Consider the following 57,671-nt stretch of genomic DNA (forward strand, 5'->3'; position numbering starts at 1 on the left):
TAGTCAGTTCAAGCCACGATATAGTTGCTTAGTTTAAAATAAGCATCTTATAATAAAGCTATGACATATAGTACAGATTTTAAACAAGGAGCATTAGATTACATCAAAGAGGGACACAGACATGTCGAGACATACAAAGTTTTTGATGTTGGCGGCAGAACTCTCTTCACGTGGGAAAAGAAAGACGTGAGCAAGGACACTTAGAGCGGAAAAAGTGAGTCGTCAAAAAGTGGAAAATTCCTTTAGAGGAATTGAAAGCCTTTGTAGAGGCTCATCCAGATGCTTTTTTACGGGAAATTGCGGCACATTTTGATTGTGCTGTTCCTTCAGTATGGGGAGCTTTAAAGCAAATTCATATCACTTTAAAAAAGATGACTAGCTTTAAGGAACAAGATTCTGAGAAAGTCGCTGAATTTCTTGATATTTTGGATAACCTAAAAGATTTACCAGTCGTATATATTGACGAAACGGGAATCGACCGCTACCTCTATCGTCCCTATGCACGGGCTCCTAGAGGGAAGAAAGTCTATGAAAAGATTAGCGGACGGCGTTTTGAGCGGACTTCAATTGTTTCAGGACAAGTAGACGGAGAGTTTATAGCTCCCATGATTTACAAGGAAAGTATGACGAGTGATTTCTTTGTGGAGTGGTTCAAAACGCAGCTCTTGCCTGATTTGAAGACACCTCATGTTATTGTTATGGACAATGCTAGTTTTCGTCCCAAGCATATCTTGGATGAACTGTGTATCCAAGATAGACACTTTTTCTTACATCTAGTATCTTATTCACCAGATTTGAATCCTATTGAGCAAACTTGGGCTATCTTGAAAAAGAAAGTGACGGATTTATTAAGGGAAGTTCCAAATATTTTTGAATGTTTGGAACGCTTTTTTAAAACTAAATGACTATAATTATAAAATGCTTATTGATTTTGATTTAAAATGAGTCAAAAAGCCGTTGCACAACGGTTTTTTGTTATAATTAAATGAAAAATGTAGAATAAAAGGAGAAAACCATGACATTTGAAGAAATTCTGCCTGGATTAAAGGCTAAGAAAAAATATGTACGTACTGGTTGGGGAGGGGCTGAAAACTATGTCCAACTTTTTGACACCATTGAACAAAACGGGGTTGCACTTGAAGTGACACCTTATTTCCTAATCAACGTGTCTGGAGAAGGAGAAGGTTTTTCCATGTGGAGTCCGACACCTTGTGATGTTTTGGCGATAGATTGGGTAGAAGTGCATGACTAAATGTGTACTCATTACAGGCGTGAGTTCAGGGATTGGTCTGGCTCAAGCTCGCCTCTTTTTAGAGAAGGGGTATCAAGTTTATGGAGTTGACCAAGGTGAAAATCCACTCTTAGAGGGTGATTTTCACTTTTTACAGAGAGATTTAACCTTGGACTTGGAACCTATTTTTGACTGGTGTCCTCAGGTGGATGTTTTGTGCAATACTGCTGGAGTTTTGGATGATTATAAACCACTTTTGGAACAGACAGCGCAGGAAATTCAAGAAATTTTTGAAATTAACTACGTGACTCCTGTTGAGTTGACTCGTTATTATTTGACACAAATGCTAGAGAATAAAAAAGGGACCATTATCAATATGTGTTCCATAGCTTCGAGCCTAGCAGGTGGCGGTGGACACGCCTATACTTCTTCGAAGCACGCCTTGGCTGGATTTACCAAGCAGTTGGCTCTAGACTATGCAGAAGCTGGGATTCAGGTCTTTGGTATCGCTCCAGGAGCAGTCAAGACAGCTATGACTGCTGCGGACTTTGAGCCAGGTGGATTGGCTGCCTGGGTCGCTAGTGAAACACCAATCAAGCGCTGGATTGAACCAGAGGAAATAGCAGAGATTAGCCTTTTCTTAGCAAGTGGGAAAGTGAGTGCCATGCAAGGACAAATATTGACAATAGACGGTGGATGGTCTTTGAAGTAGGAGGATCTGATGGAAATCAAAAAATACTTTGGAGTCTACGCTGTTTGCTTTGAAAATGGGAAGTTACTCTGCATTGAAAAAACGAGAGGCCCTTATCAACATCGGTACGATCTACCTGGAGGCAGTCAGCAACTTGGTGAAGGACTGACGGAAACGCTGACTAGAGAAGTTATGGAAGAGACGGGATTTACTGTTAGAAGCTATTCTAATCCTCGAATCTACGATGTTTTCGTCAGGGAAGAATTAAAAAATTTTATGGTTCACCATATCATGGCGTTGTATGATGTTGAAATGAATGAGAGTGCACCTCAAGTTACGATTTCGGAAGCTGTGTCTGATGGTGCGAATGATTCACTTGGATATATTTGGAGGGATATTCAAGAGATCACAGAAGAAAATGCATCGCCATTAGTCTTGAAGATCAAAGCAGAATTATTAGGATTTCCAGAATTGGACAAGACATCTTACATGAATTGGAAGGTGAATGATGAGAAATCAACTTGCCCTTAGTGGCGAAAAACATGATGAAAAAGTTTACCCACAACTATTTCATCATGTTGGCATGATTCGTGGGGAATATTTGTTGAGAGAGCTTAATCAAAACATCATATTAGCAAGTTGTCAGCAATTTGTAAAAGATTATCTAGAGACTATCTGCTCCCTGTACTCAGATGAAGAAGTTTGGTATCGTTTTACTGAATTAACGAATACAGAAGCTAATTGTTTAGAGGGGACTAAAGAGTATTTTGATGAAAATCATCCCTTATTTGGATATAGAGGGACTAGGCGTTTGCTGGCGTGTCTGGATGAATTTCAGGCTGAAGCACATGTCGTTACAGAAGTTTATCAAACCAATCCCAATCTGTCTCTTATTTTTCCTTTTGTCAATGATGCTGAGCAGTTAAAGCAAGCTATTACAGTATTGCGTCAGCAGGGTTTTACTGGGAAAATTGCCACGATGATTGAATTACCGTCAGCATATTTTGACTTAGACAGCATACTGGAAACGGGAATTTCAAAGATTGTAGTTGGAATGAATGATTTGACTTCTTTTATTTTTGCCACTGTGAGAAACAGTCAATGGCATGATATGGAAAGTCCAATTATGTTAGATATGTTAATACAGATGCAGGATAAAACAAGGATGAAAAAGATTGATTTTGCTGTAGCAGGCTATCTGAATACTTCTTTCATACAAAAAATGAATCAGATGGGTATCGAATGCATTATCCACTACAGTTCTATTCCAGAGATTTTTAATTTAGAGATTGACCATCCAGACCACCTCAAACGTGTAAAAGAAGTAAGTAAAAAATTACAAAGGAGCAACCCATGACACCGCAGGAAATGTGGAATGCATACAAGAAAATTAATCCCTCTATAGGAGATGAGATAGATGCCTGGGCTTTTGGAGTAGATGCCGATCTCTTGGCAGATTTGGTCTTAGGAGGCGAAAAGACGGCAACGGCCTCAGCCTACGACCTCTACGCACTAGAAGACGAACCTCTTCCACAAGAAGGGACCTTCGATGTTATTTTAGATAGTCAAAATCAGGCTGTCTGCATTGTCGAAATTAACAAGGTTTCCGTTGAACCCTTTCATCAAGTTTCTGCTCAACATGCCTTTAAGGAAGGGGAAGGTGACAAATCTTTAGCCTATTGGCGTCAGGTTCATGAGGACTTTTTCACAGACTGTTTGGGTGAAGCAGGACTGACTTTTACACCTGACAGTAAGGTTGTTTTAGAAGAATTTCGCAAGGTCTACCCACTGTAGACTGTTAGATGGAAGAAAGTTTTGGAAATCGCTGTCCAATCCTTTTTTCTCAAGCAAAACATGATATAATAAGTTTGTTTGAAGAAGAGCTCTAGCTCTTAAACTTAGATAGGAGAAAACTATGCAAGCAGTTGAACATTTTATTAAGCAATTTGTTCCTGAACATTATGATTTATTTTTAGACTTGAGTCGTGAGACCAAGACTTTTTCAGGAGAGGTGACTATTAGTGGTCAAGCACAGAGTGACCGCATTTCCCTTCATCAAAAAGACTTGGAAATCGCTTCTGTAGAAGTTGCAGGGGTAGCTTGTCCATTTACAGTTGACCATGAAAATGAAGCCCTTCATATTGAACTTGCGGAAGCAGGTCAAGTTGAAGTGGTTATCGCTTTCTCAGGAAAAATTACAGACAACATGACAGGGATTTACCCATCTTACTACACAGTTGATGGAGTGAAGAAGGAAGTCTTGTCTACTCAGTTCGAGAGTCATTTTGCGCGCGAAGCCTTCCCATGTGTGGATGAACCAGAAGCCAAAGCAACTTTTGACCTCTCTCTACGTTTTGACCAAGCAGAAGATGAATTGGCCTTGTCTAACATGCCAGAAATCGATGTTGAAAAACGTAAGGAAACAGGTATCTGGAAGTTTGAGACAACACCTCGCATGTCTTCTTACTTGTTAGCCTTTGTAGCAGGTGATTTGCAAGGTGTGACCGCTAAAACTAAAAATGGTACCCTCGTAGGTGTTTATTCAACCAAAGCCCACCCACTATCTAACCTTGATTTCTCACTGGATATCGCTGTTCGCTCTATCGAGTTTTACGAAGATTACTATGGAGTTAAGTACCCGATCCCTCAATCTCTCCACATCGCCCTTCCTGACTTCTCAGCTGGAGCTATGGAAAACTGGGGTCTTGTGACCTACCGTGAAGTTTACTTGGTTGTGGATGAGAACTCTACCTTTGCCAGCCGTCAACAAGTTGCTCTTGTTGTGGCACATGAATTGGCTCACCAATGGTTTGGTAACCTTGTTACTATGAAATGGTGGGATGACCTTTGGCTCAATGAAAGCTTTGCTAACATGATGGAGTACGTCTGTGTGGATGCTATTGAACAAAGCTGGAATATCTTTGAAGATTTCCAAACAGGTGGAGTACCTCACGCTCTTGAACGTGACGCAACTGATGGCGTGCAGTCTGTTCACGTCGAAGTCAAACACCCAGATGAAATCAATACGCTCTTTGACGGAGCTATCGTCTATGCCAAAGGAAGTCGCCTCATGCACATGCTTCGTCGTTGGCTAGGTGATGCCGATTTTGCCAAAGGTTTGCATGCCTACTTTGAAAAACATCAGTACAGAAATACAATTGGTCGTGACCTTTGGGATGCTCTTGGTCAAGCATCTGGCCGTGATGTTTCAGCCTTCATGGATTCTTGGTTGGAACAACCTGGTTATCCAGTTCTCACTGTCAAAGTTGAAAATGATGTTTTGAAGATTTCACAAAAACAATTCTTTATCGGTGAGCACGAAGACAAGAACCGTCTCTGGGTTGTGCCACTAAACAGCAACTGGAAAGGCTTGCCTGATACACTTGAAACTGAAAGCATCGAAATTCCAGGCTACGCAGCTCTTCTTGCTGAAAACAAAACAGCACTTCGTCTCAACACTGAAAATACAGCCCACTACATTACAGACTATCAAGGAGACTTGTTAGATGCTGTTCTTTCTGACCTAGTTGAGCTTGATAACACAAGCAAATTGCAAATCGTCCAAGAACGTCGTTTGCTTGCTGAAGCAGGGCACATTTCTTATGCTGACTTGCTCCCAGTTCTTGATAAACTTGCTAAGGAAGAATCTTACCTTGTCGTTTCAGCTGTTTCTGAAGTAATTTCTGCTCTTGAGCGCTTTATCGATGAAGGAACAGAAGCTGAAAGAGCCTTCAAAGCCTTGGTTGCTAAATTGGCTCGTCATAATTATGACCGTCTTGGTTTTGAAGCTAAAGACGGAGAATCAGATGCGGATGAATTGGTTCGTCAGTTGGCTGTTTCTATGATGATTCGCTCAAATGATGCAGAAGCTAGTCAAGTCGCTAGCCAAATCTTCGCGGCTCACAAGGAGAATCTTGCAGGACTTCCAGCAGCTATTCGCTCACAAGTCCTGATCAATGAGATGAAACATCATGAGACCAAAGACTTGTTAGCACTTTATCTTGATACTTATACTCACGCAACAGATGCTGTCTTTAAACGTCAGTTGGCAGCCGCTCTTGCCTATAGTAAAGATGCGGACAATATCCAAACCTTGATTGCTTCTTGGAAGGACAAATTTGTGGTTAAACCACAAGACTTGTCTGCATGGTATTACCAATTCCTAGCTCATCAAGCAACTCAGGAAACAGCTTGGTCTTGGGCTCGTGAAAACTGGGCTTGGATTAAGGCAGCTCTTGGAGGAGATATGAGCTTTGATAGCTTTGTTATCCTTCCTGCTCACGTATTTAAGACTCAGCAACGCTTGGCAGAGTACAAGGAATTCTTTGAGCCACAACTTTCTGACCTTGCTCTTAGCCGTAACATCAGTATGGGAATCAAGGAAATTGCAGCGCGTGTTGACTTGATTAACCGTGAAAAATCAGCAGTGGAAGTAGTCGTTCTTCAATACGGAAACGCATAAATAAGCCTAAAATAAAAAGAAAACTCAGCTATCTCATGTAAAATGCAGAGAGTTGAGTTTTTTTTAAGGCAAATTTGGTATAATGGTTTTAATAAGGAGGAGTTTCTCATGATAAAAATCTTATTGGTTGAGGATGATCTAGGCCTGTCAAATTCAGTATTTGACTTTTTAGACGATTTTGCGGATGTCATGCAGGTATTTGATGGGGAAGAAGGTCTCTATGAAGCTGAAAGTGGCGTCTATGATTTGATTTTGCTCGATTTGATGTTACCTGAAAAAAATGGTTTCCAAGTCTTGAAAGAATTGCGTGAAAAGGGAATTACGACTCCAGTTCTGATCATGACTGCCAAGGAAAGTTTGGATGACAAGGGACATGGATTTGAATTGGGTGCAGATGATTATCTGACCAAACCTTTCTACCTAGAAGAACTCAAAATGCGGATTCAAGCCCTTCTCAAACGTTCAGGTAAATTTAATGAAAACACCTTGACTTATGGAAATATTGTGGTTAATTTGTCAACAAATACTGTTAAGGTTGAAGATACTCCAGTCGAATTACTGGGGAAAGAGTTTGATTTACTAGTTTATTTCCTTCAAAATCAAAATGTGATTTTGCCGAAGACTCAGATTTTTGATCGTCTATGGGGATTTGATAGTGATACAACGATTTCAGTTGTCGAAGTTTACGTTTCAAAAGTCCGTAAGAAATTAAAAGGAACCACTTTTGCAGAGAATTTACAAACCTTGCGCAGTGTTGGGTATATTTTAAAAGATGTTCAGTAAACTAAAAAAAACATGGTATGCGGATGACTTTAGTTATTTTATCCGTAACTTTGGTGTCTTCACTCTGATTTTTTCCACCATGACTCTTATTATTTTGCAAGTCATGCATTCGAGTCTTTATACTTCGGTGGATGATAAGCTTCATGGACTGAGTGAAAATCCTCAAGCAGTTATTCAGCTGGCGGTAAATAGGGCAACAGAAGAGATTAAAGATTTAGAGAATGCCGCTACAGATTCTAGCAAGACTGAGATAAAACCCAATGTCAGTTCCAACACAGAAGTCATTCTTTTTGATAAGAATTTTACCCAGCTCCTTTCTGGAAATCGATTTTTGGGATTGGATAAGATTAAGTTAGAAAAGAAAGAACTAGGCCATATCTATCAGATTCAGGTTTTTAATAGCTATGGACAAGAAGAAATCTATCGCATGATTTTGATGGAAACCAATATCAGTTCGGTTTCAACCAATATCAAGTATGCAGCTGTCTTGATTAATACCAGTCAGTTGGAGCAGGCCAGTCAAAAGCACGAGAAATTGATTGTGATTGTGATGGCTAGTTTCTGGATTTTGTCTTTGCTCGCCAGTCTCTATCTAGCTAGGGTCAGTGTTCGTCCTCTGCTTGAGAGCATGCAGAAGCAACAGTCCTTTGTGGAAAATGCCAGTCATGAGTTACGAACTCCACTTGCAGTTTTGCAAAATCGCTTAGAGACCCTTTTCCGTAAGCCAGAGGCAACCATTATGGATGTGAGCGAAAGCATTGCATCGAGTTTGGAAGAAGTCCGAAATATGCGCTTTTTGACAACGAACTTGTTGAACTTAGCTCGTAGAGATGATGGGATTAAGCCGGAACTTGCAGAAGTTCCAACTAGTTTTTTCAATACGACTTTCACAAACTATGAAATGATTGCTTCTGAAAATGACCGTGTCTTCCGTTTTGAAAATCGGATCCATCGAACGATTGTCACGGATCAGCTTCTCTTGAAGCAGTTGATGACTATCCTATTTGATAATGCTGTCAAGTATACTGAAGAGGATGGTGAAATTGATTTTCTTATCTCGGCGACTGATCGCAATCTGTATTTACTGGTTTCCGACAATGGAGTCGGTATTTCAGCAGAAGATAAGAAGAAAATTTTTGATCGTTTTTATCGAGTGGACAAGGCTAGAACCCGACAAAAAGGTGGTTTTGGTTTAGGATTATCTCTGGCCAAGCAAATTGTAGATGCGCTTAAAGGAACCATTACTGTTAAAGATAATAAACCCAAGGGAACAATCTTTGAAGTGAAGATTGCTATCCACACACCATCGAAAAAGAAAAAATAAAAATATCGCTCCAGACGGGGCGATATTTTGGATTACGTGACTTTCAGTCCGTTTCGCTAAGTCAGGTGTGATACAGGCAAACCACCCGTTTTAGGGGTGGTCATGATTAAAATAACATAAAAATCTTGACAGATGAACTTAAAAAATGTAAACTATTTACTGGTTAATTAATTGGTTAAATAGCCAATTTAGAAAACTATTTAATCAAGTAAAGGAAGTTAAGAAAAAGCTTCATCATTTATTGAAATGAGGGATTTATGAAATTCAGTAAAAAGTATATAGCAGCTGGATCAGCTGTTATCGTATCCTTGAGTCTTTGTGCCTATGCACTGAACCAGCATCGCTCGCAGGAAAATAAGGACGATAATCGTGTCTCTTATGTGGATGGCAGCCAGTCAAGTCAGAAAACTGAAAACCTGACACCAGATCAGGTTAGCCAGAAAGAAGGAATTCAGGCTGAGCAAATTGTCATCAAAATTACAGATCAGGGCTATGTGACGTCACACGGTGATCACTATCATTACTATAACGGGAAAGTTCCTTATGATGCCCTCTTTAGTGAAGAACTCTTAATGAAGGATCCAAACTACAAACTTAAGGATGGAGATATTGTCAATGAGGTCAAGGGTGGTTATATCATCAAGCTCGATGGAAAATATTATGTCTACCTGAAAGATGTAGCTCATGCTGATAATGTTCGAACTAAAGATGAAATCAATCGTCAAAAACAAGAACATGTCAAAGATAATGAGAAGGTCAGCGCTGATGTTGCTGTAGCAAGGTCTCAGGGACGCTATACGACAGATGATGGTTATGTCTTTAATCCAGCTGATATTATCGAAGATACGGGTGATGCTTATATCGTTCCTCATGGAGGTCACTATCACTATATTCCAAAAAGTGATTTATCTGCCAGTGAGTTAGCAGCAGCGAAAGCTCATCTAGCGGGCAAAAATACGCAACCGAGTCAGTTAAGCTATTCTTCAACAGCTAGTGACAATACTACGCAAGCAATAGAGCAAGGATCAACTAGCACGTCAGAAAGTAAGACTGAAAATCTCCAAAGTCTTTTGAAAGAACTCTATGATTCACCTAGCGACCAACGTTACAGTGAATCAGATGGTCTGGTCTTTGACCCTGCTAAGATTATCAGTCGTACACCAAATGGAGTTGCGATTCCGCACGGCGACCATTACCATTTTATTCCTTACAGCAAGCTCTCTCCTTTAGAAGAAAAGATTGCTAGAATGGTGCCTATCGGTGGAACTGGTTATACGTTCTCTACAAATGAAAAACCTAATAAAGTAGCGTCTAGTCTAGGAAGTCTTTCAAGCAATCCTTCTTCTTCAACGACAAGTAAGGAACTCTCTTCAGCATCTGATGGTTATATTTTTAATCCAAAAGATATCGTTGAAGAAACGGCTACAGCTTATATCGTCAGACATGGTGATCATTTCCATTACATTCCTAAGGCGAATCAAATTGGGCAACCGACTCTTCCAAATAATGGGTTAACAACACCTTCGCCATCTCTTCCAGTCAATCCTGGTGTTTCACATGAGGAACATGAAGAAGGTGGACACGGCTTTGATGCTAATCGTATTATTGCGGAAGATGAGTCAGGATTCATCATGTCACATGGTGACCATAATCATTACTTCTTCAAGAAGGACTTGACAGCAGACCAAATCAAGGCAGCGCAAGACCACTTGAAAGGGGCAAATACAGCAACACCAAATCCAGCTCATGATGACGATCACGATGAAGATCATCATGGACACCATCATGGGAAAGACCATGATCACGGTTTTGATGCCAATCGTGTCATCAGTGAGGATGAGCAAGGATTTGTCATGAGTCATGGAGACCACAATCATTACTTCTTCAAGAAAGATTTGACAGCTGAACAAATTAAGGCAGCTCAGGATCATTTGAAAACACATCATGATGCAGAGCCTGTAAAACCTCTTGCTAAAACGGTAGAGTCTTTCTCAAGAGATGCTAGCGATGAAGAAAAAATAGCTTACATTTCTAAGACCTATGGTGTTCCACTTGAAGCGATTAGAATTTCAAACGGATTCTTTGTTTTTGGAAATCCAGACCAAGCCTACGATCCAACTCATATCCATCCCTATGCTGTTCGTAAGGAACACGTTCGTTTGCCACTTCAAACTGGCAATCCAGAGCTTGATTTCCTAAATGAACTCTATACCACTGCTTTGCGAGATGGTGTGTCTCCTTATAGCTTACAGGTAGAAAATGGTAGTTTTGTGATTCCTCATGGCGACCACAATCACTACATCAAGGTTCAAACGAAGGGCTATGAAGTAGCTTTGAAAAACAAGATTCCAGCCCTACAATCCAATTATCAACCTGGAGCTTTTGATGAGAAGGCAGTCTTGGAAAAAGTAGATCAACTTCTAGCTGATAGCAGAAGTATCTACAAAGACAAGCCTATCGAACAAAGACAGATTGAGTTAGCCTTAGGTCAGTTTACTGAGAACATGAAGAAACTGGCAACTAACTCTACAGCAGGTTATCTTGCAACCCTTGATCTCTTTGATAAGCAATATATCCATATTGATGAAAGTGTTAAGCCTGTTAAAACAAGCGCTCTAGATAAGAAATATCAAGCCTTGATTGATAAAATCAATACACTAGATACAGATTCTTATGGACTTCCTAAGAAGGACCTTCTCGTTCGACTACAGGAAGCTAAGTTGGCTAAAGATGAGGCTGCTTTAGCAGCGGTTGAATCACAACTTCAAGCTCTTCAAGACTTTAATGACCGAACAGGTGTTACAACTGTAGAATACATCAAGTACTTCTACGAACACGTAAATGACGGTCGTTTGAGTGATGAACTTCGAAACAAAGTAGCTCAGTTGACTTGGACTTTGTATCAATCACAATCCTTCCTTAAGGCAGCAGAATTGAACAAATTATTCCCAAGCATCTATCAAGCAAAACAAGAAGTAGAAGAAGCTTTGAAAGCTCAACCAACTACTGCTAAATCGACTAAGACAGTTCTAGATACTGAAAAAGTTGATAATCAAAGTGCCAAGACAGCTATTTATGGCTTCTTGAAAGAATTGTACGGAGACTTTATGCCTGAAGAACATGTCAATCATGTTAGCAAGGAAGAAGTAGAAAGCCTCTTGAGCAAGGCAACTCAACTCTTGGAACAAATCCAAGAAGAAGGAATCAGACAATCCTTGGCAGAAGAAGTAGAAAATCTTAAAGCTGCTACAAACAAGGCTGATGCAGACTTGGATGAAGTAAACAGTCAGGTGAAAGATGTCTTGACTCGTATCGCTAGCGCCCTTCAACAAGAGAAGGAAAATACTGAGCAAGATCCTCAGACACTTGTACTCTATCAAAAACTCTATGATATCCTCATGTCGCTTCACGCTTACTTAGAAAACAATAAGGGTTCTGATGAGGACTTTGACAAGGTAGATGCTTTACTAGATCAACTTTCTGCCAAGAGTAAAGATAAGGCTGCTTTACTTGAATTGACAAAAGCTATTCTGGTCTTGAATCAAGAAATCAAGTCAAAATCAAGCGTAACTGAAGAAGCAACTCCAGCAGCAAAGTCTGAGAAGACCAGTACTGAAACTGAAACATCAGCAGCTGCGGAATCTAACAGTGAAACTGCAAATGACGAAAACAAACCAAGCAACACAACAGATTCTAAACCTGCTGAATCAACTTCAGAAAAGGGAACAACAGAATCTACAACAAGTACTGGAAATCAAGAAAAACCAGTAGAATAAAAAAGTTGGTAGATAAAAAAGTTTGTGGTCGTAGATCTAGGAGATTTTCCAATTCAAGGCTGTTTCCTATTTCTCATTGTAATTATAAACCATGGCAACATAAGAAAACGAGCATTTCCAACTGAGGAGGTGCTCGTTTTTTGATAGTTAGAAGTAGTTTTTACCCGTCTATTTAGAGTTGATTACAAGAAATTATTGACTTGAATGTGGATATAAGATTTATTCACTGATTATAATGTTTAAATAGTGTTCCAAAGCAAAGAATTATCCTCATGAGTATGAATCTTATAAATTAACTACCTCCAGACCGTGTTCTGTCAGGCGGTAGATGGTCGAACAGACCTCTTTTAAGAAACGACGGTCATGTGAAACAGTGATGAGACCGCCTGGATAGGTTGCAAAGAGTTTTCTGATTTGGGGTTGAGAAGTGGGAGAAAAGTTTCGTGTGGGTTCATCGAGAAGGAGAAAGTTTGGTTTTCGTAGCACTAAATCCAAAAGCAGGAGTTTTCCCTGTTGTCCGCCAGATAAGGAGCGAATTTGATGCTGCATTTCTGGATAACTGAAATTGAGACTGGCTAAGTGGGATTGGATTTTCTGCAGTTCCTCTTTTTCCCCAGTTTTGCTGAGATAGGCTATTGGTGATAAATCCAATTGCAGTTTTTTGTGGTAATCTTGTGGCATAAAACCAAGCGAAATCTCTCTTTTATCATTAAGAAGTTGCTGTAACTTGGCTAACAGAGTTGATTTCCCAATACCATTTGGGCCGATGATACCGATTTTTTCTTGGCCACGGACAGTTAGTTGTAGTCCCTGAGACAAAATTCGCTCGCCGATGGACAAATTTTCTTTTTCCAGTTGGATTAAGACTTTAGAAGCCGGTAATGGCTGTATATCTGAGAAGAAAAGTCTGATTTCTTCCTCTTCAAGTGGTTTTTGGGTCATAGACTGAGCTGCCTTTTCAATACGTTTTTCTTGAGAGAGAACATTTTTCATCTTTTTAGCTAATAAGCGACCGGCAGTACTGTCTTTAGTAGCTCGAAGCGCAGTTTCTACATTTTGCTTGACTCGTCGATGTTTTTCCATGGTTTTATCGTAGGCTCTTTGGTCATTAGCAGCTTGCTGGCTTTGTTTGGCAAAATTAGCCTTTCTCTGCTCACTATAGCGATCATAGTCTAAATGCTCTACTAGCGTTTCCGCTTCTTTACGGTGCTTGACCAGTCGCAAGTGGACAATAGTGTCTGCCGTTTGAGACAGAAAGTCCTCGTCATGGGAAATGAAAATAACGGTTTGCCTCATCTTCTGTATCTGTCTTTTTAGCCAATCAACCGTCTCAAGGTCTAGGTCATTTGAAGGTTCATCTAAAAATAGAATCTCAAAGGGTTTGGCTAACTCATGGATGAGCTGAATTTTCAAAGCTTCGCCCCCTGATAGACTGCCAATCTCTTGGTTGCTAGCGAAACGATTGCTATCAAAATGCAATTCCTCAGCCAAACGATAGAGGACACTGTAATCTAAATCGATAGTATCTAAAAAGAAGTAGTCGTGTAGAGTTTTCTTTTTCAGGTCCTCAGGGACTTTTTGAGGAATGTAGGCTATTGATTGATAATCAGATTGAATGTCTCCCCTGATAGTGAAATCAGGCAAAGCTTCCCCCATTAAAGTTTTAAGTAAGGTTGATTTGCCATTTCCTTCCTCTCCAATAATAGCTACCTTTTCCCCATCCTGGATGGTCATGCTTAGATCAGAGACAAGGTCTCGTAAATCTTTGTTTTGTGTGATGGTCAGGTGATTGATTTTTATCATATGATTGTCCTTTCTAGAATGTTGATATTGCATAACAAAAAGCTCTACTTTACCTAGTAGAGCCAAAGTTTATGTCAAAAAAACTCTATTAATACTCTTCGAAAATCTCTTCAAACCACGTCAGCGTCGCCTTACCGTAGGTATGGTTACTGACTTCGTCAGTTCTATCCACAACCTCAAAACAGTGTTTTGAGCTGACTTTGTCAGTTCTATCTACAACCTCAAAGCAGTGCTTTGAGCAACCTGCGGCTAGCTTCCTAGTTTGCTTTTTGATTTTCATTGAGTATAAAATGCCAGAAAAAGAGCACAAAAGAGCACACAAAAAGAGACAAAAACAAGATCTACTAAATAAAGGTTCTTTATTTGATAGGCTTAGTTGTTCATGTCTCCCTTACCTCCGAGTATTAGTATCTTTATACTATACCTTTAAGGAAATTTTGTCAACAGAAAACTGGAAATTCCAAGTTCTAAAATCCAAAAACAGGTCCATAAAGAGTCAGTACGTGTTTGACATGCTCGTAATGGAATTTGTCGTAGTTTCGCCAAGCAATGCGTGCTTGGTCGTTCAGTTTTAGGCTACCTAATCCAATCAGAAGACTGGTGCGTTGGTAAAATTTCTCAAGGTCGATTAAGATACTGTTGTTCAACTTTTCCGCTTTTTTGAGCTCTTGCAGAGTAGTATTTAGCAGCTCTTGCAGTCGAATATCATCTGCCGTACCTTGTTTACAGTTTTGGTAGCTTTTATTTAACTCGGATAGGAGTTGGGTTGCATTTGTAATGAGTTCTTTGTTTTCCATGTGAGCATCCTCCTTGCTATCATGTATTATTGCCTATAGTATAGCACCAAAAAATATAGTGATAAATATATTAAAAAATCGAATTTTAATTACAAAGTTTGATGTGCTGATTTGTAGCCTTTTCATGGTATAATCAAGAGAGTAAATCTTTATGGAGGAAGTATGAAATTAAATATTCAAGAAATTCGTAAGCAGTCTGAAGGCTTGCATTTTGAACAAACGTTAGACCTAGCCACAGACTTGCGTGCACGCAATCAAGAAATTTTAGATGTAAAAGATATCCTTGCAGTTGGGAAAGTACAGTACGAAGACCGTATGTATTTTTTAGATTATCAACTATCTTATACCATTGTTCTTGCTTCAAGTCGCAGTATGGAGCCAGTTCAGTTAGTTGAATCTTATCCAGTAACGGAAGTTTTCATGGAAGGAGCAACTAACCAACTAGATCAGGAAGTTTTAGACGATGATTTGGTCTTGCCTATCGAAAATGGAGAACTTGATCTTGCTGAGAGCGTATCAGACAATATCCTACTAAACATTCCTATCAAGGTCTTGACGGCTGAAGAAGAGGCTGGTCAAGGATTTGTGTCAGGAAATGACTGGCAAATCATGACAGAGGAAGAATACCAAGCTCAACAAGCAGTTAAGAAAGAAGAAAACAGTCCTTTTGCTGGCTTACAAGGACTATTTGATGGAGACGAATAATGGTCTTGTCAAAAAAACGAGCACGAAAGGTGCTAGAAGAAATCATTGCTCTTTTTCCAGATGCCAAGCCAAGTCTTGATTTTACCAATCATTTTGAACTCTTGGTTTCGGTCATGTTGTCAGCCCAGACAACGGATGCAGCGGTAAATAAGGCCACACCAGGTCTCTTTGCTGCCTTTCCAACGCCACAAGCCATGTCTGTTGCGACAGAGGGTGAGATTGCTTCACACATTTCTCGCCTGGGACTGTATCGGAATAAAGCTAAATTCCTTAAAAAATGTGCCCAACAGTTACTAGACGATTTCGATGGTCAAGTCCCTCAAACACGTGAGGAATTGGAGAGTTTAGCAGGTGTTGGTCGCAAGACAGCTAATGTTGTCATGAGTGTAGGATTTGGGATTCCAGCTTTTGCAGTAGATACTCATGTGGAGCGTATTTGCAAACACCACGATATCGTCAAAAAATCAGCGACACCGCTTGAGGTTGAAAAGCGGGTCATGGATATCTTGCCACCTGAAAAATGGTTAGCAGCCCATCAGGCCATGATTTATTTCGGACGGGCTATCTGCCATCCTAAAAATCCAGAGTGTGACCAGTACCCACAATTATATGATTTTAGCAATTTATAAGATGGAGTTTCAAAAGTTTTTGCTTGATTTTAAGCATGCTTTGTGCTATAGTAATTGATAACTAAATATTCCTTTAAACCTGTCCCGTGAGGCAGGCAAGGAGCGTGATAAAGTAGAAGGGTGAAGTCTATACTGTTTCCAGTAGGGCTTGCTTAGCTATACATTTCAAGTCTCCTTGTTTAAGGAGACTTTTCTTTTTGGAGGTTTGTCATGAAGACAAAAGAAGTTGTAGACGAATTGACCGTCAAACGAGCGATTACGCGTATTACTTATGAGATTATCGAACGCAACAAAGATTTGAATAAAATCGTCTTGGCTGGTATTAAAACTCGTGGTGTCTTTATCGCCCACCGAATCCAAGAACGTTTGGAGCAGCTAGAAAATCTTTCAGTTCCTGTTGTGGAATTGGATACTAAACCTTTCCGTGATGATGTTAAAAGTGGAGAAGATACTTCTTTGGTTTCTGTTGATGTGACAGACCGCGAAGTTATCTTGGTGGATGATGTGCTCTATACAGGCCGCACTATCCGTGCTGCTATTGATAATATTGTAGGTCATGGTCGTCCTGCGCGCGTGAGTTTAGCAGTTCTAGTCGATCGTGGACATAGAGAATTGCCAATCCGTCCAGATTACGTTGGAAAAAATATCCCAACCAGTCGTTCTGAAGAAATCATCGTAGAGATGACAGAACTTGATGGCCAAGACAGAGTTCTGATTACTGAAGAAGCTTAGAAAGCTAAAGGAGTAGCCATGTCAGAAAATCAACAAGCATTGAACCATGTGGTGTCCATGGAAGACCTCACTGTCGATCAAGTCATGAAATTGATCAAGCGAGGAATTGAGTTTAAAAACGGAGCTCAGCTTCCCTATGAAGACCATCCGATTGTTTCCAATCTTTTCTTTGAGGATTCTACACGGACGCATAAGTCCTTTGAAGTGGCAGAGATTAAACTGGGGCTGGAACGACTGGACTTTGATGTGAAGACTAGTTCAGTTAATAAAGGGGAGACACTTTATGATACCATCCTGACTCTGTCTGCTTTAGGAGTGGATGTTTGTGTGATTCGTCACCCAGAGGTTGACTACTACAGAGAGTTAATTGCAAGTCCAACGATTACGACTTCCATTATCAATGGTGGAGATGGTTCGGGCCAACACCCTAGCCAGAGCTTGCTTGATTTGATGACCATTTATGAGGAATTTGGCCACTTTGAGGGGCTAAAGGTTGCGATTGCAGGTGACTTGGACCACTCACGTGTTGCTAAATCCAATATGCAGATTTTGAAACGCTTGGGAGCTGAACTTTATTTTGCTGGACCTGAGGAATGGAGAAGTCAAGAGTTTGCAGACTATGGACAGTTTGTAACCATTGATGAAATCATTGATCAGGTGGATGTCATGATGTTTCTCCGTGTGCAACATGAACGCCATGATAGTGGTGCAGTATTTTCAAAAGAAGACTACCATGCCCAACATGGCTTGACTCAAGAACGTTACGATCGTTTGAAAGAAACAGCAATCCTCATGCACCCAGCTCCAGTCAACCGTGATGTAGAAATTGCAGACCACTTGGTTGAAGCACCAAAATCACGGATTGTCCAACAAATGACCAATGGTGTCTTTGTTCGAATGGCAATCTTAGAATCCGTACTGGCGAGTAGAAACGCCAACTAAAACACAAGACGTTAAAAGACGCCAGTGAGCGTCCACGAGAGGTGAAAATATGACAAAAAGACTTCTAGTATTAGAAGATGGCACAGTTTTTGAAGGCAAGGCCTTCGGAGCAGATATTGATGTAACAGGCGAAATAGTCTTTAATACAGGGATGACCGGCTACCAAGAATCCATTACAGATCAGTCTTATAATGGACAAATCTTGACCTTTACCTATCCTTTGGTAGGAAATTATGGAATTAACCGTGATGATTATGAATCCATTATTCCAACTTGTAAGGGAGTCGTTGTTTTCGAAGAAGCACGTAGAGCAAGCAACTGGCGCAACCAAATGACCTTGGATGAATTTTTGAAAGCCAAGAAAATTCCTGGTATTTCAGGAATTGATACGCGTGCCCTTACCAAGATTATCCGTAAGCATGGTACCATGCGAGCAACCCTGACCCATGTTGGGGACAGCATGGATCATGTGACGGACCAGCTTCAAGCAACAGTCTTGCCGACAGATAATATCAAGCAGGTTTCTACTAAAACATCCTATCCAGCTCCAGGAGTTGGTTTGAGCGTGGTGCTAGTGGACTTTGGTCTCAAGCACTCAATCTTACGTGAGCTTTCTAAGCGTAACTGTAACGTGACCGTCGTTCCTTATTCGACAACGGCTGAAGAAATTCTACATCTCAACCCTGACGGAGTTATGTTATCAAATGGTCCGGGTAACCCAGAAGATGTTCCACAAGCACTCGACATGATTCGTGGTGTACAAGGAAAAATTCCAATCTTTGGTATTTGTATGGGGCATCAACTCTTTGCAATGGCAAATGGTGCTAAGACTTACAAGATGAAGTTTGGTCACCGTGGCTTTAATCATGCAGTACGTGAAATCGCAACAGGACGAGTAGACTTCACAAGCCAAAACCACGGTTATGCAGTTAGCCGTGAGGATTTGCCAGAGCATTTGATCATTACCCATGAAGAAATCAATGACAAGTCAGTTGAAGGTGTACGTCACAGATACCAACCTGCTTTCTCTGTTCAATATCACCCAGATGCAGCCCCTGGTCCACATGACGCTAGCTACCTATTTGACGAGTTTATCGAGATGATGGAAGCTTTTAAACAATCAAACTAAGAACGAGTAAAAGCTCGTCGGAGAATTTATGTAACTGAACACGGACGGAAAGTTCGGAATTTAGAGAAATCAACTTGGATTGTCAATCCTTCCTTGGTTTCCTAAAATTCAATCGCTTTCTATTCGTCCTTTGTATCTTATTTAATGTCGCTCTGTGAGGCGACGAATAGAAAGGCAGGTCGTTTCTTTTAGTCGCTATCAGGCGAACTAAAAACTCCCTGCACTAGGTTTTTTACCGAAAAGTATCGTTTCGCTAAAAAATCGTCGGAGAATTTATTTAATGGCAACCCGAGAGTTGCCGAATAGAAAGGAGAAGGGTGCTCCGTATTTGCTGAACTGAATACGGGCTACGGACGGTGCTAAAAAGATAGTTATTCCTAGAACTGACAGTTCTTCGTCATAACTCCTATTTTAGCTTTGTCCGCTTGACGCCCTTAATATCTTATATATGCCTAAACGTACTGATATTCAAAAAATTATGGTGATTGGTTCTGGTCCGATTATTATTGGTCAGGCTGCTGAGTTTGACTACGCTGGGACCCAGGCTTGCTTGTCGTTGAAAGAGGAAGGTTATGAGGTTGTCTTGGTTAACTCAAACCCTGCCACCATCATGACGGACAAGGAGATTGCGGACAAGGTTTATATTGAACCGATTACACTTGAGTTTGTAACGCGTATTCTTCGTAAGGAACGTCCAGATGCCTTGCTACCAACCCTTGGTGGTCAGACAGGGCTCAACATGGCCATGGAATTGTCTAAAAATGGTATCCTAGATGAACTTGGTGTTGAGCTTTTGGGAACTAAATTATCTGCCATTGATCAAGCGGAGGACCGTGACCTCTTTAAACAATTGATGGAAGAGCTCAACCAACCAATTCCAGAATCTGAAATTGTCAACACAGTCGAAGAAGCTGTTGCCTTTGCAGCAACAATTGGCTACCCAGTCATCGTCCGTCCAGCCTTTACACTTGGTGGTACTGGTGGTGGTATGTGTGCCAACGAGGAAGAATTGCGTGAAATCGCTGAAAATGGTTTGAAATTGTCACCTGTTACCCAATGTTTGATTGAACGTTCAATCGCAGGTTTCAAGGAAATCGAGTATGAAGTCATGCGTGACTCAGCTGACAATGCTTTGGTTGTTTGTAACATGGAAAACTTTGACCCAGTTGGGATTCACACAGGGGATTCCATTGTATTTGCCCCTGCGCAAACCATGTCAGACTATGAAAACCAAATGCTTCGTGACGCGAGCTTGAGCATCATTCGTGCCCTTAAGATTGAAGGGGGATGTAACGTTCAGCTAGCCCTTGATCCCCACAGCTTCAAGTACTATGTCATCGAAGTAAACCCTCGTGTATCACGTTCGTCAGCCCTTGCTTCTAAAGCGACAGGTTACCCAATTGCTAAGTTGGCAGCTAAGATTGCCGTCGGTTTGACCTTGGATGAGGTCATCAACCCAGTTACGGGTTCAACCTATGCCATGTTTGAACCAGCTCTTGACTACGTTGTTGCCAAGATTCCTCGTTTCCCATTTGACAAGTTTGAAAAGGGTGAGCGCCGTCTTGGGACACAGATGAAGGCCACTGGAGAAGTCATGGCAATCGGTCGAAACATCGAAGAATCTCTCCTTAAAGCTTGTCGTTCCCTTGAAATTGGTGTGCACCACAATGAAATGCCTGAACTTGCAGCAGTTTCTGATGATGCCTTGATTGAAAAAGTAGTCAAAGCCCAAGATGACCGTCTCTTCTATGTGTCAGAAGCTATTCGTCGTGGTTATACACCTGAAGAGATTGCTGAATTGACCAAGATTGATATCTTTTATCTTGATAAACTCTTACATATCTTTGAAATTGAGCAAGAGTTGGGTGCCCATCCACAAGATCTAGAAGTCTTGAAAACTGCAAAATTGAATGGATTTTCAGACCGTAAGATTGCTGAACTATGGGAAACGACCGCTGATCACGTTCGCCAACTTCGCTTGGAAAACAAGATTGTTCCAGTTTATAAGATGGTTGATACTTGTGCGGCAGAATTTGACTCTGAAACACCATATTTCTATTCAACCTATGGTTGGGAAAACGAGTCTATCAAGTCTGATAAAGAATCTGTACTTGTCCTAGGTTCTGGTCCAATCCGTATCGGTCAAGGGGTTGAGTTTGACTACGCAACTGTTCACTCGGTTAAGGCTATTCAGGCTGCTGGCTACGAAGCCATCATCATGAACTCAAACCCAGAGACCGTTTCTACAGACTTCTCTGTATCAGATAAGCTTTATTTTGAGCCATTGACATTCGAAGATGTTATGAACGTCATTGACTTGGAGCAACCAAAAGGGGTTATCGTTCAGTTCGGTGGTCAAACAGCCATCAACCTTGCGGAGCCATTGGCAAAAGCAGGTGTGACCATCCTTGGTACGCAAGTAGCTGACTTGGACCGTGCCGAAGACCGTGACCTCTTTGAACAAGCACTCAAAGATTTGGATATTCCACAACCACCAGGACAAACGGCTACAAATGAAGAAGAAGCAGTTCTTGCAGCTCGCAAGATTGGTTTCCCAGTCCTCGTTCGCCCATCTTATGTCTTGGGTGGACGCGCCATGGAAATCGTAGAAAATGAAGAAGACCTTCGTTCTTACATGCGTACCGCTGTTAAGGCCAGTCCTGACCATCCAGTCCTTGTAGACTCTTATATCGTTGGACAAGAGTGTGAAGTTGATGCCATTTCAGACGGGGAAAATGTTCTCATTCCTGGTATCATGGAGCATATCGAACGTGCCGGTGTCCACTCAGGTGACTCAATGGCCGTTTACCCACCACAAACCTTGTCTCAAAAGGTGCAAGAAACAATCGCAGACTATACGAAACGTCTAGCAATCGGTCTTAACTGTCTTGGTATGATGAACATCCAGTTTGTCATTAAAGATGAAAAAGTCTACGTTATTGAGGTCAATCCACGTGCCAGCCGTACGGTTCCATTTCTTTCTAAAGTGACCAATATCCCTATGGCTCAAGTAGCAACCAAGCTCATTCTTGGTCAAAAACTTGAAGAACTTGGCTACCAAGATGGACTTTACCCTGAAAGCACCCGCGTTCATATCAAGGCACCTGTCTTCTCCTTTACCAAACTAGCTAAGGTAGACAGCTTGCTTGGTCCTGAAATGAAGTCAACAGGGGAAGTTATGGGTTCTGATACGACTTTGGAAAAAGCTCTCTATAAAGCCTTTGAAGCTTCTTACTTACACTTGCCAACTTTTGGTAACGTTGTATTTACCATCGCTGATGATGCCAAAGAAGAAGCCTTGGACTTGGCTCGTCGTTTCCAAAATATTGGCTATGGAATCCTCGCGACAGAAGGGACAGCAGCCTTCTTTGCCAGTCATGGATTGCAAGCCCAACCTGTTGGTAAGATTGGTGATGACGATAAGGATATTCCAAGTTTTGTTCGTAAAGGAAGAATTCAAGCTATCATTAATACAGTTGGAACAAAACGAACTGCTGACGAAGATGGTGAGCAGATTCGCCGTTCAGCTATTGAACACGGAGTGCCCCTCTTCACAGCGCTAGATACAGCTAATGCTATGCTTAAGGTACTTGAAAGTCGTAGCTTTGTCACAGAAGCGATCTAGTTGAGAAAAAATTTTCACAGTTTTAAAGCCAGCGTTTTCTGACGCTGGCTTTTGCGATATTAGTGCAGGCTATTCAACTATCAGTTCTTCACTCAAGGATGATTATGAATTGTGATACGATAAGAATAAATTGGGAATGGCTTATGATGTTAATCGTTCACCTTTTTTGTAATTCTAGTATATCAGAGTCAATATATATTTGCATGGTACTCCCTTTTGAAAAAATGGCTATTTCAGGTGAAAAAAACGACATTTTAGATTTTCTGTTCCAGAAATAGCTATCGCTATGATATAATTATTTTATGATTATTACTATTCCTATAAAAAACCAAAAAGATATTGGCACACCATCTGATTCAGTCGTTGTTCTCGGCTATTTTGATGGTATACACAAGGGGCATCAAGAATTATTTCGCGTTGCCAATAAGGCTGCGAGAAAGGACTTATTGCCTATCGTCGTTATGACCTTTAATGAATCTCCAAAGATCGCTTTAGAGTCTTATCATCCTGATCTGTTTTTACATATTTTGAACCCTGCTGAACGTGAGAGGAAACTAAAGCGTGAAGGCGTAGAAGAATTATATCTCCTTGATTTTAGTAGTCAATTTGCTAGTCTCACGGCAGAAGAATTTTTTGCAACTTATATCAAGGCTATGAATGCCAAAATTATTGTTGCAGGTTTTGATTATACATTTGGTTCTGACCAAAAAACGGCAGAAGACTTAAAGGATTACTTTGATGGAGAAGTCATTATCGTTCCACCTGTAGAAGATGAGAAAGGAAAGATTAGTTCAACTCGTATCCGTCAAGCTATTTTAGACGGAAATGTAAAAGAAGCAGGAGAACTTTTGGGGGCACCGCTTCCATCAAGAGGTATGGTGGTTCATGGCAATGCTCGTGGTCGTACGATTGGTTATCCAACAGCTAATTTGGTGCTTTTAGACCGTACTTATATGCCAGCAGATGGTGTTTATGTCGTTGATGTTGAGATTCAAAGACAGAAGTATCGTGCTATGGCTAGTGTCGGGAAAAATGTGACCTTTGATGGAGAAGAAGCACGTTTTGAAGTCAATATTTTTGATTTTAATCAAGATATTTATGGGGAAACCGTCATGGTTTATTGGCTTGATCGCATTCGAGATATGACCAAATTTGACTCAGTTGACCAATTAGTGGATCAGTTAAGGGCTGATGAAGAAGTAGCTCGGAATTGGTCTTAAGAGTTTGGGTAATTAAAAAAGAGGCTGTTTGTAACCCAAAAGATAGATGAATAAGTCTAACTTTTGAGGTCACTACACTACCTCTTTTTATTCTTTTTCAAAGGTGAATCCTTCTCCAAGGATTTCATGGGCTTCTGTAATGGTTATAAAGGCTTGAGGATCGATTCGATGAATCATTTCCTTCATTTTCACAATCTCATTTCTACCGACAATACAGTAAATGATTTTCAAATTTTCTTTACTATAGTAGCCTTGACCAGAAATAAAAGTAACGCCTCTTCCTAGGTCATCATTAATCGCTTTAGCAAGTTGGTCAGGACGTTTTGTAATAATCATAAATCCTTTACCAGCATAGCCACCTTCTCCAATCAAATCAATGACACGCGAAACGATAAAATCAAATAAGAGCGTGTAGGAAACCAATCTCAAGTCCTTGAAGATTAGGAGAATGAGCATGAGAATACAAAAATCTAAGATAAAGAGCAGTTTTCCCATGGATATATGAGTGTATTTGTTGAGAATACGAGCTAGAATATCAGTACCACCAGTTGTACCTCCAGCATTAAAGATAATTCCAAGACCAATTCCCAATAGAATTCCCGCTATAAGTGCAGTAATCAGTAAATCACCTTGAAGGTCAATATGAAGGGGAATACGCTCAAAAAAAGCCAACCAAGCTGACAAAGCTAAGGTTCCAAGCAAACTAGAATAGAGAGATTTTGCTCCAAATATTTTCCAAGCTAGGATGAAAAGGGGAATATTAATCAGCAGGTTCATGAGGGAAACAGGGATTTTAAAAAGATAAAAGGTGATGAGGGTAATACCTGTCGCCCCTCCTTCAAAGAGATGATGGGGAACTACAAAATAAGTCAGTCCAAAAGCATAAATAGCAGCACCTAGTAAAATGGTAAAAATGGGGTAAATTTTTTTAATCATAGGACACCTCTTTTCTTATAAGTTGATTATATCAAATTTTTACGGAAAATTTGATTGACTCCATTAGGATTTTTAATCTTTTTTTGATATAATTAGAAGTAAGAAAACCAATCTGAATCCTAAAATAGAAAGATTGATACTATGACAAAAATTAAGATTGTAACCGATTCATCTGTTACTATTGAACCAGAACTAGTAAAACAATTAGATATTACAATTGTTCCATTATCTGTAATGATTGATAATGTTGTTTATTCTGATGCGGATTTGAAAGAAGAAGGTAAATTTCTTCAGTTGATGCAAGCAAGTAAGAATCTTCCTAAGACAAGCCAACCGCCTGTAGGTGTCTTCGCTGAAGTTTTTGAAGACCTATGCAAAGATGGTAGCCAGATTCTTGCTATTCATATGTCCCATGCTCTTTCGGGGACTGTAGAAGCAGCACGCCAAGGTGCCAGCCTATCTACTGCCGACGTGACAGTTATCGATAGTTCCTTTACTGACCAAGCCTTGAAATTCCAAGTTGTTGAGGCTGCGAAATTAGCACAAGAAGGCAAAGATATGGCGGAAATTTTATCTCACGTTGAAGAGGTAAAAAAACATACGGAGCTCTATATTGGCGTTTCAACTTTGGAAAATCTTGTCAAAGGTGGACGAATTGGCCGTGTAACTGGATTGTTGAGCTCACTTCTCAATATCCGTGTTGTCATGCAAATGAAAGACCATGAATTGCAGCCAATTGTTAAAGGTCGTGGAGCTAAAACCTTTAAAAAATGGTTGGATGAGTTGACAACATCTCTCTCTGAACGTTCTGTAGCAGAGATTGGAATTTCATATTCAGGTAATGCTGACTGGGCAAAAGAGATGAAAGAAAGTTTACAAGCTTATGTTGAAAAACCAATTTCTGTTTTAGAAACGGGTTCTATTATTCAGACTCATACAGGCGAGAATGCGTGGGCTATTTTGGTACGTTACCATTCCTAAAAAAATAAAGAAAATGCGAATAAATAGCGTTTTTAACTTGACCTATAAGGGATTTTAGGATATGATTATATTTGTTAATTAGAAATTAATTTGGAGGAATCATTAACATGGCAAACAAACAAGATTTGATCGCTAAAGTAGCAGAAGCTACAGAATTGACTAAGAAAGACTCAGCAGCAGCAGTTGAAGCTGTATTTTCAGCAGTAGCTGACTACCTTGCAGCTGGTGAAAAAGTTCAATTGATCGGTTTTGGTAACTTTGAAGTTCGTGAGCGTGCTGCACGTAAAGGTCGCAACCCACAAACTGGTAAAGAAATCACAATTGCAGCTTCTAAAGTTCCAGCATTCAAAGCTGGTAAAGCTCTTAAAGACGCTGTTAAATAATTAGTCTTTAAAAAGCCTATTGTATCAAGCTTTCTAGCTTGGTCAGTAGGCTTTTTTTGTGTATAGGGGGCAAAAAAGGGGCAAAATACTATTTTTTCACTTGTTTTAGGATGATGTCAACCAGCATTTTCGTTATTTTCTAAGAGAGATGAGTTTTTATTGTTTATCCGTAGGATGATCGACTATTTTAAATAATACTGTATTTCTAGCTTATACTCTTCTAAAATCTCTTCAAACCACGCCAGCTTCACCTTGGATTATATATGTGACTGACTTCGTCAGTCTTATCTACAACCTCAAAGCAGTGCTTTGAGCAACCTGCGGCTAGCTTCCTAGTTTTCTCTTTGATTTTTATTGAGTATTATTTGTCTCAAAATTAACCCTTGAAAGTGGATAATCGCATTCTATGATATTTTATTAATTTTCAGTTGAAGACATATCAAATATTTAAGTAGAAAGAAAAGTTATATACTATCTATTGAAAATATTATAAATCAGATAAAAAGACAGGTGAAATCTTCTGTGTTATACTAGAGATATGTTAGATTTGAAAGAATACGGTATCGTCATGTGGCCGGAGGAGAAGATCATTTCTTTTCGTGAGAAACTTCTCAACTGGTACGATGAAAATAAAAGAGATTTACCCTGGCGAAGAAGTAAAAATCCTTATCATATCTGGGTATCTGAAATCATGCTCCAGCAGACCAGAGTGGATACGGTTATTCCTTACTACGAACGATTCTTGGACTGGTTTCCAACAGTAGAAAGTTTGGCGAATGCGCCTGAAGAGCGTTTGTTGAAGGCTTGGGAGGGACTGGGATATTATTCTCGAGTTCGTAATATGCAGGCTGCAGCCCAGCAGATTATGATTGACTTTGGTGGTCAATTTCCAAATACCTATGAAGGAATTTCCAGTTTGAAAGGAATTGGTCCCTACACAGCAGGAGCGATTACCAGCATTGCTTTTAACTTGCCTGAGCCAGCTGTAGATGGTAATGTTATGCGTGTTTTGGCCCGTCTGTTCGAAGTCAACCATGATATTGGGATTCCAAGTAATCGCAAAATTTTTCAGGCAATGATGGAAATCTTGATTGACCCAGAAAGGCCTGGTGACTTTAATCAAGCTTTGATGGACTTAGGATCTGATATTGAGGCGCCAGTTAATCCTAGGCCAGAAGAGAGTCCAATTAAGGACTTCAGTGCGGCATATCAGAATGGCACAATGGACCGTTATCCAATTAAGGCTCCCAAGAAAAAGCCAATTCCCATTTATCTTAAATCCTTAGTGGTCAAAAATACTCAAGGACAATTTTTACTTGAAAAAAATGAAAGTGAAAAGCTATTGGCAGGTTTTTGGCATTTCCCACTGGTAGAAGTAGATGACTTTTCGCAAGAGGAGCAGTTTGACCTCTTCCATCAGGTTGCAGAAGAAAGTGTAAACTTTGGCCCCAGTCCAGAAGAGAGTTTCGAGCAGGACTATGACCTAGAAGTTGATTGGCTTGATGTTTGTTTTGAGACTGTCAAGCATGTCTTTAGCCATCGAAAGTGGCATGTACAGATTGTAGCAGGTCAGGTGAGTGACTTTCATGATTTTTCAGATAGGGAAGTTCGCTGGCTTTCACCAGAAGAGTTCAAGGATGTTCCACTTGCCAAACCCCAACAAAAAATCTGGCAGACTTATGCACAAGCCAACTTAGACAGTAGCAAAGACTAGCTATTGTGTCTTCTTGCTATTTTTTTGGTATAATAGTAGAGAAAAAGGTGAACAAATGAAAAAAATATTAATTGTAGATGATGAAAAACCAATCTCAGATATTATCAAGTTTAATATGACCAAGGAAGGTTACGAGGTTGTAACTGCTTTTAACGGTCGTGAAGCTCTAGAGCAATTTGAAGCAGAGCAGCCAGATATTATTATTTTGGATTTGATGCTTCCAGAAATTGATGGTTTAGAAGTTGCGAAGACTATTCGCAAGACTAGTAGTGTGCCTATTATCATGCTGTCAGCTAAGGATAGCGAATTTGATAAGGTTATCGGTTTGGAGCTTGGAGCGGATGACTATGTAACCAAACCCTTCTCAAATCGTGAGTTGCAGGCGCGTGTTAAAGCTCTCCTTCGTCGCACGGACTTGGCTTCTGTAGATAATCAAGAATCAGATGAAAATAAAACTCAACCCTTGCAAATTGGGGACTTGGAGATTGTTCCAGATGCCTATGTTGCTAAGAAATACGGTGAAGAACTAGACTTAACTCACCGTGAATTTGAGCTTTTGTATCACTTGGCTTCTCATATCGGTCAAGTAATTACGCGTGAACACTTGCTTGAAACGGTCTGGGGGTATGATTATTTCGGAGATGTTCGAACAGTTGACGTAACCATCAGACGTTTGCGTGAGAAGATTGAAGATACACCAAGTCGTCCTGAATATATCCTAACACGTCGTGGTGTTGGTTATTATATGAGAAATAATGATTAAACTAATAAAAGACACAGTTTTAACTAGTGATTTTATCTTTATCCTCATTCTACTTGGCTTTATTTTAGTCGTGACCTTACTTTTGCTAGAAAATCGTCGGGATAATATTCGGTTGAAGCAAATCAATCAAAAGGTAAAAGACCTGATTGCAGGAGATTATTCTCAGGTATTGGATATGCAGGGAAGCTCTGAAATTACTAATATTACTAATAATCTCAATGATTTATCAGAAGTAATTCGTTTAACCCAAGAAAATCTGGAACAAGAGAGTAAACGATTACATAGTATCCTCTCTTATATGACAGACGGCGTCCTTGCGACCAATCGTCGTGGCAAGATTACCATGATTAATGACATGGCTAAGAAACAGTTAGGTGTTCAGAAAGAAGACGTTCTCAACAAGAGTATCCTAGAGTTGCTTAAGATTGAAGATGAGTATGAACTTCGTGATTTAATTACCCAAATTCCTGAACTCATCATTGATTCTCAGGATGCTAATGGTGAGTATCTGAGCCTTCGTGTTCGCTTTGCCTTGATTCGTCGAGAGTCTGGCTTTATTTCGGGTCTGGTTGCTGTTTTGCATGATACGACGGAGCAGGAGAAGGAAGAACGCGAACGAAGACTCTTTGTTTCCAATGTTAGCCATGAGTTACGGACGCCCTTAACCAGTGTTAAATCTTATCTTGAAGCCTTGGATGAGGGGGCTTTGTGTGAAACTGTAGCACCAGACTTTATCAAGGTATCTCTAGATGAAACCAACCGTATGATGCGGATGGTGACTGATCTCCTCCATCTCTCACGGATTGATAATGAGACCAGTCATCTGGATGTGGAACTGATTAACTTTACTGCCTTTATTACTTTTATCCTCAACCGTTTTGATCAGATAAGAGGGCAGGATGAAGAGAAGAAATACGAACTGGTGCGAGATTACCCAATTACTTCAGTTTGGATTGAGATTGATACAGATAAGATGACACAGGTGATTGATAATATTCTCAACAATGCTATTAAGTATTCGCCAGATGGTGGAAAAATCACAGTGACCATGAAGACGACTGATGATCAGATGATTTTATCCATCTCAGACCAAGGTTTGGGTATTCCTAAGCAGGATTTACCACGTATCTTTGACCGTTTTTATCGTGTGGATCGCGCTAGAAGTCGTGCCCAAGGTGGAACAGGTCTGGGACTGTCTATTGCCAAGGAAATTATCAAACAACATAAGGGCTTTATTTGGGCCAAGAGTGAATACGGTAAGGGATCAACTTTCACAATTGTGCTCCCTTATGATAAGGATGCAGTGAAAGAAGAAGTATGGGAGGACGAAGTAGAAGACTAGAATGAGTGAAACAGGCTTTAAATACAGTATTTTAGCGTCGGGTTCCAGTGGAAATTCCTTTTATCTGGAAACTCCAAAAAAGAAGCTTTTAGTGGATGCAGGCTTATCTGGTAAGAAAATTACCAGCCTACTTGCTGAAATTAATCGCAAGCCAGAAGACTTGGATGCCATCTTGATTACCCATGAGCATTCAGATCATATCCATGGAGTAGGCGTTTTGGCTCGCAAGTATGGTATGGATTTGTATGCCAATGAAAAGACCTGGCAGGCTATGGAAAATAGCAAGTATCTCGGCAAGGTGGATTCTTCGCAAAAGCATATCTTTGAAATGGGCAAAACCAAAACATTTGGAGATATTGACATCGAGAGTTTTGGTGTAAGCCATGATGCAGTCGCACCGCAGTTCTATCGCTTTATGAAAGATGATAAAAGTTTTGTCCTTTTGACAGATACAGGTTATGTCAGTGACCGTATGGCAGGGATTGTCGAAAATGCGGACGGCTATCTTATCGAGTCCAACCATGATGTAGAGATTTTGCGAGCAGGTTCTTACGCTTGGCGGCTCAAACAACGAATCTTATCGGATCTGGGTCACCTTTCTAATGAAGATGGTGCTGAAGCTATGATTCGGACGCTAGGAAATCGCACTAAGAAAATCTACCTTGGTCACTTGTCCAAGGAGAACAATATCAAGGAACTAGCTCACATGACCATGGTCAATCAGCTAGCGCAAGCTGATCTAGGAGTTGGAGTAGACTTTAAGGTTTATGATACCTCACCAGACACCGCAACACCATTGACAGATATATAAAAGAGGCTGGAAAAAGTCTTTAAAATTAAAGGCTCTTTGTCAACTGTAGTGGGTTGAAGAAAAGCTAAGATCTAGAAAGGGCAAATTTTGTCCTTTCTTTTTTGATATTGCGAATCGTGGAAATCTGTTTTTTGAAGTTTTCAAAGTTCCGAAAATCAAAGGTATTGTATTGGATAAGATTATTAGTCTCTCCTAATTTTATGTTGGAATAAGGTAATTGCAGGGCGGTGATGCTTTCTTTAGAAAGATTCTAAAAAAGCCTGAAAGCAAGAATGAGCTAGCTCTAAATTCTTCTCAATGAGTACGCAAAACCTTACTCTAGAAGTAAAAATGTAAGAGATTATAGTGGTGCTTTCATTCTTCTTAGCAACTCAAGAGTGCCTCCACAATCTCTTTAGTAGTTAAGCACACACGAAAAGTATCTTTACTACTATGCTGTTAGTAGGGTTTGATGACCATGTACTCATGAAATCTTTGATTAAATTGCTTCATGGTTTGCCATGACTTACAACTTGCCTTAAGTATTGAAATAGAACAGTCTGGTGGACTATTTTAGCCGGAATTTAGGAATATAATAACAAATGGTAAAAAAGATTAAGAATGATTTTAGCGTTTAGGACTTAGTATGAGAAAAAAGTTTTCAATATCAAGCAGTTGTAATAAAATGTAATTGTTCCATAGGATTCTTTCTAATGATTGTTTGATCGCTTTTCATTATAGATTTTATGGGACTTTTTCTACATCAAAATAGGCTCCATAATATCTATATGGGATTTACCCACTATAAATATTACAGAGCCTTTTTTTAGAATGGCAATTTCCCGGCGAAAGCACCTAATTTTTTCTTGGTCGTTTCATCGATTTGTTCAAGAGCAGAGTTGATGGCTTGAACAGTCATATCAGAAAGGGTTTCGAGGTCTTCTGGGTCAACGACAGCTGGATTGAAGTCAATGCTGACAACTTTCTTATCGCCAGTTAAGGTCGCTTGGACAAGATCTTGAGCAGATTTGCCAACAAATTGCATAGCTGCAAGTTCAGCTTGACTTTGTTCCATTTGTTTTTGAAGTTTTTGTGCTTGGCGCATCATGTTTTGCATGTTCATCATGGTAATTTATAGTTTCCTTTTATCTTATTTTTCTTCTTATTTTATCAATTTTGAGGTTAAAAGTCTAATCTTTTTTGAGTGAATTCATCTAGTAGCGAAAGGAATGTAGAGGAAATAAAAATATAGGATAGATATTCTAAGAGAATAAGAATATTTATCCTATATAGATACTAGATATTCTATGGCAACTTTAAGGGGTTACCGTCATTATTTTACCTTGTAGAAAAATCCCTCAGTACTACCATTGATAAGTTGGTGTCCAAACCATAAGCGGTCTTGTGTGATATCAGATGAGTCGGTATAGCTATCATCTGTAGAAGAGGTGACAGACATGGTTATAGGGATTCCTGCTGGTAAAAAGGCAATAGCTGCACCAGCACCTCCATCTTTAGAAACAGAATTTGCCTTAAGATAGTGGTCAATTTCTTTAGCATGTTCAATTGAAATTTTGGACTTATCACTTACTAAACCATTTTTGTCGAAAGTAAATTCAATACCTGAACGATTCCTCCAAGTGCCTGCGACACTAGAAAAATCTCCATTTTGAATTGCAGAAATATCCATTCCTTTACTTTCTGACGGAAGGGTTATTTCTCCATTTATGAGACTTGTCACAGATTTCCAAGAGAAATATCTTATGTCAAGGGAAGGTGGTTTTGTCCCCAGTCCCTCTTCTGTATCTGATTCGATAACTAAGTCTAATCGTGTTCCATTCTGATTTAACTTGTATAGTTTAAGTTGGATTTGATTAATAGATACTCGGGTAGATAATTGAAAATAACCATTTTCTAAAGGATTAAAATGTACTCGCTCTCCAATAAAATCCAGATTGTTTTCTGCATTGGTCAGTCGAATAACTTCACCATTTTTAAGAGTTCGAATATCTAATAAATCGTAATAGTTAGAATACGTTTTTAGGGCAATCAAAAGTTCGTCCGTACCGTCTTGGTCTAAATCATACAAGCTATACTGTAATCCAGAATATTCGTTAGGATAACCATTTTTTAAGTTTGCTTTTGAATTGACCTCTGTATGTGAAGTTGATGAACCATCTAGTACTTTGGCATATTCTTTAAGGACAGGATTATATAGGGTGTAATCAGGTTTCTTCTCTTCCGATGTAGAAGAAGTTGAACTAGTACTTGAAGCAATTGCTTCAGAACTTGTTGCAGAAGTGTTTTCACTCTGATGTTGGCAAGCCGTTAAAATAGAGATAGCTAAAATACTAATACTGAATAGAAATAATTTTTTCATATATTTAATCTTGTAATTCTAAGCCTTGGGCATCTTGGTGCCATTTACTACCAGTTTTAGACGTTAAAACTTGAATAGTAATCATAATATTCCAAATAGCATTTGCCAGTAAAACAAATGGCATTAAAATAGGAATGATAACTAGCAGAGTTAGAACGATACGCTTGTATCCTTGTTTAGTATTTCCAATGTAAAAATCGTAGGCACCAAACGCCCCTAAAAATAGGGCAAATAAGGCTGCGGCCAGTTTAGATTTATCACTTACTCCATTTGAATGTTGACTAGAGGCGGCTGGAGATGTGTTATCTATTTTTGAAACAATATAGTCGTCACCATTTTGATAAAATTCTACATAATCACCTACTTGTGGTTCAAAACCAAAACTTTTTCTTGAAATTGCAGTAAATTGACCATTATTACCTTTTCCAACATAAACTGTTTCATCTTCAATTTTTATAACTTTGTTCATATAATTGTCTCCTTAATTTATTCCTATTGTATGTTAAACCCACTCACCGTTGTAATTGACACGATAGCCATCAGGTGTAGTCGTGTTGATTGCGAGTGCACCAGAGTTATAAGCATAGTACCATTTACCAGCTACTTTCATCCAACCAGTTTTCATTGCACCTGAGTCTTGAAGATAGTACCAGTTACCGTTATCTTTTAGCCAACCAGTCTTCATAGCACCTGAACCGTCAAGATAGTACCAGCTACCGTCTTTTACCCAGCCTGTTTGCATCCAACCAGAGTTATCAAAACGATACCAAACACCATTGATTTTTTCCCAGTCATTAGTTGTATAGGAACCGTCGGCGTGTTTGTACCACCAGCGAGAACCAGATTTGACCCAACTGCCTGAGAAATTAGAATTTGAATCAGATTGAGTAGTCGTGTTAGTATTTGAATTTGTCGAAGGATTTCCGAAAGTCACCTCTTTTCTAGCTTTAAAGACACGTTTTCTGTTGTCAACTGAGTGATCGTGTGGAGAACCTGCCTCTCCTGACATCTCCAAGATGTATGTTCCGGCAGGAAACTGTCTGATATCGAAAACATCCCCTTTAAATTTATTGCTATAGATTAAAGGTAAAAGAAATTGGTCGCTGACGTTATTAGTTAGACCACTAAAGATGACATCATTATTATGTTGGTACACAATCTTTCCGCTAGCCTTATCAATTAGAGTAACATTTCCTCTAGCTGCATTATCTCCTCCGTGTTGTAGTGGCTCTGAGAGTACACCTTCAAAATTAACTCCAAAATGATGAATTTCAACCTTTGTAATTGTTGCTTCTATTTGTTTTTCAGTACTCGTATTCGAGATAGTATTTGCTTGATTAGTCGATAATACTTCTAGTTTGGTTACATAAGTGTAAAAAGGTGCCCCTTTTCCCACGTTTTCTCTAACATCGGCTGTTAATTTATAGCGAGTACCATTTAGTTCAAACTTCATGGTATAGATACCATAATCTGTTGCTTTAAAGACAATTGTTTTACCGTTGAATCTAGCAATGCCATTTGATTCAAAACTTGCAAATTGCTTAGAAAATTCTTGTCTATAAGCCCCGTCTACAAAATCAACCTCTGTAAAGTTAGCATCACCATCAGAAAATGCTCCAAGTTGTGCTTTTCTTTTTTCTACAAGCGTCACATCTGTTGCGACTAAATCTGTATCACGATAACCAGGAGCAGGTTCTTCAACATAAGCATTAGCTGCAGGAGACCAGAACTTGACCATCGGGACGGCACTTGCTGCATTGACACTTGAAATTGTAGCTCCTGTTGCTACAAGTGATAAAACTGCTGTAGTAGTCAAAACGATTTTTTTCATAATTTTTGTTTTCCTTTTCTTTTTATCTATTTTTATAATCTTATCCTATACCCATTCCCCATTGTAATTGACACGATAACCGTCAGGGGTCGTTGTATTGATTGCGAGTGAACCAGAGCTATAGGCGTAATACCATTTGCCAGATACTTTCATCCAGCCTGTTTTCATAGCTCCTGAGCTATCAAGATAATACCAGCTACCGTTATCTTTGAGCCAGCCAGTCTTCATAGCCCCTGAACCGTCGAGATAGTACCAAGTCTCACCGTCTTTCAACCAACCTGTCTGCATCCAGCCTGAACTATCGAAGTGATACCAGATATTATCTAATTGTGCCCACTGATTGTAAGGGTAAGACCCATCAAGTTGCATAAACCACCAACGAGAGCCAGATTGTCGCCAAAAACCCATACCCCTACCAATATCTTGCATTTGAAAAAAGAAACCTGGTTTATTAGTCCCGTTAGACTTACCTTGTTTTATTTTCTTACTGGTATGAGTTCCGATGGCCTTCAAGTCTTTATCAAAAAGATTCGCCTTAGTCGCAAATGTTTGAATCTGAGAAGAGTTTGCTTCTGTGTATTGAATGGCTTTTCCATAACTACCAGCTAGTTCTTCAGAGCTACCAGATGATGTACCGAAACTTTGTGCAACGGTAACCCACCCATTTTGAGTGACAGGATTTTCAAAAGCTGCCAACCCCATATAGGTTAATTCTGGATTAATTAAGGATTCGTAGTGTCCGGTTTGACCAGAGACACTTGCCCCACTACGAGATTTGACGTAATCTGCTTTTTCCTCATACCATTGATCAATAGCGGCCATAAACCCATCATAGTTCCAAGCTAAGTTTTCGGCTAGTGAAAAATTTCCTGAAGGCCAGGCACTCCAAATATCTTTATTAGATAAACGTTTATGATTCATAGTTACAGAAGCTTCTGCTGCACGAGAAAAGGCTGTTTTCTCTAGTGCAGTTGACCATTTGATGGGAACGTAGCTACTGACTATTCCTTCCGTAACAGCTTCTTTTCTGATAGCATTTATACGGTCTAAAATAGCTTGTTTATCTGGCGTCAAGAAATTTCCTTCAATTCCAACTAAGCTATTACCAGCAGAATTGATATTTACTTCAGAGTTCATGATATGATAAGATTGACCATTGATTGCTTGAGTGGAAGCCAGCCTATCATTAGCGGCTACTGATTGGGGTGCAAGACTTCCAACTCCTAATAATGAAAGTGCTAGAACTGTTGCAAGTGTGAATTTTTTAGTTTGCTTGTTCATTTTGTCTCCTTTTGTTTTTATTATAAATGTTTTTATGATAAGTTAATTCCACCATCTCCTTTATAATAATTTACCTCTAGTATACTAAGAAACTTTATTAAATTTAAAAAAACTACGAAAAAATACGTTTTTCTATATCAACACCCTAAAATCAAGGTGAAATAGAACGTTTTCGTAGTTTTTCTCCTATTTACTTATGATTAGTGTATAATATAAAAGTGAAGTTAAAATAAAATAAGGGAGAAAGTTATGTCTACAAATTTCGGCCCCGCGCTTAAAAAGATGAGAGAAGAAAGAGGATTTACTTTAAAACAAGTAGCTGGTACAGCGATTAGCCCTAATAATCTAAGTAAGTTTGAAAAAGGCGAAGCTATGATTAAAACAGATACTTTCTTTAAAATCTTTGAGAATCTGAATATTGTTTCCAATGAAGACATCATCCTTGTGGTTTCCATGCAAAATGAAGAGACAACCAAATTAGTCGAACATAGAAATGATCGAACCTTAGAGTCTGATGATGCGAAAGAGACAGTCAAAGATGATGAAAATCCTTATGTTAGAAATTTCCTTCATTTACTAACTCTCATATCTACTGAAAAAATTCCAACGGAAGAGGATTGGGAAATCCTTGAACAACTAAAAGAACAGCTGTTTTCAATGGATTACTGGTTACCTTTTGACTTTCATGTATTTCAACGCTTAGGTACTTTATTTGATTTTCCCCTTCAAATGTATCAACAAAAAGAAAAAGAGGTTTTTGAAATTCTTACAAGTAGCCTTCCCTTAGCTACAAATCAAACCCATATGTTGGTGGATGTACTGCGAACAATTGTTAAATATTATTCTGAAAATGCTTATTATGATTTGGCACAACAATTGATTGATAAAATTGAATTGTATCGCATAAAGTATTGCAGGATTTTTCTTCATACTGGTTACTATTTACCTCTATATCCTTTTATGACTATCAAGATGTATGAGGTGTATAATTTTCTTAGACAAAATAAAACAGAGGGGATAAAACTGGGACATCAGATTATCGAACATCTTGATACTATGAAAGTTTTATTTCCAGAAAATGAAATTTTATCCCTAAAAAATTCTTTCATCAAGGAAGTCAAAGAACTCAATAAAACAGGGATTCCATTTCCCTAGAAAGGTTAAATAAATGAAATCATATAAGAAATTTACGATTCTTGCTCTGGCTCTTCTTGGATTCAGTAGCCAAACAGTTCTAGCTAATGATGCTAGTCATTCTGCGAATAACTCTATCGATAGTTCAACTACTAGCTCTGCAAGTGCTTCTCAAGCAACTACAGAAAATCAGCCAACGACTCCTAGTTCAAGTGAGCAGGAGACAAAGCCAACTCTTCCTACTGAGTCTAAGCTACAAACTGGTTGGGTAAAAGAAGATGGGAAGTGGGCTTATTATAGTCAAACGGGTGTCAAATTTACAGATACTCTTTATGAGGGCTACCTATTTGATAAGAATGGTTACTTACTTGAAAATAGCTGGTATCAGATGGCTAACAAGTGGTACTACGCCAATGGTTCAGGAAAATATCTGTCTAATCAATGGAGTCAAATCAATGGTAAGTGGTATTCATTTGATCAAAATGGTACCATGATGGCTAATACCTGGAAGGGAAATTATTACCTGAAGTCCAGTGGGGCTATGGCAGATAAAGAATGGGTGTACGATCCTAACTACTCTAGCTGGTTTTATCTCAAGTCAGGCGGACACTATGCTGAACAGCAATGGGTCGGCTCTTACTATCTAAAATCTGGTGGCTACATGGCTCACAAAGAGTGGATTTATGATCAAGATTATAAAGCTTGGTATTATCTTAAAGAAGATGGCGTTTATGTTACTGGAACTTATACTATTAATGGAAGCAGCCATTTTTTCAAAGATAATGGTAAATGGGTGCAAGAACTTCCAAAAGGATTTGAAAAGGGGCACTATAGTAAAACTATTTTCCTAGATCCAGGGCATGGTGGACGTGATTCGGGTGCCTACTATTATGGAATAGCTGAAAAAGATTTGAATCTACAGGTCTCTCGTAAATTACGGAAACGTTTAGAAGAACTTGGCTATACAGTTCTAACATCTCGTGATAGTGATGTGGATGTTGACTTTGTGACGGAGCGTTCTCGTATGGTAAATAAAACGAATGCAGACTTCTTTATTAGCATTCATTTTAACGCTACTGGAAATAACACAACATTGAATCTGGGAATACAGACTTATTCTTATAAGGAAGAAGCGGGTTACCCGAGCAAAATTAATCAATACTGGCACAATAATCCAGACCGAATGAGTGAAAGTAATCGTTTGGCCGCTGACCTTCACTCCTCTCTCTTGACTGAGACAGGAGCTAGAGATGCTGGGCTTCTGCAAGCCACCTTCGCTGTTCTTCGTGAGACTGCGAAACCTGCTGTGTTATTAGAATTGGGTTATATGGATAATCCAGAAGAAAACCAACGAATCCGTAGTGATCAATACCAAGATAAGTTAGTTGAAGGCATTATTAAAGGAATTCAAAAATATTACGCTGGAAATTAAGAAACTAGATCAAACTAAGCTTTGGAGATTTTCCTAGGCTTAGTTTTTTGCATTTGTAATGCTATTCATAACATTAAATTTTCTGAAAATTTATTAAAAAATGAGTAAAAACATATTATAATGAAACGTAAAATTAATTCAGGCTTCCTGAACCAATAGGAGTAAACAATGAAAAAACTAGGTTTTGTCCTTTTATCTTCAGCCTTGCTATTGACAGCTTGTGCTGTTAGGTTTGAAAAATCAGCAGATACAACCGATTCGTCTAAGGTGACAGCCTTGTCTGAAGATAAGAAAAATTGCTTGATAAGGCCACTGCTGACTACAAGACTTTTTTGCAAGAGCAAATTGATAAACTGTTGACAGATACAGAAGGCTTTGTCAAACTTTTGAAAGAAGGTAAGTTAGAAGAAGCCAAGAAGGTCTATTCATTGATTCGTATGTCTTATGAGCGTTCAGAACCAATCGCTGAGAGTTTTGGTGAGTCAGATGTCAAGATTGACTTCCGTTGGGCAGACTATATGGACGAAAACAAGATCGAGAAAGGTTGGTCAGGTTTCCATCGTATCGAGCGTATCCTTTGGGAAGACAATACAACAAAAGGAACTGAAAATCTAGATAAGGAAGAGTAAATCTGCACTAATAAAAAAACTTTGTACTCTAGAAACCATTGTGTGGCAATCGAGAGTGCAAAGTTTTTTTGAGTTTGGAACATGAAAACAGCAGTTCATTTCAAGAAACAAAAAAAAGAACAGCCGAAGCTGTCTTTTTACTATTATTTGAGACCGTATTTTTTGTTGAAACGATCCACGCGTCCATCTGCTTGAGTGAACTTTTGACGTCCAGTGTAGAATGGGTGTGAGTCTGATGAAATTTCCACACGGATCAATGGGTAAGTTTCGCCTTCGAACTCAACTGTTTCGTTAGAGCGTTTTGTTGAACCGCTAAGGAATTGGTAACCAGTAGTTGTGTCCATGAAGACAACTGGGCGATATTCTGGATGGATATCTTTTTTCATTTTGCAATATTTCCTTTCTGCCATGGTCTCTTTGCGAGCCATAGATTGTTACCATACTAGTCTATCAGATTCTGAAAAGTTTGGCAAGTATTTTATCAGTTTTTAAGCAAGTTTTTTAACTTTTGGTAGATGATTTCGTTTTCCTCTAGGCTATAGGAATTGGCACCACTTGCTAGAGGGTGGCCTCCACCATCATGTTCCTTGGCGATTTCATTGATAGGATGGATTTTACTGCGTAAGCGAACACGATAGTGGCCATCAGCCTGCTCCACAAAAATTCCCCAGAGACTTACACTGTCAATACGTCCAGGTGCACCGACAATGGCTGCAGTTTCAGCATCGGTAACATTGAATTGTTTCAAGACTTCTTGACTCAGGATAACGCGCGCCGCACCATTTTCATCCACTTCCAGATGGTCGTAGATGTAGCCTTGAAGTTTTGCAATTTTGTAGCTCATAGTGTCCATTTTGCGGGTGAGAGCCGCAAAGTCAAAGTTATGTTCTCTCAAATAAGCCGCCAGTCGGAGGGTTCGTGCAGTGGTAGAAGGGTAGAGGAAGCGACCTGTATCACCAACAATTCCTGCAAAGAGCAACTCAGCAGCGCGATCTGACAAGGCAAGTTGGGTTGTTTCTGCAAATAGGGTAATCATCTCACTAGCGCTACTTGAACTAGTATCTACCCAAGATAGGTCACCGTATACATCATCATTTGGATGGTGGTCAATCTTAATGAGAAAATCACCTTGACGATAGCGTTTATCATCAATACGAGCAGTATTCGCCGTATCACAAACGATGATAAGGGCACCTTGGTAGGCACTATCTTCAACAAGATCCATTTCAGCCATCCAAGTAAGAGTTGGTTCATCATAACCTACGGCTTTGATGGCTTTTTCTGGGAAATGATGTTTGAGAAGAGCTTTCAAGCCCACTTGACTTCCCAAGGCATCAGGGTCTGGTTTCATATGACGATGAATGATAATCGTGTCGTATTCTTTAATTTTTTCTAAAATTTGATGGCAAATGTCCATAAATAACCTCAATTCTTTCTCATTTCATTGTAGCACAAGAATTTTTATTTTTAAAATGAAAAAGATGTGATATAATGGAGAAAGATAAATTGAGGAGGACGATATGGCATTAGCAAAAATTGTATTTGCCAGTATGACCGGTAATACCGAAGAAATTGCAGATATTGTAGCAGACAAATTACGTGACTTGGGCTTGGATGTCGATGTTGACGAATGTACAACGGTCGACGCTTCAGACTTCTTGGAAGCAGACATCGCTATCGTTGCGACCTATACTTATGGTGATGGAGAATTGCCAGATGAGATGATGGACTTCTACGAAGACCTAGCAGATCTCAACTTGAATGGCAAAATCTACGGAGTGGTCGGCTCAGGAGATACCTTCTACGATGAATTCTGTAAGGCTGTTGATGACTTTGACCGTGTCTTTGTGTCAACAGGAGCAGAAAAAGGTTCAGAGTGTGTCAAAGTTGATCTTTCTGCCGAGGAAGAAGATATTGAACGCTTAGAACAATTCGCAGAAGAATTGGCTGCTAAAGTAGGATAAGCATAAAAGTGCGCTGATGTAATTAATCAGTGCATTTTTCTTATCCAGAGTTGGGATTTTACTAGCCTATTTGATGGCTTTTTGATACAATAATTCAAATAAAGGAGGAGACTGTATGGATTTAGATATTATTCGCCAAGAAATTGATCAAATAGATGACCAAATTGTCAAACTGTTAGAAGAACGAATGCATTTGGTTGAGGGGGTAGTTGCTTATAAGAAAGCATCAGGTAAACCGATTTTAGATACCAAGAGAGAATCAATTATCTTTGAAAAGGTTAGAAGTCGTGTAGGAGATAAGCGCTATAAGGAGACTATTGTAGCGACTTTTTCTGACATACTCAAACGTTCGCGTGATTATCAGGATCAAAACATCAAATGAAAAAAGAACAATTTTATCCGCTAGGAATTTTTCTAGCTGCCATGGTGGGCGGACTTGTGCGCTATCGAGTTTCCACTTGGTTACCAGCCAGCCCAGATTTCCCCTTGGGCACCCTTCTTGTTAACTATCTAGGCATTTTCTGCTTGGTGTATCTTGTTAAGGGCTATTTAGTCTATAAGGGAACCAGTAAAGGCGTTATTTTAGCACTGGGGACGGGCTTTTGTGGCGGTTTAACAACTTTTTCCAGTCTAATGCTTGATGCTGTGAAACTGCTTGATACAGGGCGTTATCTTAGTTTAGTCCTGTATTTGCTTTTGAGTATTGGTGGAGGCCCACTTTTGGCTTATTTTCTAGGGAGGAAGAAATGGTAATCGTCTATCTTGCAATTGCTTGTGGTTTCGGAGCTTTAGTGCGCTATTTCTTTTCCCGCTATAATCAATCTTCTAAATTGCCACTTGGAACGCTTATAGCAAATCTTTTGGGGTGTTTTTTGATTGGATTATTCTACAATCATGTAGAGTCTAAGGAAGTCTATGCTATTTTAGTGACGGGTTTTTGTGGAGGTTTAACAACTTTTTCTACCTTGAATGATGAACTTCAAAGACTGTTAAGCGATAAGAAGGTTTTTTACGTTTACCTGACTTTGACCTACCTAGGTGGTTTGGTTGCGATTTTTTTAGGAATTCTGCTATAAATTTCTTTACTTTTTTGTGGAAATTTGGTAAACTGTATCTTGTGTGTAATGGACGCACAAAAATACAGTTTATCCGCTGAGGAAGATTCCTCAAGATTGACAAAGATAGGAGAATAAAATGAATCCATTAATCCAAAGCTTGACTGAAGGTCAACTTCGTACAGATATCCCATCATTCCGTCCTGGTGACACTGTTCGTGTACATGCGAAAGTTGTCGAAGGTAACCGTGAACGTATCCAGATTTTTGAAGGTGTTGTTATCGCACGTAAAGGTGCTGGTATCTCAGAAAACTACACAGTTCGTAAAATCTCTAACGGTGTAGGTGTTGAGCGTATCTTCCCAATCCACACTCCACGTGTTGAAAAAATCGAAGTTGTTCGTTATGGTAAAGTACGTCGTGCGAAATTGTACTACTTGCGTGCTCTTCAAGGTAAAGCAGCTCGTATCAAAGAAATCCGTCGTTAATTCGACTAAAAAACTCTGCTTTTTCAGCAGAGTTTTTATCTAGCTCCCTTAGTTCAATGGATATAACAACTCCCTCCTAAGGAGTAGTTGCAGGTTCGATTCCTGCAGGGGGCATTTTTAGTAAATTAAGAAAAATAAAGAATATTCAAAGTGTTTATTTATAGGCAATCATTACAATTTAGTTTTTTAAAATAGGTTAGTATTTTTTCCTTGACTAATTCATAATCAAAATTTTACAAAAAATTATATTTTGATCAATGATTACAGAATAAAGTGGATCTGCATAGTAACTTTGACATCTATTAGTTAAAAAATAAGGACTTCCTTTGTTAGAATGTCCTTATTTTTATTATGGAATTGGACAAATGAGGTAAAGGTTCAGATCTATGAACTCAGAAAGTAAGTACAAAGCTTTAAACAGCTTTCAAAAAGATTTAGTGTGGATTTTTCGGGCTAAGGTATGTGACAAAAAGAATTGATTGTTATGAAATAGAGAGCCTAAAAAATGGGGAAAATCGTTATTGTTCCCCTGAATTTGATATGTTGTAAAAGATTATTTCTGGTCTGTTAAATATATCAATAACAAAATTTAAACATGATAGTCTAATATCTAATCCATTTAAAGTGAATACGTTTATCAATCGTTTGAGTAAGAAAATCTCAAAAGAAGGAGGGATAGGTTTTCAAAAATAACATATCTAGTCATTGCTTATATATAATTTGTATCTTTTGTTTTGTTAATTTGTATTTAAAATTTAATCGTGTTACAATTGAAATTGAAATCAAATAGAAAAGGAAAATGCAAACGTGGGCACACTTTTAGCAACAAGATTAAAAAATAGACGAAAAGAATTAAAAATGTCTCAGCGAAAATTGGCTGAGGGGATATGCAAACAGGGACAGATTAGTCGATTGGAGAATGGAGAATTTCTCCAGGAGCAGACTTTTTATATGCTCTGTCTAAGAAGTTAAAAGTTAGTATAGATTATTTTTTTAATGAGGAGATTGGAGAGGAGATTGATGAGCTATCAGAGTTTAAGAAGTTAGCCCAGACATTTATCACAAATCGAAATTATGAGTCTCTGAAATATATATATGAACTAGAGAGTGTAAAGGTACATCGCTTGTCTCTAGTAGATAAGTTTTATATGGAGTGGATAAAATCTCTTATAGATTTTTATTTCTACGGGCAAAAAGAGGAGGCTGTGGCAAGATTGGAGAAGGTACTGTCTCAGTTAAGTGTATCTGACTTGACCTACCTTCAGGTTTCAAATACTCTATTCAATTTTTATTATGATATTGAAGATTTAGAAAGTTTTAATGAAATTTGAGAAAAGTTAGAGTATCAAGTAAATCAACTCAAGTTAAACACAATCGAAGAATTAAACCTTTCTATTAAATTTAATTATAATGTTTGTCGCTACCTATGGTTGCAGAATAATACTGAAGAAGCTATTACTAAAATCACAGATACGATAAAGCAATGTAAGACGTATAGAACAACATATCTTTTGGCTGATTTGTATTTATTGATGGGAAATGTCAGTAAGAATTTTTCTTCTAAAGTTGCAGTAAAAGAGTACTTTGAAACGGCTTATTTTCTATATAAGCTTGAGGGCAATATGTCAATAGCTCTAAAAATTGAGCATTACATTGCAGATATAACAGAATAGTAAAGACGATGTTCAATTAAGCATCGTTTTTTAAATCCAAAATAATACAAATATGTATTTAATAAAAATAAATAAAAAAATATTATCGAAAATCTTGACAGTATTATATTGAAGTGCTAAAATGTGTGCAAGAAAATATTAGGCTTTGTGTCCATAAAACATCACCAGAAACTTACTATAGACTGAGTGAATTTAAAGAGACTTCAGCCTTTGAAGAATTGAGAGGTAAAATTAATGAATGAATTAGAAGTTAGATTTGAACTTAACGATGAGAGGGATTATAATAATGCTATTGCATATTTAGAAAAATCTTATAAATTTAAGTGTGAAAATAAGCAAGTTGATGAATATTTTAAAACAAAAGGAAGAGAATTTGAAAATGATGAGGTAGGTAGCTTTATTTACAGAATTCGTCAAGAAGCTGATGATAAGGCATGTGTTTTCACAAGAAAAGATACGATAAAACAAGGAATGTGGAGTGAAAGTGAAATAGAGTTAGAATCTGAAAAATTAGAATTTGTAAGGAATATCTTGCAAGATGGTTTTTCAAATATTTTCACAATAAGTAAACATAGAAAGACTTATCATGATGTATTAGAAAATAAAACGATTAATCTAGATCAGATTGATGGTCTTGGATTTTATCTTGAAATAGAGATTTTAGGAGATTTTTCAAAAGAAGATTATAATAATTTTTATGAGAAAATGTGCGGAGAGTTCTCGTTTTTAAATTCAAAAATAGAAACAAAGGGCTATGTCCAATTAATGAGAGAAAAAAATGGACGTAATTGAAATTATCAAATAGTCTTGTTGGGATTGTTTACTCAATTGCTGGATTTGGTAGTTTGATAGCAGTAACCCTTCTTTCTACTTTTTTGAATAAGAAGGATGCCTTTATATTGATGAATATATCAATGGCAACCATCCCACTTGTCATTATGGCGAGTGGAATAGTAGAAAATTGGATATTTTTTGGAATTTGTTATTCAATTTTGAGCGGATTAATTACAATAGCTTCTGTTTCGATTACAACAATACAGCAACAAGAAAGTACTGTGTATAATATTGGAAAGATACTTTCTAGTTCTTTTGTAATAGCTACCATTTTTGCTCCTTTTGGAGGGATACTGGCTGCTTATTTTAATTGGCTTTTAAACCCGAGATTAAGTCTAGTTATTTTGGGATTACTAAGTAGTTTATTGGTTATTCTTATAAAGAGTTATGAAAAAAAGCTAACTAAGAAAAGAACTGCAATATTTATAAAGGAAGATTAGTGGATTAATTATCATTAGAAAAAATAATATTAATTCGTAGTAAAATAAAAAATTGAAAAAGGTTTTACATAATGTACTACCTTTTTCAGATTTAATAATTATTAAGGAGATAGAACTAGAAACCAAAAATACTGAATTTTAAACTGCACCCCATAAGTAAGATTTTTTCTGTCTAACTTTTGGGGTCAGTACATTATCTCTAACTTATGGAGTGCTTTTTCTATATTCAAATTATTTTACAGCACCCACGTACGGATGGCATGGGCAACGCCAGATTCATCATTAGATTTAGTGATGTATTTGGCGATTTTTTTGATTTCTGGATTTCCGTTTTCCATGACTACGGGGTTTCCAACGACTTCCAGCATGGCGCGGTCATTTTCTTCGTCACCGATAGCCATGGTTTCATCTTTAGTCAATCCTAGTTTTTCAGCTAGGTGAGTGATAGCTGAACCTTTGTCAACATTCTTTTTAAGGAGTTCGAGGTAGAAAGGAGCGGATTTGTTGATGGAGTAGCGTTCGTAAAATTCTGCTGGAATTTTTTCAATCGCAACATCGAGAATCTCAGGCTCATCGATGAACATACACTTGACGATTTCCTTATCAGCCATTTCTTCAGGTGTACGGTAGAAGATAGGCATGCTGACGAGGGTTGATTCGTGCACAGTGTATTTTCCGATATTGCGATTGGCAGTATAGATACCGTCCTTGGTAATAGCGTGCATGTGAACGCCAAGCTTACGACTGAGGAATTCCATATCTAGATAATCCTCATAGGTCAAGGATTCGCTGATAATCTCATGGCCTGTAGCAGTTTCTTGGACAAGGGCACCATTGAAGGTCACGACATAGTCGCCTTCATCTCTCAACTGCAAGTCGTCCAGAAGTTTGGCAACACCTGCGATGGGGCGACCAGTTGCAATGACGACTTTGACACCAGCTTCTTTGGCATCTTGGATGGCAGAAAAGACTTCAGGAGTGATCTCCTTTTGGCTGTTGACTAGGGTTCCGTCGATATCGACGGCGATTAGTTTAATACTCATAAATTTCCTCTTTTAGTTTTTATTTGGGGTAAAATGATCGTTCTCAATCAAGTGTAAAAATTGCTGGGTAATACTTGCAAAGATGCTGTTTTGGTCCAACATTTCTTTCGGAAAATAGAAACGATTATCTCCGTGACGACTACCAGCAAGGGATTGGACGATAGGAGACAGGCTAGAGAGTTCGGCCAGTTCTCCATTCTTTTGTAAAATTTCAATCTGTGTCCGCGGATTTTCAGATTCGGGACGATAGATATCATAAGGGAGGTCGAAGTTCTTATGAATAGCAGTGTAGTAGTCGGGATCAAAGCCGATGTCCTCAACCAATTTTCTCATGCTAGCAAGTTTGTCTTGGTCCTCTTGTGAAAAGGTAATGGATTTAAAGACCTTGCGGTTGACAAAGCGTTGCGACAGGTCTGCAAGAATCTTGTCAGGACTGGTCATCCAGAGTTGGAAATAGGTATTCATCACACCATCATCCAGAGCCAGATAGTCAGACAAGGTCACATTTTTTTCGAAGAAAGGCAGGAGATGTGGAGAAGTTCGTGCAAAGAAGTCCTTGTCCTCAGGATAGAGTTCCTTAGCCCGTTTGAGGAGATTTTGCAGGAGAACTTCCATGGCGCGTGTTGCTGGGTGGAAATAGACCTGCATATACATCTGGTAGCGACTGAGAACATAGTCTTCGATGGCGTGCATGCCATTGCGCTGAAAGGCGATACCATTTTCGACAGGACGAATCACTCGGAGGATTCGAGTCAGGTCAAATTCCCCATAGGATGCTCCTGTAAAATAGGAGTCGCGCAAGAGATAGTCCATGCGGTCCGCATCAATCTGACTGGAAATGAGCTGCACGACCTGCTTATTAGGATAGGTGTGGTCAATGACACTGGCAACCTTTTCTGGAAAGTCTGGCGCAACTTGTAGCAGGACTTGGTGAATCTCCGTTTCAGGACTTTGGATAATCTCCGTTTCAGGACTTTGGATAATCTCCTGAGTAATGGCTTCATGGTCTGTATCAAAGAGATGTTCAAAAGTATGGGAGTAGGCACCATGCCCAAGGTCGTGTAAAAGAGCAGCGGTCATGGTCAAGAGAGACTCGGCAGGGTTCCATTCTTCTGGATATTTTTCTTCAAAGATCTCCGTGATACGTCGTGCAATTTCATAGACTCCTAGACAGTGGGAGAAGCGGCTGTGCTCCCCACCGTGGAAGGTATAACTGGAAGTTCCCAGTTGTTTGATACGACGCAAACGCTGAAATTCTTTTGTATTAATCAAGTCATAGATGATTTGATTATTGACATGGATGTAGTTGTGAACTGGGTCACGGAATACTTTTTCGTTCATATGACCATTATAGCAAAATCCTGATATTTTTGGTAAAATAGTAGGACAAGAGACAAGAAAGAGGACTAGATGTGAAGATTCGGATGCGAAATACGATTCAGTTTGATGAGCAGTTGGAAGTGATTGACCAGCTATATGATGTTGAAGTGCATGAGAAGGGAGATTATAGCTATCTGCTTTTCTACAATGAGGAAAAGGAAAAAGTAGTGATTAAATTTCATGCTCAAGAACTGGTGATGACACGTTTTTCGAGTCCCAAGACCATTATGCGCTTTTTAAAGGATAGTGATAGTTTAGCCTATATTCCCACACCTATGGGCATGCAGGAGTTTATCATCCAAACGAACCGTTATGAAGTTGATGGACAAAAGATTCATTTAGATTATCAACTACAAAATCAAGAGGGGCAACCCTTTGCCCGCTATCAATTGGAAATTACTTGGGGTTAGTCTCTTGTTTTTTTCAAATTTTTGCTAGCTATCTTCTCGGATTAGCCTGCTAATGTGGTAGATTAGGCTATTTTTTGGTATAATAAAAGTTATGGAAATCGAAAAAACCAATCGTATGAATGCGCTCTTTGAATTTTATGCGGCGCTTTTGACAGATAAGCAAATGAATTATATAGAGCTCTACTACGCTGATGATTACAGCCTTGCTGAGATTGCCGAGGAGTTTGGTGTCAGTCGTCAGGCTGTCTATGATAATATCAAGCGGACAGAAAAGATTCTGGAAGATTATGAGATGAAATTGCACATGTACTCGGACTACATTGTCCGTAGTCAGATTTTTGACCAGATTTTGGAGCGCTATCCCAAGGATGACTTTCTGCAGGAGCAGATAGAAATTTTAACAAGCATTGATAATAGAGAATAAGAGGAAGAAACATGGCATTTGAAAGTTTAACAGAACGTTTACAGAACGTCTTTAAAAATCTACGTAAAAAAGGAAAAATCTCTGAATCTGATGTCCAAGAGGCAACCAAAGAAATTCGCTTGGCCTTGCTTGAGGCCGACGTTGCCTTGCCTGTTGTAAAGGACTTTATCAAGAAAGTTCGTGAGCGTGCAATCGGACACGAAGTCATTGATACCCTCAATCCTGCCCAACAGATTATCAAAATCGTTGATGAGGAACTGACAGCTGTTTTAGGTTCTGACACGGCAGAAATTATCAAGTCACCTAAAATTCCTACAATCATCATGATGGTTGGTTTGCAGGGGGCTGGTAAAACAACTTTTGCTGGTAAATTGGCCAACAAACTCAAGAAGGAAGAAAATGCCCGTCCTTTGATGATTGCGGCAGATATCTATCGTCCAGCTGCCATTGACCAGCTCAAAACTCTTGGACAACAAATTGATGTGCCTGTCTTCGCACTTGGGACAGAGGTTCCAGCTGTTGAGATTGTACGTCAAGGTTTGGAACAAGCCCAAGCCAATCACAACGATTATGTCTTGATTGATACGGCAGGTCGTTTGCAGATTGATGAGCTCCTCATGAATGAGCTTCGTGACGTGAAAGCCTTGGCTCAACCAAACGAAATCTTGCTTGTCGTTGATGCTATGATTGGTCAGGAAGCAGCCAATGTTGCGCGTGAGTTTAATGCTCAGTTGGAAGTGACTGGGGTTATCCTTACCAAGATTGATGGTGATACTCGTGGTGGTGCGGCTCTATCTGTTCGTCACATTACCGGAAAACCAATCAAGTTCACTGGTACAGGTGAAAAGATTACGGACATTGAGACCTTCCACCCAGACCGTATGTCTAGCCGTATCCTTGGCATGGGGGATATGCTCACTTTGATTGAGAAAGCTTCTCAGGAATACGATGAGCAAAAAGCCCTTGAAATGGCTGAGAAGATGCGTGAAAACACCTTTGATTTCAATGATTTCATTGATCAGTTGGATCAGGTGCAAAACATGGGGTCGATGGAAGACTTGCTCAAGATGATTCCAGGTATGGCCAACAATCCAGCCCTTCAAAACATGAAGGTGGATGAGCGCCAGATTGCGCGCAAACGTGCCATTGTTTCTTCTATGACGCCTGAAGAGCGTGAAAATCCAGATTTGTTAAATCCAAGCCGTCGTCGTCGTATTGCCGCAGGTTCTGGAAATACATTTGTCGAAGTCAATAAATTCATTAAAGACTTTAACCAGGCTAAACAACTCATGCAAGGTGTTATGTCTGGCGACATGAACAAGATGATGAAGCAGATGGGAATCAATCCAAACAACCTTCCTAAAAATATGCCAAATATGGGAGGAATGGATATGTCTGCCCTTGAAGGAATGATGGGACAAGGTGGTATGCCTGACCTGTCAGCTCTCGGAGGAGCAGGAATGCCAGATATGAGTCAGATGTTTGGTGGCGGACTCAAGGGTAAAATCGGTGAATTTGCTATGAAACAGTCCATGAAACGCATGGCTAATAAAATGAAGAAAGCAAAGAAGAAACGTAAGTAAGACAAGAGATTGAGCCAAATAAAGCAAATATTATAATAAAACGCATAGTATCAAGGTTTATGAACACCTGATATTATGCATTTTTTGATTTTAATAATTTTGTTAATACACTTTTATTATGATATACGAAAAATCCACTCAGTTGTCTGAGTAGATTAGGTGTATTTAGATTCTTAGTCTTTATTTTCGTATGGCAAGATCAAGTTCAAGATGATTCCTGTCATGGCTGATAGGGCAGTACCTGAAAGGGTAACTGGACCAAGTTTAAGGATAGCTCCTCCAAGTCCAAGGACCAACATAGCACTTGCGATGATGAGGTTACGCATTTGACTGAAGTCTACACGTTCTTTGATTAAGACTTTCAAACCGTTGCTGGCGATAACCCCATAGAGAAGGATTGACATACCACCAAGTACAGTTGACAAAGAGCCAAAAAAGGAACCAAAATGGTTCCTAAAACTATTAATTAGTTACTTGCTCCAGATGTAGCGTCTGCGCCACCACCGTGACCTCCAGCATCACCTGAATCAGAAGCTCCAGATGTAGCATCTGCTCCGCCATGTCCTCCAGCAGGAGCTGCAGCATTTCCACCAACTAGGCGTTGACCAGTTGTATTGAGGTACCAGTCAAGCCATGGTTGGAAATTAAAGATGATTTCATTGATTCCAGCATATGAACCATCTGGATAGTACATTGCTTGGTAATTATGGGTGTTAATAACACCTTCAGGTGTTCCCGGCACAATTGTACGGACATATTCTTGATCCCCGTTACGCAATACGCCGACAACCCATTCAACGTTTTTCATTCTAGAATCTGGCAATGTACCGTGTACTGTTCCTAATCTATTTCCTGATTGAGCACGTACACGTTTACCAAACATTGTATCTGGGTCTTGGTGTGCGTTATTAAAGTACAAGAATTGATTGTTATCATCTGCAAATGTCAATTCAAATGGCATTGCCTTCAAGAACATATCAATTTGGTTAACTGTCAAGATACCGTGGTCTAATTTAACGTAAGTATCTCCAGAAACAGCTCCAACAAGTTCGGCAGCTTTTTCTACCCATTCAGGATCATCTGGATCAACACCTTGGATGGTAGTTGCAATTGAATTTGTACAATATAAATCTTCTGGCTCAATTGGTTTTGGTTTTTTCAATTTTGAAACGACTCCCACATATTTTACAAAGTTGTCCAAGCATGTTTCAAGGAAATTAACAGTTCCTTCATTTGTGATATTTCCATTAACATCAAAAGCTTCTTTAGCTTTACCAAGAAGGAATTCGTTACCTGGAAGCGTATAGGCATTAACACCTGGAGCGTCAAGAATCTTACGAAGGTGAACTTGGGCACGAGAAGTACCTTGGTCGTAGTAAGAAGCTCCCACAATCATGACTGGTTTGTTTTCAAATGGATGAACTTCGTATGAAAGCCATTCAAGAACAGATTTTAGAGAAGCTGAGATTGTGTGGTTGTGCTCAGGAGTAGCAATAATGACACCATCAGCACGAGTAATTCTGTTATACAAGAGACGCAATTGGAAGTTTTCATCCCATTTTTCGTCTTGGTTAAACATTGGAACTTCGTCAATTTCGAGAACTTCTAATTCAAATTTGAGTTTGAAGTGACGACGGATGAATTCCAAGAGTTTACGGTTATATGATTGATCGTAGTTTGATCCTACAAGTCCAACAAATTTCATTCTTTTTGGTCTCCTATCTTACAAATTTTCCCAGTCAAAGTCTTCAGCATCTTTGCGAAGTAGGGCTTGTGCGTTGCGCAATTTTTCTGTGATTTTTACAAAGATACGGAAGTCGTCAAAAGTGGCATCCAGTTTTTTAATAACATCAAGATCTACTAAATCTCCACTTGGGTTGAAGGCTTGAAGAGAATGTGAAAGCAAGAATTCATCTGGAAGGACACTTGCTTTAATTTCTGGAGCATTCAAGATTTGGCGAAGTTGCATTTGAGCACGTGATGAACCAAGCGTACCGTAAGAAGCACCAGTAATCATGATTGGTTTGTTCAAAAGTGGGTAAATACCGTATGACAACCAAGCAAGAGCGCTCATCAAAACAGCTGGGATAGAGTGGTCATACTCAGGAGTACCGATAATAACGCCATCTGCCTCTTCGATTTTAGCAGCAATTTCCAGAATTTCAGCAGGTACTTGCTTGTCAGCTGGCTTGTTAAAGACAGGGATATCCTTGATTTCAACAAGTTCAATTTCAGCTTTGTCAGCAAAGTGTTTTTGCATGTATTGAAGCAATTGACGGTTTGTAGAACGTTTTGAATTTGTTCCAACAATAGCAATAAGTTTTAACATGAGATTTCCTTTCTCTTTTTACATAATACGATTTTAAAACTCCATTGAAACAGTTGTCTCTATAGAGTAGGGATTCCTGAAGAACAGCTTAGGTGACCTTCCTTATCAATCAGAATCGCTTCGATTCCCTCCAAACTTTCGACTTGCCAGAGGATAGAAGCAGGTCTTTCTCCAAAGAGTCGAGTTGTCCAGATTTCACCATCAACTGACTTATCAGAGATGATTGTGAGACTAGCGAGTTCTGTTTCAACAGGATATCCTGTCTGACTGTCAAAAATGTGATGGTAATCTTTTCCATCGACTGTTAGGTGACGTTCATAAATGCCTGAAGTAACGACAGATTGATTGACAACAGGGATAGTCATTAAGTGATTTCCCCTTGGATTGGCTGGGTCTTGAATCCCGATTTGCCAAGGTTGATTCCCTCTTGCCTGATTTTTTCCAATGGTCAGGATATTCCCTCCCAGATTAATCAAAGCAGAAGTCACTCCCTCTGCTCTCAGAAATTGGGCGACCTTATCTGCACTGTATCCTTTGGCTAAACAACCTAGATCGATCTTCATTCCTTTCTGTTTTAAAAGCACAGTAGAAGTAGAAGAATCTAACTCGATATAATGAGGATTGATTAAAGGGAGCACCGATTCAATTTCTTGAGGTTGGGCAACTTTGGCATCTGAAAAACCGATACGCCAGGTTTGAATTAAGGGACCAATACTGATGTTGAGATGGCTAGAGGGCGCTAGGCTATGCTCTAACCCAAGTGAAATCAGTTCAAACAGGTCTGGATGAACCTTGACGGGGGCTATTCCAGCTTGATGATTTATTTCCATCAACTCAGATTCTTGGCTATTGGCATTGAAGCGGTATTCTAAATCTCTGAGTAAATCAAAGGATTTCTGGAGCAAGATATCGGCTCGCTCATCCACTAATGAAATAGTGATAGTGGTTCCCATTAGGCGTTCAGAATGTGAACTAAGAGGCAAGCTACCAACTCCTTTCTCTTATGAAAAGAAGGTTGAAATATAGTAAATTTATGAAAAATGAACCCCTTACATTTTCTTTCCATGATACTAGCATACCATAAAGTCAGCGTTTTCACAAATAAAATTTGTAAAGATGTCAAGAAATATGCTCAAGAAATGAAGAAAAATTGCAAGAATCCGTGTTAAGGTACAGATTATTTACATTTTTTTACAAAAAAATCGGGAAAATCAGCTAAAGTCTTGTAAACGCTAACAGTAAATGTTATACTAGAAGAGTAAATTTAAAATTGAAGGTAGGAATTTTTCTATGAGTAAAATCGTTGTAGTTGGTGCTAACCACGCTGGTACAGCATGTATTAATACTATGTTGGATAACTTTGGAAATGAGAATGAAATCGTTGTATTTGACCAAAACTCTAACATCTCTTTCCTAGGATGTGGAATGGCCCTTTGGATCGGTGAACAAATTGACGGTGCTGAAGGCTTGTTCTATTCTGATAAAGAAAAATTGGAAGCTAAAGGTGCTAAGGTGTACATGAACTCACCAGTTCTTTCAATCGACTATGATAACAAAGTAGTTACAGCAGAAGTTGAAGGAAAAGAGCACAAAGAATCATACGAGAAATTGATTTTTGCTACAGGTTCTACACCAATCTTGCCACCAATCGAAGGTGTTGAAATTGTTAAAGGCAACCGCGAATTTAAAGCAACTCTTGAAAACGTACAATTCGTGAAATTGTACCAAAATGCTGAAGAAGTTATCAATAAACTTGCTGACAAGAGCCAGCACCTCGACCGTATCGCCGTTGTTGGTGGTGGTTACATCGGTGTTGAACTTGCTGAAGCCTTTGAACGTCTTGGAAAAGAAGTTGTCCTTGTCGATATTGTTGATACTGTCTTGAACGGTTACTATGACAAAGACTTCACACAAATGATGGCGAAGAACTTGGAAGACCACAACATCCGCTTGGCGCTTGGTCAAACTGTTAAAGCAATCGAAGGTGACGGTAAAGTTGAACGCTTGATTACTGATAAAGAAACTTTCGATGTGGACATGGTTATCCTTGCAGTTGGTTTCCGTCCAAATACAGCTCTTGCTGATGGTAAGATTGAACTCTTCCGTAACGGTGCTTTCCTTGTAGACAAGAAACAAGAAACTTCACTTCCTGGTGTATTTGCCGTTGGTGACTGTGCGACTGTTTATGACAACGCTCGTAAAGACACAAGCTACATCGCCCTTGCTTCAAATGCTGTTCGTACTGGTATCGTTGGTGCATATAACGCATGTGGACATGAATTGGAAGGAATCGGTGTTCAAGGTTCAAATGGTATCTCAATCTACGGTCTTCACATGGTTTCAACTGGTTTGACTCTTGAAAAAGCTAAAGCTGCTGGTTACAACGCAACTGAAACAGGCTTTAACGATCTTCAAAAACCAGAATTTATGAAGCATGACAACCATGAAGTTGCCATCAAGATTGTCTTTGACAAAGATAGCCGTGAAATTCTTGGTGCGCAAATGGTCTCACGCGATTCTGCAATCAGCATGGGAATCCATATGTTCTCTCTTGCTATCCAAGAGCATGTGACAATTGATAAATTGGCATTGACAGACCTCTTCTTCTTGCCACACTTCAACAAACCTTACAACTACATCACAATGGCTGCACTTACAGCTGAAAAATAAAAATGAATGAGCTATCTGGCCTTAAGTTAAGGTCAGATAGTTTTTTAGCCAATCTGTACCCATACAATTACGTTTTTTTTATCTTGTACTTCATTCTAATCTAACTTAAAATGAAATGGTAGCTACCAATATAAATGATGAGGAAAAAGAAATGACTGAAAATCGTTATGAATTAAATAAAAACTTGGCACAGATGCTCAAGGGCGGTGTAATCATGGATGTTCAGAATCCTGAACAGGCCCGTATCGCAGAAGCTGCTGGTGCGGCAGCTGTGATGGCCTTGGAGCGGATTCCAGCTGATATTCGTGCAGCTGGAGGAGTTTCCCGCATGAGCGATCCAAAGATGATTAAGGAAATTCAAGAAGCGGTTAGTATTCCAGTAATGGCCAAGGTCAGAATCGGGCATTTTGTTGAGGCTCAGATTTTAGAGGCTATTGAAATTGACTATATCGATGAGAGTGAAGTTTTATCTCCAGCAGACGACCGTTTCCATGTGGACAAGAAAGAATTTCAAGTACCTTTTGTCTGTGGAGCTAAGGACTTGGGTGAAGCCTTGCGTCGTATCGCTGAAGGTGCTTCCATGATTCGTACTAAAGGAGAACCAGGGACAGGAGATATCGTCCAAGCTGTTCGTCATATGCGTATGATGAATCAGGAAATTCGTCGAATTCAAAACCTACGAGAGGACGAGCTTTATGTTGCTGCCAAGGACTTGCAAGTCCCTGTTGAATTGGTTCAATATGTTCATGAACATGGAAAATTGCCAGTTGTAAACTTCGCAGCTGGAGGCGTTGCAACGCCAGCAGATGCTGCGCTGATGATGCAATTAGGGGCAGAGGGGGTCTTTGTCGGTTCAGGTATTTTCAAGTCAGGGGATCCTGTTAAACGGGCTAGTGCCATTGTTAAGGCTGTGACTAACTTCCGAAATCCTCAAATCCTAGCCCAAATCTCTGAAGATTTAGGAGAAGCCATGGTTGGTATCAATGAAAATGAAATCCAAATTCTCATGGCTGAGCGAGGAAAATAGATGAAAATCGGAATATTGGCCTTGCAAGGTGCCTTTGCAGAGCATGCAAAAGTACTAGAGCAATTAGGTGTTGAGAGTGTTGAAATCAGAAATCTAGATGATTTTCAGAAACATGAGAGTGACTTGTCGGGATTGATATTACCTGGTGGGGAATCTACAACCATGGGCAAGCTCTTACGAGACCAGAACATGCTGATTCCCATTCAAGAAGCCATTCTATCTGGTTTACCAGTCTTTGGAACCTGTGCGGGATTAATTTTGCTGGCTAAGGAAATTACTTCTCAGGAAGAAAGTCATCTTGGAACTATGGATATGGTGGTCGAGCGCAATGCCTATGGGCGCCAACTAGGAAGTTTCTACACGGAAGCAGAATGTAAGGGAGTCGGTCAGATTCCAATGACCTTTATCCGTGGTCCAATTATCAGTAGTGTTGGAGAGGGTGTAGAAATTCTAGCAACAGTTGACGATCAAATCGTTGCTGCTCAAGAAAAAAATATGCTGGTGACCTCTTTTCATCCAGAATTGACTGATGATGTGCGCTTGCACCAGTACTTTATCAATATGTGTAAAGAAAAGATAGTGGAATAAAAAGTGATAAATCAAGTTTCGATTCGCTTTTTCCAAAGAATCATTTTTTAAGTCATCTGACAGTATTCTGTGATTTTAGATTTATTTACGATAAATTAGAAAAGAATGATTGTTTTGACTTAGGGCATAAAGCTTATATGCTGAATATAGTGTTCAAGTATCTTTTATTGGGAGCACTTTAGGGGATGGAGTTAAAATACTATTCTATACTGCTTAATACTCTTAGAAAATCTCTTCAAACCACGTCAGCTTCACCTTGCCGTAGGTATGGTTACTGACTTCGTCAGTTCTATCCACAACCTCAAAACTGTGTTTTGAT

Annotated in this window: 57 protein-coding genes, 1 tRNA gene and 3 pseudogenes; 43 read left to right on the forward strand and 18 right to left on the reverse strand. The window is 39.2% G+C overall.

Annotated elements, in window-relative coordinates:
• Nucleotides 1-60: 60 nt before the first annotated feature.
• The 11 genes from SK608_RS12045 to SK608_RS04725 all read left to right on the forward strand — a co-directional run bounded on the left by SK608_RS12045 (nt 61) and on the right by SK608_RS04725 (nt 12,267).
• Nucleotides 61-204 carry an IS630 transposase-related protein gene (locus tag SK608_RS12045; protein ID WP_152548850.1) on the forward strand — a complete coding sequence of 48 codons (144 nt, stop codon included), beginning with the start codon at nt 61-63 and terminating at the stop codon, nt 202-204.
• A gap of 47 nt (nt 205-251) precedes the next feature.
• On the forward strand, nt 252-905 hold the full coding sequence (locus SK608_RS11905; protein WP_419992011.1) for a transposase: 654 nt from the start codon (nt 252-254) through the stop codon (nt 903-905).
• Nucleotides 906-1,015: 110 nt separating this feature from the next.
• A complete protein-coding gene (locus SK608_RS04685) occupies nt 1,016-1,252 on the forward strand; it encodes a DUF2829 domain-containing protein (RefSeq protein WP_033676940.1) in 237 nt (78 codons plus the stop codon).
• The gene (locus tag SK608_RS04690; protein WP_033676942.1) at nt 1,245-1,943 is read left to right on the forward strand and encodes a 3-oxoacyl-ACP reductase; all 699 of its coding nucleotides are present in this window, start codon (nt 1,245-1,247) and stop codon (nt 1,941-1,943) included. Before SK608_RS04685 ends, SK608_RS04690 begins: the two co-directional genes overlap by 8 nt.
• A gap of 9 nt (nt 1,944-1,952) precedes the next feature.
• Nucleotides 1,953-2,453, forward strand: a complete 501-nt coding sequence (locus tag SK608_RS04695; protein WP_033676945.1) for an NUDIX hydrolase — start codon at nt 1,953-1,955, stop codon at nt 2,451-2,453.
• Nucleotides 2,431-3,279: a putative PEP-binding protein gene (locus SK608_RS04700; RefSeq protein ID WP_033677775.1), complete on the forward strand. Its 849-nt coding sequence runs from the start codon at nt 2,431-2,433 to the stop codon at nt 3,277-3,279. Before SK608_RS04695 ends, SK608_RS04700 begins: the two co-directional genes overlap by 23 nt.
• On the forward strand, nt 3,276-3,716 hold the full coding sequence (locus SK608_RS04705; RefSeq protein WP_033676947.1) for an ASCH domain-containing protein: 441 nt from the start codon (nt 3,276-3,278) through the stop codon (nt 3,714-3,716). The genes SK608_RS04700 and SK608_RS04705 overlap by 4 nt, the downstream gene beginning before the upstream one ends.
• Before the next feature lie 121 nt (nt 3,717-3,837).
• The gene (locus SK608_RS04710; protein ID WP_033676949.1) at nt 3,838-6,384 is read left to right on the forward strand and encodes a M1 family metallopeptidase; all 2,547 of its coding nucleotides are present in this window, start codon (nt 3,838-3,840) and stop codon (nt 6,382-6,384) included.
• A 108-nt stretch (nt 6,385-6,492) separates the two neighbouring features.
• A complete protein-coding gene (gene ciaR / locus SK608_RS04715; protein WP_000590639.1) occupies nt 6,493-7,167 on the forward strand; it encodes a two-component system response regulator CiaR in 675 nt (224 codons plus the stop codon).
• Complete coding sequence (ciaH, locus tag SK608_RS04720) at nt 7,157-8,491, forward strand: two-component system sensor histidine kinase CiaH (protein ID WP_033676951.1); 1,335 nt, start codon at nt 7,157-7,159, stop codon at nt 8,489-8,491. Before ciaR ends, ciaH begins: the two co-directional genes overlap by 11 nt.
• Nucleotides 8,492-8,748: 257 nt before the next feature.
• Nucleotides 8,749-12,267 carry a pneumococcal-type histidine triad protein gene (locus SK608_RS04725; RefSeq protein WP_033676953.1) on the forward strand — a complete coding sequence of 1,173 codons (3,519 nt, stop codon included), beginning with the start codon at nt 8,749-8,751 and terminating at the stop codon, nt 12,265-12,267.
• Between the two features lie 285 nt (nt 12,268-12,552).
• Here SK608_RS04725 and SK608_RS04730 read toward each other — a convergent pair whose 3' ends face one another.
• The 3 genes from SK608_RS04730 to SK608_RS04740 all read right to left on the reverse strand — a co-directional run bounded on the left by SK608_RS04730 (nt 12,553) and on the right by SK608_RS04740 (nt 14,867).
• Nucleotides 12,553-14,103: an ATP-binding cassette domain-containing protein gene (locus tag SK608_RS04730; protein WP_033677776.1), complete on the reverse strand. Its 1,551-nt coding sequence runs from the start codon at nt 14,101-14,103 to the stop codon at nt 12,553-12,555.
• Nucleotides 14,104-14,158: 55 nt separating this feature from the next.
• Nucleotides 14,159-14,350, reverse strand: coding sequence for a hypothetical protein (locus SK608_RS11690; protein ID WP_033676955.1), 192 nt, complete (start codon nt 14,348-14,350; stop codon nt 14,159-14,161).
• 187 nt (nt 14,351-14,537) lie between these two features.
• Entirely contained in the window at nt 14,538-14,867 is a 330-nt protein-coding gene (locus SK608_RS04740) for a hypothetical protein (RefSeq protein WP_033676957.1), read from the reverse strand.
• A 162-nt stretch (nt 14,868-15,029) separates the two neighbouring features.
• Between SK608_RS04740 and SK608_RS04745 the strand changes: the two genes are divergently transcribed.
• From SK608_RS04745 to SK608_RS04775, 7 genes are all read left to right on the forward strand, one after another.
• Nucleotides 15,030-15,572: a YceD family protein gene (locus tag SK608_RS04745; protein ID WP_023942688.1), complete on the forward strand. Its 543-nt coding sequence runs from the start codon at nt 15,030-15,032 to the stop codon at nt 15,570-15,572.
• A complete protein-coding gene (gene nth / locus SK608_RS04750; protein ID WP_023942686.1) occupies nt 15,572-16,201 on the forward strand; it encodes an endonuclease III in 630 nt (209 codons plus the stop codon). The genes SK608_RS04745 and nth overlap by 1 nt, the downstream gene beginning before the upstream one ends.
• A gap of 210 nt (nt 16,202-16,411) precedes the next feature.
• Nucleotides 16,412-16,933, forward strand: a complete 522-nt coding sequence (gene pyrR / locus SK608_RS04755; protein WP_033676960.1) for a bifunctional pyr operon transcriptional regulator/uracil phosphoribosyltransferase PyrR — start codon at nt 16,412-16,414, stop codon at nt 16,931-16,933.
• 18 nt (nt 16,934-16,951) lie between these two features.
• On the forward strand, nt 16,952-17,875 hold the full coding sequence (locus tag SK608_RS04760) for an aspartate carbamoyltransferase catalytic subunit (protein WP_004260121.1): 924 nt from the start codon (nt 16,952-16,954) through the stop codon (nt 17,873-17,875).
• 49 nt (nt 17,876-17,924) lie between these two features.
• Entirely contained in the window at nt 17,925-19,004 is a 1,080-nt protein-coding gene (locus SK608_RS04765; RefSeq protein ID WP_000166853.1) for a carbamoyl phosphate synthase small subunit, read from the forward strand.
• 448 nt (nt 19,005-19,452) lie between these two features.
• On the forward strand, nt 19,453-22,629 hold the full coding sequence (carB, locus tag SK608_RS04770) for a carbamoyl-phosphate synthase large subunit (protein WP_033676963.1): 3,177 nt from the start codon (nt 19,453-19,455) through the stop codon (nt 22,627-22,629).
• A 302-nt stretch (nt 22,630-22,931) separates the two neighbouring features.
• Nucleotides 22,932-23,849, forward strand: coding sequence for a bifunctional riboflavin kinase/FAD synthetase (locus SK608_RS04775; protein ID WP_033676966.1), 918 nt, complete (start codon nt 22,932-22,934; stop codon nt 23,847-23,849).
• An 87-nt stretch (nt 23,850-23,936) separates the two neighbouring features.
• Here the strand turns inward: SK608_RS04775 and SK608_RS04780 are convergent, their stop codons facing one another.
• Nucleotides 23,937-24,785, reverse strand: coding sequence for a YitT family protein (locus tag SK608_RS04780; protein ID WP_000592057.1), 849 nt, complete (start codon nt 24,783-24,785; stop codon nt 23,937-23,939).
• A 141-nt stretch (nt 24,786-24,926) separates the two neighbouring features.
• Between SK608_RS04780 and SK608_RS04785 the strand changes: the two genes are divergently transcribed.
• From SK608_RS04785 to SK608_RS04810, 6 genes are all read left to right on the forward strand, one after another.
• A complete protein-coding gene (locus SK608_RS04785) occupies nt 24,927-25,766 on the forward strand; it encodes a DegV family protein (protein WP_023942676.1) in 840 nt (279 codons plus the stop codon).
• A 107-nt stretch (nt 25,767-25,873) separates the two neighbouring features.
• Nucleotides 25,874-26,149 carry an HU family DNA-binding protein gene (locus SK608_RS04790; RefSeq protein WP_001284642.1) on the forward strand — a complete coding sequence of 92 codons (276 nt, stop codon included), beginning with the start codon at nt 25,874-25,876 and terminating at the stop codon, nt 26,147-26,149.
• Between the two features lie 538 nt (nt 26,150-26,687).
• A complete protein-coding gene (mutY, locus tag SK608_RS04795) occupies nt 26,688-27,863 on the forward strand; it encodes an A/G-specific adenine glycosylase (protein WP_033676969.1) in 1,176 nt (391 codons plus the stop codon).
• Between the two features lie 55 nt (nt 27,864-27,918).
• Nucleotides 27,919-28,626: a response regulator YycF gene (yycF, locus tag SK608_RS04800; RefSeq protein WP_000722071.1), complete on the forward strand. Its 708-nt coding sequence runs from the start codon at nt 27,919-27,921 to the stop codon at nt 28,624-28,626.
• Nucleotides 28,619-29,968 (forward strand): cell wall metabolism sensor histidine kinase VicK, encoded by a 1,350-nt coding sequence (gene vicK, locus SK608_RS04805; RefSeq protein ID WP_033676971.1) that lies wholly within the window; start codon nt 28,619-28,621, stop codon nt 29,966-29,968. Before yycF ends, vicK begins: the two co-directional genes overlap by 8 nt.
• Nucleotide 29,969: 1 nt before the next feature.
• A complete protein-coding gene (locus tag SK608_RS04810; protein ID WP_000004961.1) occupies nt 29,970-30,779 on the forward strand; it encodes an MBL fold metallo-hydrolase in 810 nt (269 codons plus the stop codon).
• Nucleotides 30,780-30,843: 64 nt separating this feature from the next.
• Here SK608_RS04810 and SK608_RS12050 read toward each other — a convergent pair.
• From SK608_RS12050 to SK608_RS04835, 6 genes and pseudogenes are all read right to left on the reverse strand, one after another.
• Nucleotides 30,844-31,093: pseudogene (locus tag SK608_RS12050) on the reverse strand (ISL3 family transposase); the annotation flags it as partial.
• 491 nt (nt 31,094-31,584) lie between these two features.
• Nucleotides 31,585-31,884, reverse strand: coding sequence for a YbaB/EbfC family nucleoid-associated protein (locus SK608_RS04815; protein WP_000981526.1), 300 nt, complete (start codon nt 31,882-31,884; stop codon nt 31,585-31,587).
• Between the two features lie 207 nt (nt 31,885-32,091).
• Nucleotides 32,092-33,138 carry a DUF6287 domain-containing protein gene (locus tag SK608_RS04820; RefSeq protein ID WP_033676974.1) on the reverse strand — a complete coding sequence of 349 codons (1,047 nt, stop codon included), beginning with the start codon at nt 33,136-33,138 and terminating at the stop codon, nt 32,092-32,094.
• A gap of 4 nt (nt 33,139-33,142) precedes the next feature.
• A complete protein-coding gene (locus tag SK608_RS04825) occupies nt 33,143-33,607 on the reverse strand; it encodes an NINE protein (RefSeq protein WP_001045103.1) in 465 nt (154 codons plus the stop codon).
• 33 nt (nt 33,608-33,640) lie between these two features.
• Complete coding sequence (locus tag SK608_RS04830) at nt 33,641-34,969, reverse strand: N-acetylmuramoyl-L-alanine amidase family protein (RefSeq protein ID WP_033676978.1); 1,329 nt, start codon at nt 34,967-34,969, stop codon at nt 33,641-33,643.
• A 45-nt stretch (nt 34,970-35,014) separates the two neighbouring features.
• On the reverse strand, nt 35,015-36,250 hold the full coding sequence (locus SK608_RS04835) for a CAP domain-containing protein (RefSeq protein ID WP_033676980.1): 1,236 nt from the start codon (nt 36,248-36,250) through the stop codon (nt 35,015-35,017).
• Between the two features lie 249 nt (nt 36,251-36,499).
• On the opposite strand from SK608_RS04835, the gene SK608_RS04840 reads away from it, so the two are divergent.
• The 3 genes and pseudogenes from SK608_RS04840 to SK608_RS04850 form a co-directional block, all read left to right on the forward strand.
• Entirely contained in the window at nt 36,500-37,405 is a 906-nt protein-coding gene (locus SK608_RS04840) for a helix-turn-helix domain-containing protein (RefSeq protein ID WP_033676982.1), read from the forward strand.
• 13 nt (nt 37,406-37,418) lie between these two features.
• Complete coding sequence (locus SK608_RS04845) at nt 37,419-38,816, forward strand: N-acetylmuramoyl-L-alanine amidase (protein ID WP_033676984.1); 1,398 nt, start codon at nt 37,419-37,421, stop codon at nt 38,814-38,816.
• 168 nt (nt 38,817-38,984) lie between these two features.
• Nucleotides 38,985-39,427, forward strand: a pseudogene (locus SK608_RS04850) (imelysin family protein); the annotation flags it as partial.
• 161 nt (nt 39,428-39,588) lie between these two features.
• Here SK608_RS04850 and SK608_RS04855 read toward each other — a convergent pair.
• Both SK608_RS04855 and SK608_RS04860 read right to left on the reverse strand, forming a co-directional pair.
• Nucleotides 39,589-39,831, reverse strand: coding sequence for a type B 50S ribosomal protein L31 (locus SK608_RS04855; protein WP_000710764.1), 243 nt, complete (start codon nt 39,829-39,831; stop codon nt 39,589-39,591).
• Nucleotides 39,832-39,926: 95 nt separating this feature from the next.
• The gene (locus SK608_RS04860) at nt 39,927-40,862 is read right to left on the reverse strand and encodes a DHH family phosphoesterase (RefSeq protein WP_033676988.1); all 936 of its coding nucleotides are present in this window, start codon (nt 40,860-40,862) and stop codon (nt 39,927-39,929) included.
• 103 nt (nt 40,863-40,965) lie between these two features.
• Here SK608_RS04860 and SK608_RS04865 point away from each other — a divergent pair, with 103 nt between their 5' ends.
• The 9 genes and pseudogenes from SK608_RS04865 to SK608_RS04910 all read left to right on the forward strand — a co-directional run bounded on the left by SK608_RS04865 (nt 40,966) and on the right by SK608_RS04910 (nt 45,898).
• Nucleotides 40,966-41,409, forward strand: coding sequence for a flavodoxin (locus tag SK608_RS04865; protein WP_001162128.1), 444 nt, complete (start codon nt 40,966-40,968; stop codon nt 41,407-41,409).
• A 115-nt stretch (nt 41,410-41,524) separates the two neighbouring features.
• Nucleotides 41,525-41,791 (forward strand): chorismate mutase, encoded by a 267-nt coding sequence (locus SK608_RS04870; protein WP_033676990.1) that lies wholly within the window; start codon nt 41,525-41,527, stop codon nt 41,789-41,791.
• Nucleotides 41,788-42,162 carry a fluoride efflux transporter CrcB gene (gene crcB / locus SK608_RS04875; RefSeq protein ID WP_033676992.1) on the forward strand — a complete coding sequence of 125 codons (375 nt, stop codon included), beginning with the start codon at nt 41,788-41,790 and terminating at the stop codon, nt 42,160-42,162. Before SK608_RS04870 ends, crcB (SK608_RS04875) begins: the two co-directional genes overlap by 4 nt.
• Complete coding sequence (crcB, locus tag SK608_RS04880) at nt 42,156-42,485, forward strand: fluoride efflux transporter CrcB (RefSeq protein WP_033676994.1); 330 nt, start codon at nt 42,156-42,158, stop codon at nt 42,483-42,485. The genes crcB (SK608_RS04875) and crcB (SK608_RS04880) overlap by 7 nt, the downstream gene beginning before the upstream one ends.
• A 118-nt stretch (nt 42,486-42,603) precedes the next feature.
• Nucleotides 42,604-42,951, forward strand: a complete 348-nt coding sequence (rplS, locus tag SK608_RS04885; RefSeq protein ID WP_001068669.1) for a 50S ribosomal protein L19 — start codon at nt 42,604-42,606, stop codon at nt 42,949-42,951.
• Nucleotides 42,952-42,993: 42 nt separating this feature from the next.
• Nucleotides 42,994-43,065, forward strand: a tRNA-Arg gene (locus SK608_RS04890).
• A gap of 693 nt (nt 43,066-43,758) precedes the next feature.
• Nucleotides 43,759-44,624 (forward strand): annotated as a pseudogene (locus SK608_RS04900) (helix-turn-helix domain-containing protein).
• Nucleotides 44,625-44,858: 234 nt separating this feature from the next.
• Nucleotides 44,859-45,416 carry a CYTH domain-containing protein gene (locus SK608_RS04905; protein WP_033676995.1) on the forward strand — a complete coding sequence of 186 codons (558 nt, stop codon included), beginning with the start codon at nt 44,859-44,861 and terminating at the stop codon, nt 45,414-45,416.
• On the forward strand, nt 45,413-45,898 hold the full coding sequence (locus SK608_RS04910) for an MFS transporter (RefSeq protein WP_235202153.1): 486 nt from the start codon (nt 45,413-45,415) through the stop codon (nt 45,896-45,898). Before SK608_RS04905 ends, SK608_RS04910 begins: the two co-directional genes overlap by 4 nt.
• Nucleotides 45,899-46,134: 236 nt before the next feature.
• Here SK608_RS04910 and yidA read toward each other — a convergent pair whose 3' ends face one another.
• On the reverse strand, nt 46,135-46,941 hold the full coding sequence (gene yidA, locus SK608_RS04915; RefSeq protein WP_033676997.1) for a sugar-phosphatase: 807 nt from the start codon (nt 46,939-46,941) through the stop codon (nt 46,135-46,137).
• 12 nt (nt 46,942-46,953) lie between these two features.
• Entirely contained in the window at nt 46,954-48,282 is a 1,329-nt protein-coding gene (locus SK608_RS04920; RefSeq protein ID WP_033677000.1) for an HD domain-containing protein, read from the reverse strand.
• Nucleotides 48,283-48,353: 71 nt separating this feature from the next.
• Here SK608_RS04920 and SK608_RS04925 point away from each other — a divergent pair, with 71 nt between their 5' ends.
• From SK608_RS04925 to ffh, 3 genes are all read left to right on the forward strand, one after another.
• Nucleotides 48,354-48,731, forward strand: a complete 378-nt coding sequence (locus SK608_RS04925) for a YwiB family protein (protein ID WP_082242415.1) — start codon at nt 48,354-48,356, stop codon at nt 48,729-48,731.
• 91 nt (nt 48,732-48,822) lie between these two features.
• Nucleotides 48,823-49,155, forward strand: a complete 333-nt coding sequence (locus tag SK608_RS04930) for a putative DNA-binding protein (RefSeq protein ID WP_000402066.1) — start codon at nt 48,823-48,825, stop codon at nt 49,153-49,155.
• A gap of 11 nt (nt 49,156-49,166) precedes the next feature.
• Nucleotides 49,167-50,738, forward strand: a complete 1,572-nt coding sequence (ffh, locus tag SK608_RS04935; protein ID WP_033677003.1) for a signal recognition particle protein — start codon at nt 49,167-49,169, stop codon at nt 50,736-50,738.
• Nucleotides 50,739-50,911: 173 nt separating this feature from the next.
• Here ffh and SK608_RS04940 read toward each other — a convergent pair whose 3' ends face one another.
• The 4 genes from SK608_RS04940 to SK608_RS04955 are packed head-to-tail and all read right to left on the reverse strand — an operon-like array spanning nt 50,912 to nt 54,050.
• Nucleotides 50,912-51,205, reverse strand: coding sequence for a solute carrier family 23 protein (locus SK608_RS04940; protein WP_261055666.1), 294 nt, complete (start codon nt 51,203-51,205; stop codon nt 50,912-50,914).
• Nucleotides 51,205-52,443 carry an NAD(P)H-dependent oxidoreductase gene (locus SK608_RS04945; RefSeq protein WP_033677006.1) on the reverse strand — a complete coding sequence of 413 codons (1,239 nt, stop codon included), beginning with the start codon at nt 52,441-52,443 and terminating at the stop codon, nt 51,205-51,207. The genes SK608_RS04940 and SK608_RS04945 overlap by 1 nt, the downstream gene beginning before the upstream one ends.
• Nucleotides 52,444-52,461: 18 nt before the next feature.
• Entirely contained in the window at nt 52,462-53,067 is a 606-nt protein-coding gene (locus tag SK608_RS04950; protein ID WP_033677008.1) for an NADPH-dependent FMN reductase, read from the reverse strand.
• 59 nt (nt 53,068-53,126) lie between these two features.
• Complete coding sequence (locus SK608_RS04955) at nt 53,127-54,050, reverse strand: FAD:protein FMN transferase (RefSeq protein ID WP_033677010.1); 924 nt, start codon at nt 54,048-54,050, stop codon at nt 53,127-53,129.
• Nucleotides 54,051-54,357: 307 nt separating this feature from the next.
• Here SK608_RS04955 and nox point away from each other — a divergent pair, with 307 nt between their 5' ends.
• The 4 genes from nox to SK608_RS12070 all read left to right on the forward strand — a co-directional run bounded on the left by nox (nt 54,358) and on the right by SK608_RS12070 (nt 57,534).
• Complete coding sequence (gene nox, locus SK608_RS04960; protein ID WP_033677012.1) at nt 54,358-55,737, forward strand: H2O-forming NADH oxidase; 1,380 nt, start codon at nt 54,358-54,360, stop codon at nt 55,735-55,737.
• 151 nt (nt 55,738-55,888) lie between these two features.
• Nucleotides 55,889-56,764 carry a pyridoxal 5'-phosphate synthase lyase subunit PdxS gene (pdxS, locus tag SK608_RS04965; protein ID WP_000138517.1) on the forward strand — a complete coding sequence of 292 codons (876 nt, stop codon included), beginning with the start codon at nt 55,889-55,891 and terminating at the stop codon, nt 56,762-56,764.
• Nucleotides 56,765-57,352: a pyridoxal 5'-phosphate synthase glutaminase subunit PdxT gene (gene pdxT / locus SK608_RS04970; RefSeq protein WP_033677015.1), complete on the forward strand. Its 588-nt coding sequence runs from the start codon at nt 56,765-56,767 to the stop codon at nt 57,350-57,352.
• Complete coding sequence (locus SK608_RS12070; RefSeq protein ID WP_474104173.1) at nt 57,349-57,534, forward strand: transposase; 186 nt, start codon at nt 57,349-57,351, stop codon at nt 57,532-57,534. The genes pdxT and SK608_RS12070 overlap by 4 nt, the downstream gene beginning before the upstream one ends.
• Nucleotides 57,535-57,671 lie beyond the last annotated feature (137 nt).

The organism is Streptococcus mitis subsp. hohhotensis, from assembly GCF_000722775.1.
GTDB lineage: Bacteria > Bacillota > Bacilli > Lactobacillales > Streptococcaceae > Streptococcus > Streptococcus carlssonii.

What these genes read in the sequence shown, in the direction of transcription:
- SK608_RS04920 (WP_033677000.1), bottom strand. Translation starts at nt 48,282, where the DNA reads ATGAACGAAAAAGTATTCCGTGACCCAGTTCACAACTACATCCATGTC.
- pdxS (WP_000138517.1), top strand. Translation starts at nt 55,889, where the DNA reads ATGACTGAAAATCGTTATGAATTAAATAAAAACTTGGCACAGATGCTC.
- SK608_RS04705 (WP_033676947.1), top strand. Translation starts at nt 3,276, where the DNA reads ATGACACCGCAGGAAATGTGGAATGCATACAAGAAAATTAATCCCTCT.
- SK608_RS04810 (WP_000004961.1), top strand. Translation starts at nt 29,970, where the DNA reads ATGAGTGAAACAGGCTTTAAATACAGTATTTTAGCGTCGGGTTCCAGT.
- carB (WP_033676963.1), top strand. Translation starts at nt 19,453, where the DNA reads ATGCCTAAACGTACTGATATTCAAAAAATTATGGTGATTGGTTCTGGT.
- SK608_RS04830 (WP_033676978.1), bottom strand. Translation starts at nt 34,969, where the DNA reads ATGAAAAAAATCGTTTTGACTACTACAGCAGTTTTATCACTTGTAGCA.
- SK608_RS04695 (WP_033676945.1), top strand. Translation starts at nt 1,953, where the DNA reads ATGGAAATCAAAAAATACTTTGGAGTCTACGCTGTTTGCTTTGAAAAT.
- SK608_RS04950 (WP_033677008.1), bottom strand. Translation starts at nt 53,067, where the DNA reads ATGTTAAAACTTATTGCTATTGTTGGAACAAATTCAAAACGTTCTACA.
- pdxT (WP_033677015.1), top strand. Translation starts at nt 56,765, where the DNA reads ATGAAAATCGGAATATTGGCCTTGCAAGGTGCCTTTGCAGAGCATGCA.
- SK608_RS12045 (WP_152548850.1), top strand. Translation starts at nt 61, where the DNA reads ATGACATATAGTACAGATTTTAAACAAGGAGCATTAGATTACATCAAA.
- SK608_RS04905 (WP_033676995.1), top strand. Translation starts at nt 44,859, where the DNA reads ATGAATGAATTAGAAGTTAGATTTGAACTTAACGATGAGAGGGATTAT.
- SK608_RS04785 (WP_023942676.1), top strand. Translation starts at nt 24,927, where the DNA reads ATGACAAAAATTAAGATTGTAACCGATTCATCTGTTACTATTGAACCA.
- crcB (WP_033676992.1), top strand. Translation starts at nt 41,788, where the DNA reads ATGAAAAAAGAACAATTTTATCCGCTAGGAATTTTTCTAGCTGCCATG.
- SK608_RS04815 (WP_000981526.1), bottom strand. Translation starts at nt 31,884, where the DNA reads ATGATGAACATGCAAAACATGATGCGCCAAGCACAAAAACTTCAAAAA.
- rplS (WP_001068669.1), top strand. Translation starts at nt 42,604, where the DNA reads ATGAATCCATTAATCCAAAGCTTGACTGAAGGTCAACTTCGTACAGAT.
- SK608_RS04835 (WP_033676980.1), bottom strand. Translation starts at nt 36,250, where the DNA reads ATGAACAAGCAAACTAAAAAATTCACACTTGCAACAGTTCTAGCACTT.
- SK608_RS04930 (WP_000402066.1), top strand. Translation starts at nt 48,823, where the DNA reads ATGGAAATCGAAAAAACCAATCGTATGAATGCGCTCTTTGAATTTTAT.
- SK608_RS04945 (WP_033677006.1), bottom strand. Translation starts at nt 52,443, where the DNA reads ATGAAATTTGTTGGACTTGTAGGATCAAACTACGATCAATCATATAAC.
- SK608_RS04840 (WP_033676982.1), top strand. Translation starts at nt 36,500, where the DNA reads ATGTCTACAAATTTCGGCCCCGCGCTTAAAAAGATGAGAGAAGAAAGA.
- SK608_RS04870 (WP_033676990.1), top strand. Translation starts at nt 41,525, where the DNA reads ATGGATTTAGATATTATTCGCCAAGAAATTGATCAAATAGATGACCAA.
- SK608_RS04740 (WP_033676957.1), bottom strand. Translation starts at nt 14,867, where the DNA reads ATGGAAAACAAAGAACTCATTACAAATGCAACCCAACTCCTATCCGAG.
- SK608_RS04775 (WP_033676966.1), top strand. Translation starts at nt 22,932, where the DNA reads ATGATTATTACTATTCCTATAAAAAACCAAAAAGATATTGGCACACCA.
- SK608_RS04825 (WP_001045103.1), bottom strand. Translation starts at nt 33,607, where the DNA reads ATGAACAAAGTTATAAAAATTGAAGATGAAACAGTTTATGTTGGAAAA.
- mutY (WP_033676969.1), top strand. Translation starts at nt 26,688, where the DNA reads ATGTTAGATTTGAAAGAATACGGTATCGTCATGTGGCCGGAGGAGAAG.
- SK608_RS04855 (WP_000710764.1), bottom strand. Translation starts at nt 39,831, where the DNA reads ATGAAAAAAGATATCCATCCAGAATATCGCCCAGTTGTCTTCATGGAC.
- SK608_RS04860 (WP_033676988.1), bottom strand. Translation starts at nt 40,862, where the DNA reads ATGGACATTTGCCATCAAATTTTAGAAAAAATTAAAGAATACGACACG.
- SK608_RS04745 (WP_023942688.1), top strand. Translation starts at nt 15,030, where the DNA reads ATGAAATTAAATATTCAAGAAATTCGTAAGCAGTCTGAAGGCTTGCAT.
- nox (WP_033677012.1), top strand. Translation starts at nt 54,358, where the DNA reads ATGAGTAAAATCGTTGTAGTTGGTGCTAACCACGCTGGTACAGCATGT.
- SK608_RS04790 (WP_001284642.1), top strand. Translation starts at nt 25,874, where the DNA reads ATGGCAAACAAACAAGATTTGATCGCTAAAGTAGCAGAAGCTACAGAA.
- nth (WP_023942686.1), top strand. Translation starts at nt 15,572, where the DNA reads ATGGTCTTGTCAAAAAAACGAGCACGAAAGGTGCTAGAAGAAATCATT.
- SK608_RS04685 (WP_033676940.1), top strand. Translation starts at nt 1,016, where the DNA reads ATGACATTTGAAGAAATTCTGCCTGGATTAAAGGCTAAGAAAAAATAT.
- ffh (WP_033677003.1), top strand. Translation starts at nt 49,167, where the DNA reads ATGGCATTTGAAAGTTTAACAGAACGTTTACAGAACGTCTTTAAAAAT.
- crcB (WP_033676994.1), top strand. Translation starts at nt 42,156, where the DNA reads ATGGTAATCGTCTATCTTGCAATTGCTTGTGGTTTCGGAGCTTTAGTG.
- SK608_RS04820 (WP_033676974.1), bottom strand. Translation starts at nt 33,138, where the DNA reads ATGAAAAAATTATTTCTATTCAGTATTAGTATTTTAGCTATCTCTATT.
- SK608_RS04710 (WP_033676949.1), top strand. Translation starts at nt 3,838, where the DNA reads ATGCAAGCAGTTGAACATTTTATTAAGCAATTTGTTCCTGAACATTAT.
- ciaH (WP_033676951.1), top strand. Translation starts at nt 7,157, where the DNA reads ATGTTCAGTAAACTAAAAAAAACATGGTATGCGGATGACTTTAGTTAT.
- pyrR (WP_033676960.1), top strand. Translation starts at nt 16,412, where the DNA reads ATGAAGACAAAAGAAGTTGTAGACGAATTGACCGTCAAACGAGCGATT.
- SK608_RS04845 (WP_033676984.1), top strand. Translation starts at nt 37,419, where the DNA reads ATGAAATCATATAAGAAATTTACGATTCTTGCTCTGGCTCTTCTTGGA.
- yidA (WP_033676997.1), bottom strand. Translation starts at nt 46,941, where the DNA reads ATGAGTATTAAACTAATCGCCGTCGATATCGACGGAACCCTAGTCAAC.
- SK608_RS04765 (WP_000166853.1), top strand. Translation starts at nt 17,925, where the DNA reads ATGACAAAAAGACTTCTAGTATTAGAAGATGGCACAGTTTTTGAAGGC.
- SK608_RS04865 (WP_001162128.1), top strand. Translation starts at nt 40,966, where the DNA reads ATGGCATTAGCAAAAATTGTATTTGCCAGTATGACCGGTAATACCGAA.
- ciaR (WP_000590639.1), top strand. Translation starts at nt 6,493, where the DNA reads ATGATAAAAATCTTATTGGTTGAGGATGATCTAGGCCTGTCAAATTCA.
- vicK (WP_033676971.1), top strand. Translation starts at nt 28,619, where the DNA reads ATGATTAAACTAATAAAAGACACAGTTTTAACTAGTGATTTTATCTTT.
- SK608_RS04760 (WP_004260121.1), top strand. Translation starts at nt 16,952, where the DNA reads ATGTCAGAAAATCAACAAGCATTGAACCATGTGGTGTCCATGGAAGAC.
- yycF (WP_000722071.1), top strand. Translation starts at nt 27,919, where the DNA reads ATGAAAAAAATATTAATTGTAGATGATGAAAAACCAATCTCAGATATT.
- SK608_RS04700 (WP_033677775.1), top strand. Translation starts at nt 2,431, where the DNA reads ATGAGAAATCAACTTGCCCTTAGTGGCGAAAAACATGATGAAAAAGTT.
- SK608_RS04725 (WP_033676953.1), top strand. Translation starts at nt 8,749, where the DNA reads ATGAAATTCAGTAAAAAGTATATAGCAGCTGGATCAGCTGTTATCGTA.
- SK608_RS11690 (WP_033676955.1), bottom strand. Translation starts at nt 14,350, where the DNA reads ATGAAAATCAAAAAGCAAACTAGGAAGCTAGCCGCAGGTTGCTCAAAG.
- SK608_RS04730 (WP_033677776.1), bottom strand. Translation starts at nt 14,103, where the DNA reads ATGCAATATCAACATTCTAGAAAGGACAATCATATGATAAAAATCAAT.
- SK608_RS04690 (WP_033676942.1), top strand. Translation starts at nt 1,245, where the DNA reads ATGACTAAATGTGTACTCATTACAGGCGTGAGTTCAGGGATTGGTCTG.
- SK608_RS04780 (WP_000592057.1), bottom strand. Translation starts at nt 24,785, where the DNA reads ATGATTAAAAAAATTTACCCCATTTTTACCATTTTACTAGGTGCTGCT.